Annotated in this window: 51 protein-coding genes and 1 riboswitch (2 of these 52 running past the window's edge); of the genes, 32 read left to right on the top strand and 19 right to left on the bottom strand. The window is 42.9% G+C overall.

Translation table 11 applies throughout. The features are described from left to right. Positions 1–693: the 3' portion of a 4-aminobutyrate--2-oxoglutarate transaminase gene (gene gabT, locus UQW94_RS15910; protein WP_086046703.1), read on the top strand. Its footprint begins 579 nt before the window's first position; 693 of the gene's 1272 nt are visible here — the last part of the coding sequence; its start codon lies off the left edge, out of view; its stop codon occupies positions 691–693. Between the two features lie 519 nt (positions 694–1212). Then, complete coding sequence (locus tag UQW94_RS15905; protein WP_322142388.1) at positions 1213–2535, top strand: EAL domain-containing protein; 1323 nt, start codon at positions 1213–1215, stop codon at positions 2533–2535. 132 nt (positions 2536–2667) lie between these two features. Here the strand turns inward: UQW94_RS15905 and UQW94_RS15900 are convergent, their stop codons facing one another. Next, a complete protein-coding gene (locus tag UQW94_RS15900; RefSeq protein WP_064353868.1) occupies positions 2668–3555 on the bottom strand; it encodes a DMT family transporter in 888 nt (295 codons plus the stop codon). Positions 3556–3665: 110 nt separating this feature from the next. On the opposite strand from UQW94_RS15900, the gene UQW94_RS15895 reads away from it, so the two are divergent. The 4 genes from UQW94_RS15895 to UQW94_RS15880 all read left to right on the top strand — a co-directional run bounded on the left by UQW94_RS15895 (position 3666) and on the right by UQW94_RS15880 (position 5593). Continuing rightward, complete coding sequence (locus tag UQW94_RS15895) at positions 3666–4148, top strand: MarR family winged helix-turn-helix transcriptional regulator (RefSeq protein ID WP_005377802.1); 483 nt, start codon at positions 3666–3668, stop codon at positions 4146–4148. Between the two features lie 23 nt (positions 4149–4171). Then, positions 4172–4525 carry an MmcQ/YjbR family DNA-binding protein gene (locus UQW94_RS15890; RefSeq protein WP_005377801.1) on the top strand — a complete coding sequence of 118 codons (354 nt, stop codon included), beginning with the start codon at positions 4172–4174 and terminating at the stop codon, positions 4523–4525. 119 nt (positions 4526–4644) lie between these two features. Continuing rightward, the gene (locus UQW94_RS15885) at positions 4645–5079 is read left to right on the top strand and encodes a DUF962 domain-containing protein (RefSeq protein WP_005377800.1); all 435 of its coding nucleotides are present in this window, start codon (positions 4645–4647) and stop codon (positions 5077–5079) included. 202 nt (positions 5080–5281) lie between these two features. Next, positions 5282–5593, top strand: coding sequence for a hypothetical protein (locus UQW94_RS15880; protein WP_005377799.1), 312 nt, complete (start codon positions 5282–5284; stop codon positions 5591–5593). Between the two features lie 146 nt (positions 5594–5739). On the opposite strand, the gene UQW94_RS15875 is transcribed toward UQW94_RS15880, so the two are convergent. The 7 genes from UQW94_RS15875 to metA form a co-directional block, all read right to left on the bottom strand. After that, on the bottom strand, positions 5740–6831 hold the full coding sequence (locus UQW94_RS15875) for a hypothetical protein (protein WP_005385733.1): 1092 nt from the start codon (positions 6829–6831) through the stop codon (positions 5740–5742). A 1-nt stretch (position 6832) separates the two neighbouring features. Further along, on the bottom strand, positions 6833–7309 hold the full coding sequence (locus UQW94_RS15870) for a hypothetical protein (protein ID WP_017633987.1): 477 nt from the start codon (positions 7307–7309) through the stop codon (positions 6833–6835). A gap of 9 nt (positions 7310–7318) precedes the next feature. Then, on the bottom strand, positions 7319–10495 hold the full coding sequence (locus tag UQW94_RS15865; protein ID WP_322142387.1) for a response regulator: 3177 nt from the start codon (positions 10493–10495) through the stop codon (positions 7319–7321). Between the two features lie 156 nt (positions 10496–10651). Then, entirely contained in the window at positions 10652–12808 is a 2157-nt protein-coding gene (locus tag UQW94_RS15860; protein ID WP_322142386.1) for an EAL domain-containing protein, read from the bottom strand. Then, entirely contained in the window at positions 12808–13737 is a 930-nt protein-coding gene (locus tag UQW94_RS15855) for a phosphate/phosphite/phosphonate ABC transporter substrate-binding protein (protein WP_322142385.1), read from the bottom strand. The genes UQW94_RS15860 and UQW94_RS15855 overlap by 1 nt, the downstream gene beginning before the upstream one ends. Before the next feature lie 267 nt (positions 13738–14004). Then, positions 14005–14730 carry a type IV pilus biogenesis/stability protein PilW gene (gene pilW / locus UQW94_RS15850; protein ID WP_258495734.1) on the bottom strand — a complete coding sequence of 242 codons (726 nt, stop codon included), beginning with the start codon at positions 14728–14730 and terminating at the stop codon, positions 14005–14007. A 179-nt stretch (positions 14731–14909) separates the two neighbouring features. Continuing rightward, a complete protein-coding gene (gene metA / locus UQW94_RS15845; RefSeq protein ID WP_005377792.1) occupies positions 14910–15851 on the bottom strand; it encodes a homoserine O-acetyltransferase MetA in 942 nt (313 codons plus the stop codon). Between the two features lie 340 nt (positions 15852–16191). On the opposite strand from metA, the gene UQW94_RS15840 reads away from it, so the two are divergent. The 3 genes from UQW94_RS15840 to UQW94_RS15830 all read left to right on the top strand — a co-directional run bounded on the left by UQW94_RS15840 (position 16192) and on the right by UQW94_RS15830 (position 18408). Next, positions 16192–16578, top strand: a complete 387-nt coding sequence (locus UQW94_RS15840; protein ID WP_158159641.1) for a DUF6559 family protein — start codon at positions 16192–16194, stop codon at positions 16576–16578. Between the two features lie 123 nt (positions 16579–16701). Continuing rightward, positions 16702–17037, top strand: a complete 336-nt coding sequence (locus tag UQW94_RS15835) for a DMT family transporter (RefSeq protein WP_069593657.1) — start codon at positions 16702–16704, stop codon at positions 17035–17037. 420 nt (positions 17038–17457) lie between these two features. Then, positions 17458–18408: an LpxL/LpxP family Kdo(2)-lipid IV(A) lauroyl/palmitoleoyl acyltransferase gene (locus UQW94_RS15830; RefSeq protein ID WP_064369089.1), complete on the top strand. Its 951-nt coding sequence runs from the start codon at positions 17458–17460 to the stop codon at positions 18406–18408. Between the two features lie 70 nt (positions 18409–18478). Here the strand turns inward: UQW94_RS15830 and UQW94_RS15825 are convergent, their stop codons facing one another. Next, a complete protein-coding gene (locus UQW94_RS15825; RefSeq protein ID WP_005377788.1) occupies positions 18479–19951 on the bottom strand; it encodes a carboxypeptidase M32 in 1473 nt (490 codons plus the stop codon). Positions 19952–20174: 223 nt separating this feature from the next. Between UQW94_RS15825 and UQW94_RS15820 the strand changes: the two genes are divergently transcribed. After that, complete coding sequence (locus UQW94_RS15820; protein WP_256900556.1) at positions 20175–20810, top strand: LysE family translocator; 636 nt, start codon at positions 20175–20177, stop codon at positions 20808–20810. Then, positions 20810–21376 (top strand): hypothetical protein, encoded by a 567-nt coding sequence (locus UQW94_RS15815; RefSeq protein ID WP_005385713.1) that lies wholly within the window; start codon positions 20810–20812, stop codon positions 21374–21376. Before UQW94_RS15820 ends, UQW94_RS15815 begins: the two co-directional genes overlap by 1 nt. Before the next feature lie 118 nt (positions 21377–21494). Here UQW94_RS15815 and UQW94_RS15810 read toward each other — a convergent pair whose 3' ends face one another. After that, the gene (locus tag UQW94_RS15810; protein ID WP_132936622.1) at positions 21495–22871 is read right to left on the bottom strand and encodes an alanine/glycine:cation symporter family protein; all 1377 of its coding nucleotides are present in this window, start codon (positions 22869–22871) and stop codon (positions 21495–21497) included. Positions 22872–22993: 122 nt separating this feature from the next. Beyond that, positions 22994–23093, bottom strand: a riboswitch (glycine riboswitch). A 527-nt stretch (positions 23094–23620) separates the two neighbouring features. Between UQW94_RS15810 and UQW94_RS15805 the strand changes: the two genes are divergently transcribed. Beyond that, positions 23621–23779 (top strand): hypothetical protein, encoded by a 159-nt coding sequence (locus UQW94_RS15805; RefSeq protein WP_005377784.1) that lies wholly within the window; start codon positions 23621–23623, stop codon positions 23777–23779. Positions 23780–23810: 31 nt separating this feature from the next. Further along, positions 23811–24545 carry a chromosome segregation ATPase gene (locus tag UQW94_RS15800; RefSeq protein ID WP_017820934.1) on the top strand — a complete coding sequence of 245 codons (735 nt, stop codon included), beginning with the start codon at positions 23811–23813 and terminating at the stop codon, positions 24543–24545. 89 nt (positions 24546–24634) lie between these two features. Here the strand turns inward: UQW94_RS15800 and UQW94_RS15795 are convergent, their stop codons facing one another. The 6 genes from UQW94_RS15795 to proV all read right to left on the bottom strand — a co-directional run bounded on the left by UQW94_RS15795 (position 24635) and on the right by proV (position 31051). Further along, positions 24635–25018: a hypothetical protein gene (locus tag UQW94_RS15795; protein WP_005377782.1), complete on the bottom strand. Its 384-nt coding sequence runs from the start codon at positions 25016–25018 to the stop codon at positions 24635–24637. Positions 25019–25117: 99 nt separating this feature from the next. Beyond that, entirely contained in the window at positions 25118–25483 is a 366-nt protein-coding gene (locus UQW94_RS15790) for a VOC family protein (protein WP_064368350.1), read from the bottom strand. A 146-nt stretch (positions 25484–25629) separates the two neighbouring features. Continuing rightward, entirely contained in the window at positions 25630–27579 is a 1950-nt protein-coding gene (locus UQW94_RS15785; protein WP_322142384.1) for an LTA synthase family protein, read from the bottom strand. 194 nt (positions 27580–27773) lie between these two features. After that, complete coding sequence (gene proX / locus UQW94_RS15780) at positions 27774–28781, bottom strand: glycine betaine/L-proline ABC transporter substrate-binding protein ProX (RefSeq protein ID WP_054865582.1); 1008 nt, start codon at positions 28779–28781, stop codon at positions 27774–27776. Further along, positions 28774–29859, bottom strand: a complete 1086-nt coding sequence (gene proW / locus UQW94_RS15775) for a glycine betaine/L-proline ABC transporter permease ProW (RefSeq protein WP_005377778.1) — start codon at positions 29857–29859, stop codon at positions 28774–28776. The genes proX and proW overlap by 8 nt, the downstream gene beginning before the upstream one ends. Positions 29860–29863: 4 nt before the next feature. After that, positions 29864–31051, bottom strand: coding sequence for a glycine betaine/L-proline ABC transporter ATP-binding protein ProV (gene proV / locus UQW94_RS15770; protein WP_005377777.1), 1188 nt, complete (start codon positions 31049–31051; stop codon positions 29864–29866). Positions 31052–31489: 438 nt separating this feature from the next. On the opposite strand from proV, the gene UQW94_RS15765 reads away from it, so the two are divergent. The 7 genes from UQW94_RS15765 (at position 31490) to UQW94_RS15735 (ending at position 40025) form a co-directional block, all read left to right on the top strand. Further along, complete coding sequence (locus tag UQW94_RS15765) at positions 31490–33370, top strand: DUF294 nucleotidyltransferase-like domain-containing protein (RefSeq protein WP_322142383.1); 1881 nt, start codon at positions 31490–31492, stop codon at positions 33368–33370. Continuing rightward, complete coding sequence (locus tag UQW94_RS15760) at positions 33370–34116, top strand: 3'-5' exonuclease (protein WP_196363362.1); 747 nt, start codon at positions 33370–33372, stop codon at positions 34114–34116. Before UQW94_RS15765 ends, UQW94_RS15760 begins: the two co-directional genes overlap by 1 nt. A 192-nt stretch (positions 34117–34308) precedes the next feature. After that, a complete protein-coding gene (locus UQW94_RS15755; protein ID WP_322142382.1) occupies positions 34309–35967 on the top strand; it encodes a BCCT family transporter in 1659 nt (552 codons plus the stop codon). A 315-nt stretch (positions 35968–36282) separates the two neighbouring features. Then, positions 36283–36816 (top strand): diaminobutyrate acetyltransferase, encoded by a 534-nt coding sequence (ectA, locus tag UQW94_RS15750; RefSeq protein WP_005393379.1) that lies wholly within the window; start codon positions 36283–36285, stop codon positions 36814–36816. Positions 36817–36850: 34 nt separating this feature from the next. Beyond that, complete coding sequence (ectB, locus tag UQW94_RS15745; protein WP_017820939.1) at positions 36851–38116, top strand: diaminobutyrate--2-oxoglutarate transaminase; 1266 nt, start codon at positions 36851–36853, stop codon at positions 38114–38116. Positions 38117–38130: 14 nt separating this feature from the next. Then, entirely contained in the window at positions 38131–38517 is a 387-nt protein-coding gene (locus UQW94_RS15740) for an ectoine synthase (protein WP_005377769.1), read from the top strand. A gap of 86 nt (positions 38518–38603) precedes the next feature. Then, a complete protein-coding gene (locus UQW94_RS15735; RefSeq protein WP_005377768.1) occupies positions 38604–40025 on the top strand; it encodes an aspartate kinase in 1422 nt (473 codons plus the stop codon). Between the two features lie 175 nt (positions 40026–40200). On the opposite strand, the gene UQW94_RS15730 is transcribed toward UQW94_RS15735, so the two are convergent. Then, positions 40201–41766 carry an arylsulfatase gene (locus tag UQW94_RS15730; RefSeq protein ID WP_322142381.1) on the bottom strand — a complete coding sequence of 522 codons (1566 nt, stop codon included), beginning with the start codon at positions 41764–41766 and terminating at the stop codon, positions 40201–40203. Positions 41767–42154: 388 nt separating this feature from the next. Between UQW94_RS15730 and UQW94_RS15725 the strand changes: the two genes are divergently transcribed. Beyond that, on the top strand, positions 42155–44485 hold the full coding sequence (locus UQW94_RS15725) for a tetratricopeptide repeat protein (protein WP_322142380.1): 2331 nt from the start codon (positions 42155–42157) through the stop codon (positions 44483–44485). A gap of 46 nt (positions 44486–44531) precedes the next feature. On the opposite strand, the gene UQW94_RS15720 is transcribed toward UQW94_RS15725, so the two are convergent. Further along, positions 44532–45260, bottom strand: a complete 729-nt coding sequence (locus UQW94_RS15720; protein WP_416153105.1) for a formylglycine-generating enzyme family protein — start codon at positions 45258–45260, stop codon at positions 44532–44534. Positions 45261–45498: 238 nt separating this feature from the next. Between UQW94_RS15720 and UQW94_RS15715 the strand changes: the two genes are divergently transcribed. The 7 genes from UQW94_RS15715 to UQW94_RS15685 all read left to right on the top strand — a co-directional run bounded on the left by UQW94_RS15715 (position 45499) and on the right by UQW94_RS15685 (position 53379). After that, positions 45499–46824, top strand: a complete 1326-nt coding sequence (locus UQW94_RS15715) for an anaerobic sulfatase maturase (protein ID WP_322142378.1) — start codon at positions 45499–45501, stop codon at positions 46822–46824. 53 nt (positions 46825–46877) lie between these two features. Beyond that, entirely contained in the window at positions 46878–47975 is a 1098-nt protein-coding gene (locus tag UQW94_RS15710; RefSeq protein ID WP_225472879.1) for a hypothetical protein, read from the top strand. A 162-nt stretch (positions 47976–48137) separates the two neighbouring features. After that, positions 48138–49139 (top strand): HAD family hydrolase, encoded by a 1002-nt coding sequence (locus tag UQW94_RS15705; RefSeq protein ID WP_225472881.1) that lies wholly within the window; start codon positions 48138–48140, stop codon positions 49137–49139. Positions 49140–49323: 184 nt separating this feature from the next. Continuing rightward, entirely contained in the window at positions 49324–50097 is a 774-nt protein-coding gene (locus UQW94_RS15700) for a DeoR/GlpR family DNA-binding transcription regulator (RefSeq protein ID WP_322142377.1), read from the top strand. Positions 50098–50108: 11 nt separating this feature from the next. Beyond that, entirely contained in the window at positions 50109–51149 is a 1041-nt protein-coding gene (locus tag UQW94_RS15695; RefSeq protein ID WP_322142376.1) for an oxidoreductase, read from the top strand. Next, the gene (locus UQW94_RS15690) at positions 51146–51616 is read left to right on the top strand and encodes a heme-degrading domain-containing protein (protein ID WP_149191822.1); all 471 of its coding nucleotides are present in this window, start codon (positions 51146–51148) and stop codon (positions 51614–51616) included. Before UQW94_RS15695 ends, UQW94_RS15690 begins: the two co-directional genes overlap by 4 nt. Before the next feature lie 185 nt (positions 51617–51801). Beyond that, on the top strand, positions 51802–53379 hold the full coding sequence (locus UQW94_RS15685) for a sensor domain-containing diguanylate cyclase (protein ID WP_213877531.1): 1578 nt from the start codon (positions 51802–51804) through the stop codon (positions 53377–53379). A 51-nt stretch (positions 53380–53430) separates the two neighbouring features. Here the strand turns inward: UQW94_RS15685 and UQW94_RS15680 are convergent, their stop codons facing one another. Then, positions 53431–53988 (bottom strand): DUF3750 domain-containing protein, encoded by a 558-nt coding sequence (locus UQW94_RS15680; RefSeq protein ID WP_213893819.1) that lies wholly within the window; start codon positions 53986–53988, stop codon positions 53431–53433. A gap of 479 nt (positions 53989–54467) precedes the next feature. Here UQW94_RS15680 and UQW94_RS15675 point away from each other — a divergent pair, with 479 nt between their 5' ends. The 4 genes from UQW94_RS15675 to UQW94_RS15660 form a co-directional block, all read left to right on the top strand. After that, positions 54468–54830: a hypothetical protein gene (locus UQW94_RS15675; RefSeq protein ID WP_053350584.1), complete on the top strand. Its 363-nt coding sequence runs from the start codon at positions 54468–54470 to the stop codon at positions 54828–54830. A 35-nt stretch (positions 54831–54865) separates the two neighbouring features. Beyond that, entirely contained in the window at positions 54866–55330 is a 465-nt protein-coding gene (locus UQW94_RS15670; RefSeq protein WP_104979128.1) for a GNAT family N-acetyltransferase, read from the top strand. Positions 55331–55578: 248 nt separating this feature from the next. Further along, positions 55579–56997, top strand: coding sequence for an SLC13 family permease (locus tag UQW94_RS15665; RefSeq protein ID WP_017634015.1), 1419 nt, complete (start codon positions 55579–55581; stop codon positions 56995–56997). Positions 56998–57000: 3 nt separating this feature from the next. Further along, positions 57001–57671 carry the 5' portion of an ATP-binding protein gene (locus tag UQW94_RS15660; protein ID WP_005389108.1) on the top strand. It continues 667 nt past the right edge of the window, so 671 of the gene's 1338 nt are visible here — the first part of the coding sequence; its start codon is at positions 57001–57003; the stop codon falls past the right edge of the window.

Genomic DNA, 57671 nt, shown 5'->3' with positions numbered 1-57671 from the left:
ATTGAACCTTCACGCGTTGCGGCGATTATCTTCGAGCCAGTGCAAGGCGAGGGCGGCTTCTACAAAGCACCTGAAGCGTTTGCACAAGGCTTGCGTCAGCTGTGTGATAAGCACGGTATCATGCTGATTGCCGATGAAATCCAAACTGGTTTTGCTCGTACCGGTAAAATGTTTGCCACAGAATACCTAGGCATTGAACCAGACCTAATGACAATGGCGAAAGGCATTGCTGGTGGTTTCCCAATCTCAGCGGTAGTTGGGAAAGCGGATGTGATGGACTCTGCACTGCCTGGTGGTCTAGGTGGTACTTATGCAGGCTCGCCACTCGGTTGTGTTGCTGGTCTTGAAGTGCTGAAAATCATCGAAGAAGAAGATTTGTGTGCTAAAGCGATTGGCATCGGTGAAGTGGTCAATGCACGTATGACCAAACTGCAACAATCTGTGCCTGCTATTGGTGAAATCCGTACTACGGGTGCGATGATGGCGATTGAATTTACTGACCCAGAATCAGGTAAGCCGCTACAAGAGATGACCAAATCGGTGATTTCTAAAGCGCAAGAAAACGGCCTTATCCTGCTTTCTTGTGGAGTAAAAGCGAACGTGATTCGTCTGTTACCTCCACTGACCATCGAATCTGACGTGCTAAATGAAGGCCTAGATAAGTTGGAAAAAGTGATTCTTGAAGTGGCGTAATTCACGCGCTTTTAAATAGCAATAACAAATCAAGGAAGCGGTTGGCATCAATCGTTTCCTTTTTGTTTTTTAGCGTATCTGCTGCCTATCTAAAAAGTATTGCTCAAGATCCAAGTTGTCACTTTTATTACGGATGACTTAACAATTGGGCTCGTTCTTACTTTCCACTTAGTCGCTACTTTGTTCTCCTCGAATGTGGTTTGGTGCTCGCATTCTAAATCCCGACATCTGAAAGCCACTTGAGTCTATAATTTTATTGAGCGTCATTCCTCACTTTTTGGACTATAAAAATGAGATAGTATTCATATCCCACTTAGGTTGCTTGTCAGATTAGCAGGACGAACTTTGATAACAAAGAATACAAGGTATGCCATTTTACTCGGCTTAGCTCCCATCGCCATATTTGTAGTGGCCTTTCATTCGATAACCAACTTTTACGTCAACTCGGTAAAAGCGTCGAAAATAGATGCTTACGTAGAATATTTAAATCAAAGGTCTGCCTATTTGGACAGAGCAATAGTGAAGCAGATTGCTCAGTTAGATTTTACTTGTAGTGATAGTGATGTAAGAACTTTACGCGACCCACGTTTTTATAACCGTTACATTCGTTTTATTGCGATGACCACAGAAGGCGGAAAAACGTGTTCCACGGTTGGTAGTGAAGTGTCTCGCCCATCTAGTAGTGAACGATTTCAGATGGATGAGAACTTTTTCGCATCACTTATTTTGCCGCAGCAGAATGACCAAATAGAGTGGATGGTCATTTATGATAATGAACACGTTGAAGTCTTCTGGGTGCTTGATAACAGTTGGGTTAACGAGGTAATAAAAACGCCTTGCAAAGACTGCCTATTTGTAGAGTTTAAGTATGATGAACCAATATTTGGTGATTTAACGATAAGCCGTGGCAAAGCGAATATTGCAGGAGAAGAAAAAGCACTGTCAAAAGAGTTTTTCTTTTCAGGAGATTCTCAAGCCAACATGCTCATAAAGATATACAGCGGTGAAAAACTTAAACATTATGCTCAGGAAAGAGTACTTTTGTGGGGCGGTCTTGTAAGTGTGCTGGCTGGTCTTGTGACTGCATTTTCATACATATCAGGTAAAAGCTTGAGAAAATCCATTACAGGTCTAATTGAAAATGGGATTAGTAATGCAGAATTTATTCCTTACTACCAGGCGATTGTCGATAGTCGCGATGGTAAGACAGTAGGATATGAAGCTCTGATTCGATGGTCGCGGCGTGATGGAATGGTGCCACCAAATATGTTTATTGGTGCTGCAGAAGAAAGTGGCCTGATTATCCCGATGACCAATCAGCTTATTCGTAAAATCATACAAGACTTAAGTGACTTACCCGAGCATACGTGGGTCAGCATCAATATTGTTTCCTCCCATTTAGAGTCAGGTGTATTAACGAAGTTGCTGTCGGAGTTAAATTGGCCAATCTCTAATAGAATTCATTTTGAATTGACCGAGAGAATACCAGTAAAAGACACTGAGGCCGCGAAAAAAGAGATTTTGTATTTAACGAATAAAGGCTACAAGTTCAAAATTGACGATTTTGGTACCGGATATGGTGGCTTTTCTTATCTACAAGACTTGGGCATCCGATGTCTAAAAGTGGATAAGATGTTCATTGATCCAATAGGATCTGACGACCAAAAATTGAAAGTGCTGGACTCAATTGTGTCTGCAGCGAACAAAGCGGAATGTGAGATGATTGCAGAAGGTGTAGAGAGCCAGGATCAAGTCGAATACCTGGCTCAGCATGCGATTTACCTTATTCAAGGTTATGTTTACGCTAGACCAGAGCCCCTGACTAACCTTGCAAGTGCTTAATAGCCATAACGTCATAACATCCCGCTTTAAAGGTGCCAGTTGCCTAGGTTAGCGCTGATTTCTGCTGGTAGGCTCACACTTGAGGATTCCTAACACTCTCATTACTCCTAGAGTGTTAGGAATTAACGTTACTTAGGAGGAGAGTGCGGCTCTTTTCGTTTTGATTGACGTAATGAGCTGAGGTAGTAATGACATTACGATCATTCCTAGCATTAAGCTGTATTGCAGAGGAGTGAACGTTTCCCCCAATAGCAGTAGGCCCGAAACAATGCCTGCGACTGGGTTTGCAATACCACCAAAGGTAAAATCTACGACCGACATCCGCTGTAATAACCATACATACATGCCATACCCTAATGCGGTGTTCAGAATAATTACCCACAGTAACCCTAGAATATTCGTCATGGATACGTCCTGAACGACCGTAACATATGGCTCTGGATTGTTTATCGCCAGCACACTTGTTGCGATAGACATAATCACGCCACCCAAAATGAGCTGCCATGTTAGCACTGTCCACCAGTGCATTTTTGTACCTAGTGACTTTGTTACGCTACTTCCTATCACGATGCACATAATGGCGGAGATCATCGCAAGTAAGCCCACGGGTTCGAGAGAAATAGAGCTAGGATCAAATAAGAACCAAGCTAAAGCAATCAAAGTTGCGCCGCTTATCGCTTGAATGCCACTAGGCTGACGTTTGTAGACCGCCCAACCAAACAGCATCGCAAAAACGGGGACCGAAACCATACCAACACCAGAGATGGCAGAAGGAAGCGTCAACGCCATGACAAAAATGAGACCAAAGAAGCAAGCGATGTTGATGGTTCCTAAAACAAGCAGCACTTTCCACTCACTTCTTTTTGGAAACGAGGGCTTTATTGCCAGCAACAAAAGACCCGCAGGCAGTGCCCTTAGAGCGCCAAGTAAAACGGGAGGCCAGTCCGGTAGAGTAAACTGAGTAACAGCGTAAGTCGTCCCCCAAAAAAAGGCAGGAATCATCGCAAGTAAAATGTTCATGTTAAATATCTTTATGTAGAGATAATTAAATGTAACGATATCGGCAAGGTGGCTTTTTGTAAAGTATCTTTATGTTAAAATAAAAAATATATGATGTTTGGAGAGAAATAATGGATGCAATTGATAGAGTGGTAGAGCAGTGGGCTAGGGAGAAGCCAGACCTCGACACTGAACCGATGGCAATAATGGGTCGACTAATGCGAATTGCAAAACACATGGAATCTAGGGTCGCCGAGCTACATAAGAAGTACGATCTGAAAATGGGTGAATTTGATGTGTTAGCGACACTGCGTCGAGCTGGTTCACCATATTGTCTTACTCCCTCAGCGTTAATAGAGTCGATGATGCTCACTTCGGGTGCGATGACTAATCGCTTAGATAAACTAGAGAAGAAAGGGTTTATTACCAGAACCCATAGTAAAGAAGACCGACGTAGCGTCACCGTTGAACTAACAGGGCAAGGCTTAACCTTAATTGACAAGCTAATTTTGGAGCATGTAGACGTTCAGCAATCGTTATTGCATGGTTTAGAAGGCAATGAAAAAGAGCAGGTTAACCAGGCGTTAAAATTGCTATTGCCACAATTTGAATGAGAACGCAGAAGGAGGCAGGGGATATGAAAAGCAAAGAACTAGAACAATACTTAAGTACCTTCATGTGTGCAGAAAGCGATTTCCCATTTGGGCCTGAAGCGGTTGTTTACAAAATCAAAGGCAAGATGTTTGCCATCATTGCAGAGAGAAACGGTCGGGAGTATGTCAGCGTAAAAGTAAAACCAGAAGATGGAGAAGTCTTAACGTCGCAGTTTACGGATATTATCCCGGGTTATCACTTAAATAAGCGTCATTGGATAACGGTTTATTTTAACGGTGATGTCGAGGATGGGTTGATTCAAGACTTGTGTGAACGCTCTTATGCTCTTGTCGTTGCCAAGCTGCCGAAAGCACAACGAGCGTTGCTTGGTGAGTAATCGGCAACGCACTGGCCTCTGTTGTTTTGTCGCTCGTTGCTCGTAGCCTTTACGGAAAAATTCGCACCTTTTTCATCCTCGGGCTATATAAGAATAAGAAGGTGGAAAAGGGGAATGATATGCGAGCATTATCTGAATGGCTAAAAGAATACGGGGAGAGTCACCAAAACCCTATCAACCAAAAGATTCACACAATTGCAGTTCCAGGTATTTACCTTTCTGTGGTTGGACTTATTTGGTCGATTCCCCAGATTTCATTATTAGGCTTCGAACTTAATTGGGTTTGGGTAGCGGTGATCCCCACTTGGGTTTTCTATTTTCGTTTGTCTCTGAGCGTATTCATGATGATGATCGGCTACACATTAGCGTGCATTGGCCTTATTTGGTCTCTAGAGGTATTGATGTTGCCCGTTCTGCATATTTCTATGCTCTTGTTTGGCGTATTGTGGATATTGCAATTTATCGGTCACAAGATTGAAGGTAAAAAACCGTCGTTTTTTGAGGATTTACAGTTTCTACTCATCGGCCCGATTTGGGTGTTCAGAAAACACTAGCGATAAGCAAAATCAGACATCATCCGAATTACACAAGACATATAACGTTAAGAGATTTTGTAGCTCTTACTACAGAATACCTCTCCTTCTTATTGCCACGACAAGCATTCACTTTTGATACGCACTATGATTAAAGAGGTGCCAACGCACTTTACGCTATCGAGATACTTAAACTTACGGCAAGTTTACTTTAGGGGGATGAATGTACGACCGACAATATAAATATGCCTATTGGAGAGAAGAGCGTAAAAAAGGCAAATGGCACTATATATTAAAGTCCTTCTTTATGATTTGTTGTGCATTACTGCTTGGTAAAGTCATCGGTTTGTTCATTTTTGGAGAGCTGCATTCTTTAAGCGACATTTGGGAACAACTCCCTGCGGATGTTTTTATTATGATGCTCGTGGGCTTTCCAATTAGTGTCCTTGGTTGGTACCACGAAGAGTCAAAGTTTTTCCGGGCACTGCGACGCAAAGAAAAGCGGTTAAAAGGCAATCAAAACAAACCGAAATAGAGTAACCTTTGTCTCTGTTTGGATTGCCACTTACCTATCTGAACGATTCTATCCCTTCCAGTCGTTTAGCGTTTAGTTACGTGTTGCAAAAAGCCTTCTTAATACAACAGCCCCCAGTGTTGTGGAAATTGGTACTGTAAGAAACATTAAAAAACGAAGTTGAGCATTAGCGTATAAAGGCTCGCACTGTCATCCTTTGGGGCTGATGAAAACGCGCCAGAGCTATTATTGTAGGCGTTGAACCTTTGCCAATCTGCATTCAGGGAAACGTTGTAATCTAGGTCGTATCTCAACCCGAGTAAGAAACTGTCTCCACTTTTTTTATCCCGACTATTAAACTGCTGACCGTAAACAATATAAGGAGTCAGCTTGTTTACATTATAACTTGTTGTCGCGTACCAAGATGAGGAAAGATTGCTGGTCTGTCCTTCTGCCATAATCACAATGTTATCGAGCTCGTATCTTAACCCTAGAGAGAACAGATCGATCGTGTTGTTTTTTTCTGTTTCAACTAGACGGTCAATGATTGTGGTTCCGCCACCGGGAGTGGACTGCTCAATGTTAGAGAGCGCCGTTGTTTGATCATAATCGCCGTGGAGGTAGGAAAAATTCCAACGATAGCTCTCTCCGCTTAGCGTTAAGTTCATCCCTGCAGTATTGTTTGACTCAATTTCCAATTCAGTACGTTCATTGATGGTTACGTCACTATTGTCTTTAAACCCGACAAACGGCATGGCAGTAAGTACGACTTGCTCATTGAGGTCATGAATCCAGCGTGCAGATAGGCCGTTATAAGCCGTGATACCTAGAATGCTGTCATATACCTCATTCGGTGGGCGGGCTTGGGTAAAAGCGTGGCCGACATAGTTGTACTCAGACATCAAAAACAGTGGCAGTCTTAAGCGTCCTCCTCGTATTTCTATGTTTTGATAGGTATAAGCCAAATACGCCCACTCGAGCTGAGGCGAGCTCCAATGGTCTTGCGGGCGCTTTACGACTTGTGCGGATGCCCGAAATGCCTTGTGAAAATAATCGAGCTGCATGCCGAAAGTGGTATCGCAATCGAAACAAGATTCATCGCCAATAAAGCGGTTAACTAGTAACGTAGTTGGGTTATCGGATTTTGCCCACGAAGTAGAGCCAAAACCACTTAAAGAAAGTTGTTCTGTTAGTTCAATCGTGGCTGAGCTCGGAAAGGTCGCGATACTCAGCGATAACATGGTTAAATATTTTTTCATATCAATTCTCCGAGCTAACTACACATAAAACATGAGCATTACTAGGGACGCTCGATGTTGGGGCATAACCAATTCTATTCGGCTTCTCTTGCATCCATGCTATGAGGTCATCAATGCTGGAGCGTGCAATCACTTTTGGCGGTCTAGCTTTACCTGAAAAAGACAAGCTTGCCCAATGCGCGTTCATTTGCGCTAAATTTTTGTTGAGAAGATAACGATAGAACTCAGCTCTTTCTGTTGATGTCGCAGGCCAGTCAGAGAGTTCAATTCGCTGGCCTTGTAAAAGTTGCGTCTTCCCTCTGTACAACTTTCGCGCTTTATTGACAGTGAGCGGAGAGAATTCGTCATTAAATGAGAAAACGGCGTAGCTCTCTGCAGCGAGAGCTTGGCAATTTAATGAAAGAAGGGCAATCAGAATAAACAGATAGCGTTTTATGTAACGCAAAGGAAAAGCAACGCGAGAATGATTTCTACTCATAGAATCCACCTACATTGCTTGTTCAATCTGATACAACAGTTTTTCTTTGCGCACAGGCTTTGGTACGTAGGCATCCATTCCTGAATCAAAGCAGCGCTGAATGTCATCATCTACGACGCTTGCGGTTAATGCGATAATGGGCGTCTTAGCTAATCCTTTACTCGCTTCATAAGCTCTAATTTGCCTAGAAGCTTCGAACCCATCCATTATGGGCATCATGCAATCCATCAAAATAACATCAAACTTTCCATCTTTTTGGAACATTTCGACTGCAATTTGTCCGTTTTCTGCGACTTCGAATTGATAGCCTGCTTTAGATAGCAATAGAGAAGCCACTTTCTGGTTCACTCTATTATCTTCGACAAGCAAGATGCGTTCGGAGCGAATAGGCGTTACCGTTGCTTGTGGTTGCTCAGAACTTGCAGGTAGTTCATGAGTTTTATCGGGGGTGGTGTTCTCTTGGTGTTGTTCAGCAGGCGTCGTGTTGGAAACGCGTAACCCTATTGCCTTATCTAACTTCTCTTTGAGCAACCCTGCTTTAAACGGTTTGGGCACATAGTCATCCATTCCAACGTCAAAGCATTTTTGTATATCGTCATCGACCACACTTGCCGTTAGAGCAATAATCGGAATTCTGAAAGCGCGTTTTTCTTTTGCTTCTATTTGACGAATTATTTGGGTGGCTTCAAATCCATCCATTACGGGCATCATGCAGTCCATTAAAATTAGGCTGTACTGATTCTGTTGAAATTTCTCAACCGCTTCTTGTCCGTTTACTGCGACATCAAAGTCGAAGCCAGCTTTTGTGACGTGTAGCCCCGCGATTTTTTGATTGACCGTATTGTCATCAACGACCAAAATTTTCGGCAGAGATTTAACATGTTGCGCTGAAGTGCTCTCTTGTTGTGCGTGCGAGAAATTTGCCGCACAACTTTCAAGTGCTTTAATTAAGCGCTGCCCTAGTAGTGGCTGAGTGACCAAGGCGCTGATACTGTTTCTAAAGTCGAATTGTGGGCTATGAAGGTGCTTGATGAGGCAGACACGAATGTTTCGTTTACAAAGGCTTTCTATCTCATCGATATGCATCGCCGCTGCATTTGGTGATGCTTCTACATGAATAACGATAACGCGCTCGTTATCAATCCACGTTGGCAACGCACTTAAGGTATCTACTGACTGCGTTATATTGATGTTGAAAAAACTTAACTCGTTACGCAGTTTTTGTTCTAGTTGAGTACTGCTGCATACAATCCATATGTCGTTGTGATTCAGAGCGTGATAAGCGTTAAACTCTTGAGTCACCACAGGAGCAGTTAGTTCAAAGAAGAAGCGACTGCCTTTACCTTTCTCGGATTCAAGTTGAATTTCTCCACCCATTAGCTCAACTAATTGCGTGCTAATGGCAAGCCCAAGTCCAGTTCCCCCAAATTGTCGGGTAGTAGAGTTATCCTCTTGGGCAAATGGAGCAAATATTTTCTTTTGCTGCTGGGCATCAATACCAATCCCAGAATCTTTAACGGAAAACTCGATGACCGCTTCACCATTTTTAATTTCGCGGGTGATGACCGATAGCTCTACACTGCCTTGTTCGGTAAATTTTACCGCGTTAGACATGAAGTTCATGACAACTTGGCGTATACGATGGTCATCCAACATTACGTGGTAAGGCGTGTTACGGCTAATGTTGACTTGCACATCGATGCCTTTTTCCTTTGCTTTCGGTGAAATGATAGAAGCAATGTCATAGATAGACTCTCGAACACAAGTTGAATGTGGGCTAATGAGCAGCATCCCTGATTCAATTTTTGAGAAGTCTAGAACGTCATTAATTAAACTCAAAAGCAGTTGGGAGGAGGTTTCAATCGTGTCGACGTAATCGCGTTGTGTGGCAGTCAGGGAAGTATCGGATAAGACTTCAGAGATACCAATAACGCCATTTAGCGGCGTGCGGATCTCGTGGGACATGTTGGCCAAAAAGCTACTTTTGGCTTTACTCGCCTTAATTGCATCATCTTTTGCTTGTTCTGCATCTTCTTTAGCTTGTGTGAGCTTTAGTCTGGACAACATCCGCTCATCACTAAGCTTTTTTACCTCCCGAGCAAACTTACTCAGCTCGTCTTTACCCTTTATTAGTTGAGCAAGAGGTGAATTTTCAGTGTTACTTTGTTCATTGCTTTCGTTACTGAGAAATTTGAGGACTAGATTCAAGTTTCCAGTAACTTTTCGCACCAATCTTAGCGTTAAACTTACGACCAACAGCGTTAAAAGGCTCATCATTGCGATAAAGGTAAAGCGGTGCTGTGTCGTCGTGTTGATTGTCTTTGATATATCATCACTCAACTGTTGTTCCATTTTGTCGTCAACACTTTGTAATAACGATAAGCGTTTGTTGAGTGCAGATAACCCCGCATCAATCTCATCCGGGGTTAATGATTTGAGTTGAGCTGGTTGCAATAAATAAGCACGAAACTCTTGGCTTTTGATAAAGACTTCACCCGTAAACGTCTCAATGAGCAGATCTACTTGTTGTTGATTGGCATTTAGCGTCACAAAACGCTCTAGAAATAGTTGTTGGTTCTGGATTAAAGATTGGATAGAAGCCTGTGTTGTGAGGTCGTACTCGTTATTTTCCTCTGAAGATCGAATCAAATATTCGCTTAATCTATGCTCTTCAGTGGACCAAAACATCAACCATTCAAGTTGCATCAAAGAAGAAAGGTGAGTGTTTGTTTCATAACTCACATTTCTAAAATAGACTTTGTCTAAGCTCATGAGGATTTCTTTGAACGTATCAGCGCGCCACTCTGCCGCATCTAACTTTTCTTCTTGATTTTGCGAAGAGAGCATCGAGAGGGTTGCTTCCTCAAAGCTTGTCAACTGGTTTAGTATCTCAGCGTTTTCACCGAATACTGGTGCAGCGGTGTCGCGTAACAATTGAGATATCTGCTGAGTTTTTAGTTGCTTATCTATTACATCAGGGTTATTCGGTAGGTGATAAAGCGAAGATACGCGGTCGATGTAGACAGAGAATAACTGTGCTTTTTGTAGTTCCTGAGCCTGGATAGAAAGGCTTTGTACATGTTTACCCGCGAGGACAAGCAACAATAAAATTGGCAGCAAAACCAACCCAAATAGCTTTTGTTTTACCGACAGGTTGTTCCAAGAAAAGATTCCTACCACGCGCATTTCCATATCCAAGAAGTTGATATGAAAAGTGTAGTTTATTTATCTCAGATGTTAGATTTTAAGAGAAAATTCATATTAATGAGGTGGGGGAAGTGTGACCGATATTGCATTACGAGTACTAACGCGCTAAGCGGCAATAGTTAACAAAACGGCGTTCTAAGCAAAGTGATTGACGCTTTGAGCGCCACTCTCTCGTTGGTATTCAAATGCAATCAATTCCTCGGCAGGTACAGGTCTACCTAAGAAAAAACCTTGTACGACGTCACAGTGGAGAGACTCCATTCGTGTGAGTTGAGTTTGAGTTTCTACGCCTTCGGCTACTACTTTCATTCTTAGGTTGTGAGCCATGGATACAATCGCGCGAACTAATGAATCGTCTTGATCGCTTTTTCGGATTTGAGCGATAAATGAACGATCAATCTTGAGACCGTCAAAAGCCATATGTTGTAGGTAGGCAAGGGCTGAATACCCCGTACCAAAGTCATCTAGCCAAACTTCCACTCCGATACTTTGTAGTTTTTTAAGCACATATTGAGCTTTCTCTGTATCATCAATAAAAAGTGACTCTGTCACTTCAACATGAATGGTTTGAGGGGCGACATCATGTCGTCGTAAATACTTAGAAAATAATTGACTTAAATCTTGGCGATAGATTTGTCTTGGGGACAAGTTTAGTGCGATGTGAAAATCAGTATCGAAATGTTCTGCCCACATTGCCCGCTGAGCAACTGCCGTCTCAATGATATGTTCTCCAAGCTCCAATATTAAATCACTTTGTTCTGCGATCGGGATAAACGATTCTGGACTGATATAACCTTTCTCGGGATGATTCCACCTAACCAATGCTTCGACCCCAATTAGGCGATAGGTTTTTAGATCAAATTGTGGTTGATACCACAGCTCGAATTGAGACAAGTCACGTACTGAACGACGCAGTTCTCGTTCTATGTATAAACGTTGTTTAATCGTTTCATCAAACGTGGAATCGTATATCGTCATAATGTCTTTACCGCGTCTTTTGGATTCCTGCGCCGCAAGAGAAGAAAGCTGTAAAAGAGACTCAGCGTTTGAACCAAATTCTGGATACACAGCAACTCCGAGGCTTGCCGTAATTTGAATATCGTTCTCTTCCAAACTAAAGGGAGAGAGTAGTTGGTGATGAATAGCGTGCGCTTTTTCTCTAGCTTCATGATTGTCCGAGCACGGAAAGGCCAGTACAAATTCGTCCGCACCTACTCGACTTACGATGGTAGAAAGGCGGTAAAGCGGCTTAAAATAACTCGGCAAACGGCCTTGAAGCTCTGAGGCAAGATGGCCTAGCAATTTATCCCCAATGTTATGTCCATAGTTATCGTTAATGTGCTTAAAGTCATCCAAGTCAATAAACACAACCGCGAGTGAGGGGGATTTGTGGTCAGTTATTTGCGTTTGAATATCAATGAGTAACTTTTCTCGGTTTGGCAGGGAAGTCAGAATATCGTGGTACGCCATGAACTCAACTCGGCTGGTGTATCGGTTCACTTTGTTTGACATTTTGTTGTACGCCGAAATAAGTTCTCCCACTTCATCTTTGCTTTGTATGTCGGTGACTGGCAGCGCTTGGGTATTTGACTCTGAAAATTGATCTTTTAGTTGCTTGAGTGGCTTAGTTAACGACCGCCCCAAAGCATAAGCGATGATGCTACCGAATAGAACGGATATCCCACTGATCGTTAGCAGCAAGTTAAACATCTTCTGTTTATCGTTTGAGGTAATCGCTTGGACTTGTTCAATGTTCTGTTCTTTCTCTTCCAGTAGATGTATCAAGTTAAGCTCAAGATATACCGCCCCAAGAGTAATATTTGATTGCTGAATCGGCGCTGCGATCTCCAACTGATGCTTGGAAAAGGAAACGAGAGTTCTGGATTCTTCTATTGCTTTCAAAATAAAAGGAGAGCGGTAATGAGGTTGGGCAAACATCCTTAGCTGAGTAGTGCCGTCGTGAAAGATTAGCCCTTCATTGTCAACAACATGTATTTTCGAGACATCTGGCTGGCTCAATGTTGCCTTAATTTGCTCATACGCTTGACTGATATTGTCTGTATAGAGTGGATCAAAAAGCTGTTTTGATAATAGCTCTGCATAAACCAACCCTTTTTGCTTAACGTAAGATTCTGTTTTTTCTTGAGAGTTGTTCGTGATTTGTTGAGTTAAGCTATTTGAATACGCATCGTAACCGTGCATGTATAACGCAAGATTTATCACCACAACAAACAAGACAACGAATATTGTCGAGCAAATATATTTGGTTTCGAGTGAGAGCTTTTGAAACATCAATCCACCTTCGGTAACAAGTGAACTGACTTGCGCACTGTACTTAAGGAGGCTCGCATTTCTGGAGTAAGCGCGCTGAATTTTTTGGTGTTCTGAAACTTTTTAAGTGCGAGAGAGCCTTCGTGAGTTGTATCCATATCAAGCAGTATGGACGTGATTTTACGCTGTTGCTCTAGGCTCATGCTTGGAGAAGCGAGAATCAAATCCCTGGGTATTTCAACAGAACGAGAAAAAATCGCTAGTTTGTCTTTCATGTTCTCTGGCAAATCTTTGGGATTGTTCCAGTTGAAGTTACTGAATGCTCCTGCTGCAACTCTCTGTTTATATACCCATACAGATAGGTTGATTTCATTTGACTGAGCGAGTTGCTCATCAAGGAATAAATAACCAATGCTGTCTTTGGCCGGTTTGTCATCAGGAGAGGGAAGGTATTGCAGTTTTTCTCCGTGGTTCAGCAATGTAATCGCAGGTAGGTAATAGCTGCTGGTAGACGTGCGCTTTTCGAAAACAAGCGTTTTTCCGCGCAGGTCAGAAAGTGACTCAATGCCACTCTCTTTATAAGTAAAGAACACCGTATGATATTTTTGCAGGCCTTTTTTCCATCGTATAGCAAGAACTTGGCTATTAGACTCCTTTTCTAAGGTCATCGCATTAAAGGGGGTCGCCGTTGCAATTTGAACGGTGCCATTTTCAAGCGCAACCGCGAGCTGACGATAATTTTTAAATACCTTTACCGCCCCTTTTGCGTAACCATATTCAGTCATATTTTCAGTTACATACTGAGTAAGGGGCGTCGCTTTTTTGATTTTGCTTTGGGCTTTATTGGACACAATGCCAAATGTGAATGTTTTCTCAATATTTTCTTGTGCACTGACGACAAAAGGTGAACTCAGCAAAGTGAGTAATAACAGAGTGCAGGCAGGTTTCATCCGGCTTCAACTTCCTTCTGGTGCATGTCAGTAATATTTAGTATTTATCAATGTGCCGAAATCAATCTTAAAAACAGTATGATGTACAAATTTCGTTGTGTGCGCACTTATTATAATGTGACTTGGTCACTTATTCCGTTCAAATAGTACCGAATTTGACGTTTATGTACAGGATGAATGTATCACCGTGAGTCTGAATTCACTGGATTCTTGGTCAAGCGCTGTATTGGCTGTGAGCTAATGCGCCTTATGTATCGCTATTTTGTACTAAGAAAATTTTTCCAATTGTTTTTGATACTTTTTCTCGAGAGCTTCATTGCCTGCTGCACGTTCAAGTTGAATCATGAGTTGCAAAGAGGGCTTCTTCACGCCATACATTTGATTGAATCTCATTAATCGAATTCTAGCTTCAGTATAATCACCGCTATCAATTTCTATTTTAGCGAGTTGCAAAATCGATTTTGGTCTATGAGGGTCATGATCGATAGCTCTAGTAAAGTAGTATCTCGCTTTGTCTTTATCTTGTGATTTTAGCGCACAAAAAGCTGCATTCTCATAGCTTGCTGGAATAAGGTAGTAATAAGGCTGCTCAATGGCTCGATTAAACATCTGATCGGCTTTTTCGAAGTCACCTCGCTTGCAAAGAAAAGTACCGTAGTTATTGAGCACATTTCCGTTTTTAGTGTGTTGGCGTAGAGAGCGTTTATACATCTGTTCGGCTTTAATATCTTCACCAACCGTTTCGTAGTAGTGAGCCATAGATAATTGCGCGCGATAGTATTGAGGTGCGTGGTTTAAGGCTTGTTGTAAGTTATCATGCGCGCGAATCATGTTACCGCCGTCTAAATAACCTAAGCCAAGTGCGATACGTGATTCTGCCATTGCCACAGGATCGGCTTTAACGACAGGGCTTCCATCTTCTTTCACCGTCACGCAACTCACGAGTGCAAACTGAGACAATAATATTAGTGCACCGAGCTTTGCTGTTTTCATTCTTTATCCCTACATCCCTGAATCTTTCTGCATGATATGAATTACTTAGCAAAAACCTATTGAGGAAAAAACACTATGCGATCAGGTTTGCAAACTGTTATGAAAAAGCCGCCATATGGCGGCTTGGTTCACATATTACATTTCGGTAATGATGAGTGCTTTGTTTGCTTCTTTTGAAGCTAATCGTCTTTAGTGAAAGCATCTTCACTGAAGTGATCGAGGTCGTACGGTGTTTGCTGATAAACACAGTAGTTCAGCCAGTTTAAAAAGAGGAGGTGTCCATGGCTTCTCCAGCTTGCAATTGGTGGGTTATCTGGGTTGTTGTTTGGGTAATAGTTGACAGGAATAGCGGGCTCCATACCTTCGCTTAAATCTCGGATATATTCATTATGTAAAGTGTGAGAATCATACTCAGGGTGTCCTGTGACAAAGACATTTCGTTTGTCTTTTGTGGTGGCCAAGTACACACCTGCGACATCCGATGTCGCTAAAATGTCTAAGTCAGTATGCTCTTCTAGAAAGTGAGGCGAAAAATCTGCGTAACGCGAGTGAGGAGCCAAAAACGTGTCATCAAATCCGCGTAAGATAGGGTGAAACTGATGATGGATTTGATGATGATACACGCCTGAAAGTTTTTCTTTACGCGTTTTTTTAGGTAGATCGTAGAGTAGCTTTAACCCTGCTTGCGCAGCCCAGCAAACATAAAGAGTGGATGTCACATGATCTTTTGCCCACTCCATGATGGTTTTGAGATGATCCCAATAAATGACATCTTCAAATTGCACCAAACCTAATGGAGCCCCAGTAATGATCATGCCATCGAAGTTTTTATCTCGCACCATTTCAAATTGGCGATAAAACGTGTCTAAATGTTCAGTTGGCGTATTTTTACTCGGGCGGTTATCAATGCGCAGTAATTCGACGTTAACCTGTAGTGGGCTGTTTGAGAGTAGACGCAGAAACTGAGTTTCAGTCTCTATTTTTTTTGGCATCAGATTAAGGATCAGCACTCTTAAAGGACGTATTTCCTGACTCGCTGCACGCGTTTCACTCATCACGAAGATGTTTTCTGTCCTTAATACATCGGTAGCTGGTAATTGATCTGGAATTCTAATTGGCACGACTTTCTCTCCCTAAGTATAGTCAATCTAGACGTCTATACTTCTAAAGCTAACTTAATTAAGTTTAGATGTCGATACGAAATCCGACTTTTCAATCTACTCTTTACATTATGGTAAACCGTACTCGGGGTTGTCACACAATTGTGACTAAAGCAGAGTTTCTGATGAGATAGGTTTGAAACGCAGTGTGTACTATTTGCTGGTAATTATGCGATCACGTTAATATGTGAAGGTGACTTCGTAGTAAGGAAGTCTCAAATTAATGAGCCATACTAAAAACAATCAGCTCACCATTTTGCATTAATGTGCATATTTGGAAACATCGTCAGTGGAGGACATTATGTTCGGTATTTTCAAGAGAAAGACAAAGATTCAGAGCATCGCTCAAGAAGTTCCTTGCGTGCTACTGCATTCGTTTGGTGATAAAGACATTTATACGCCGGAAGAGATTGATCAAGTTCTTCAAAAGCTGGGTTATGATAAGAGCAAGGATGTCAGTCATTATCAGTATGCGTATGGAATGTTTGCCGATGAAGCCTCTTACGAGCTCCTAGAACTAACGGATGAGCTAGGTAATTATGGTCATTTCCAACGTGAAGTAGGTAAGATGCTACTCAATACACCTGAGCCGATTGATATGCATATCTACTTTGAAATTTCTCGTCAGCACCAAAACGTCAGCCTTTTACCTGGTCATCAAAAAGTAAGCGAAAGTGATGGTGTGTAAACATCGTTAGTGGTATTCCATCGTGAGATGAGTTGGGTATAATGCGCGGCCTAATTATCCGGACATGTTGTCGGTTACATTTCTGTTGAGCGTTAATGCCTTATGTTCAAAATGCTTGTCTCTATGCCACCAATGTTGGCGCTGTCGATAGCGATTGTATGTGAAGTGATTGCCACTTCTTATATTCCCAAAACAGAGCAATTTACGAAAGTAATGCCGAGCACAGTCGTTTTGATTGGTTACGGCATCGCTTTCTTCTTGCTTTCCGTCACAGTGCAAACAATGCCTGTTGGGGTTGTTTATGCCATATGGAGTGGTGCTGGGATCGTTTTGGTTGCGACGGTTGGTTACTTTGTTTACGGACAGCGTCTAGACTTACCAGCCCTAGTTGGTATTGGGTTTATCATCGCTGGTGTGTTGATCGTAAATTTATTATCCAAAACAGTAGGGCACGAATAACGCCACTCTACTTGTTAAGTGAATAAGAAGCCGCAGCGAGAAATTGCTGCGGCTTTTTAGTACAAATTCAATCGCTAATGGCGAGTATTGATATGATGTCTTATTGTTGCATTCATCACGGTCGCATTATGTGATTGAAAAACAGGCATTATTTAGCGCATTGAAAATACAAAGTTATGTTTCTTCAAACTTTAGGAAAGGGCAGTAGATAAATCACTCCGATAGATGTTAACGTGGCGACTCATCTTTACTGCTTTTTCATTCCCTACATATTTCTGCAAAGTTCTTATTGTGTAGTGTGTCGAAGAACCATAGAATCCGCGCGCTTTAATTTATGTTATTAGCGTTATCAATGATAAAAGTGCAGTCCATTATCATTGTTTTTATCACTTATAGATGGGCACATCTGACAATACTTACATGAACAAATACAAAAAGCCTGCATTCAAGGCCGAATTTCTTTTGCCTCGTTACTGGGGAACGTTAATTATCATTAGCGTGATGTACTTACTTAGCCTCCTTCCTTTTAAAGTTCAACTAGCTTTGGGACGCAACATTGGTCGTTTAGCTATGCGACTCATGAGAAAACGTCAAGTTACGATCAGACGCAATCTTGAGCTTTGCTTCCCTCATATGGAAGAATGCCAACGCGAAGCAATTCTAAAAGACAACATCGACAATACTGGCATCGCACTTTTTGAGACCGCAATGGCATGGTTTTGGTCAGATAAACGGGTAAACAAACACGTCACGATAAAAGGCATGGAGCATCTAGAGGCTTTAGAGAAGTCAGGCAAAGGTGCATTAATGTTGGCCGTACACTCAATGAATCTAGAGTTAGGTGCTCGAGCTTTTGGCATTAAAAAGTCTGGAACCGGTGTTTATCGCCCAAACAATAATCCGTGCTTTGATTATTTTCAGTATAAGGGACGCTCTCGCTCTAATCGTACACTGATTGATCGTAAAAACGTCAAAGCCATGCTTGAAGCACTTAAAACGGGTGAGCGGGTTTGGTATGCACCGGACCACGATTATGGTAACCGACGCTCGACATTTGCACCGTTATTTGCCGTTAAAAATGCTTGTACTACGACAGGCACAAGTTTGTTGGTTGATTCTACAGATTGCGCCATTGTGCCTTTTACGATGGTAAGAGGAAAAGACGGACACTATACCCTAACCATTAGTGCGCCCGTCGAAGGTTTCCCGAAAGAGGATCATCAACGCGCCGCCGCATTCGTGAATCAAATAGTTGAAACATCAATCATGGCAAGTCCGAGCCAGTATATGTGGCTTCATCGTCGGTTTAAAACTAGACCAGAGGGTGAGGACTGTTTGTACAAGCCTAGGCTCATCCCTAGCTTGGCATAGCACATAGAGAGCCTAAAAAAAGCCCAAGGAACGTACGAACCTTGGGCTTTTACTTTCTATTCTTTTCGCTTTATAAGTAGCGATCTTTTAGGTGAGCTTGAAAGTGTTTAGCATTCAGTGTTTCACCCGTGGCTTGTTTTACCAACTCATCAGTTGTGAATAAGCTACCTTTACTCCAGATGTTTTCTGAGAGCCAATTGAATATCGGAGCTAAGTCGCCAGAACGAATAACCGCATCTACATCGACGGTTTGTTTCATTGCTGCCATAAATTGTGCAGCGTACATCGCACCGAGCGTGTAGGACGGGAAATAGCCAAAACTTCCATCTGTCCAATGGATATCTTGCATACAGCCATTTTTGAAGTTTCCTTCGGTTGATAGCCCCAAGTACGCTTTCATCTTTTCGTTCCAGAGTTCTGGTACATCTGTATGTTTGATGACGCCGTTCATGAGATCTCGCTCAATTTCATATCGAAGAATAACGTGAGCAGGATATGTAAGTTCGTCAGCATCTACGCGAATAAAGCCTTTTTCTACGCGAGTGTAAATTTTGGCTAAATTGTCTTTTTCGAATTCACTACCAGAAAAATGGTTAGAAGCCAGTCGAGCGAGGTGATCGATAAACGCGCTGCTTCGTCCTATTTGCATTTCAAAGAAGAGTGATTGTGATTCATGAATACCCATAGAGCGAGCTTCTCCCGCGGGTGTTCCTGATAAATCTTTTGGTAGCCCTTGCTCGTATCGAGCATGGCCAGTTTCGTGGACAATCCCCATCAATGATTGGACAAACTCGTTTTCATTATAACGTGTCGTAATACGTACATCTGTCGGTACACCGCCACAAAATGGGTGGGTACTCTCATCAAGTCGACCGTGTTCAAAATCGAATTGAAGTAGCTTCATGACTTCCAAACCGAGCGCTTTTTGCTTTTCCGCAGGGTAGTGTGCAGTTGGCAATAAGATGTTGTCTGATTGTTGTTTTTCAAGCGCTTCATCGATCAAAGTAGGAAGCCAGGTTTTCACGTCAGCAAAAAGAATGTCTAACGACGCAGACGTTGTGCCAGGTTCATAAACATCGAGCATGGCATCATAAGGAGTCGTGCCATTTGCTTCGGCTCTAATTTGCGCTTCTTCCTGCGATAGCTTTACTACTTCAGCCCAGTTCTTTTCAAAACCAGCCCAGTCATTTTCTCCACGTTGTGTACGCCATGCATGTTCACATTTGGAGCCAGCAAGAGATTGAGCTTGAACTAATGATTCTGGTAGTAAGTTAGCTTGCTGCCACCCACGCTTCATTTCTCTTAGGATAGATTTTTCTTTTGTAGACAGCGTCTCTTCTTCTGCCTGAGCGAAAAGCTCTCCCAAGTGCGGTTGAGTCATTAAAGAATGGATATGTACATCGAGCTCTGCCGTGGCATTCGATCGTGCTTCAGCGCCACCAGGTGGCATGACCGCTGCTTGATCCCAATCTATGATGGCAGATAGATGCTCAAAATTTGCCACTTTTTTGGAATGTTCAACGAGTTTTGTAAATGCGTTCATGTGACTACTCTTATTCTTTTGTTCTTTCCCTAAACACCCGATAACGGGTCCTTCATATGGTGTTGCACTAAGCAACCTACGTTAATTTACTAATAATTAACAATTAACTCCAACCCATTGTCCATAAACTCACCCAGTTGTATAGCTCTCTTAAAAAAGAAGCTTGCGAATCTTGTGGATTGGCGGTATTGATGAAGGATTGACAATTAATTATCACGATAATATGGATATTTTGAATTTCGAGGCATTTATTATTGCCATTACGATTTTAACGTTAACGCCAGGTTTAGATACTGCACTTGTTATCCGTAACACTAGTCGCTCGGGCCTAAAAGATGGATGTACAACCAGTCTAGGGATTTGCTTTGGCTTATTCGTACATGCTTTTTTTTCTGCGGTTGGTATCTCGGCGATTCTTGCGCAATCAGCAGAGTTGTTCCAAATCGTAAAAATGATTGGCGCAGCTTATCTTATCTGGCTTGGTTTGAGCAGTTTAAAAGTGCTAATGTCGTCGAAAGATGGATTGACCGTGACCGAGCAGATTCACGAAGTGTTTAATGGTAAGCGCTCTTTTAGAGAGGGCTTTCTTTCTAACGTCTTGAACCCGAAAACGGCGGTCTTCTATTTGGCTTTCTTGCCACAGTTTGTGAATCCAGAAGGTTCACCCTTGCTTCAATCAATGATGATGGCATCTGTACACTTTGCTATTGCGATGGTTTGGCAGTGTGGTTTAGCTGGCGCGCTTAACTCGGCTAAAAATCTACTAAAGAATGCAAGCTTTATGAAGTGGATGGAAGGCGCGACGGGCGCAGTATTAGTCGCACTTGGTGTGAAGTTATTAATTGAAAAACCCGTTTAATGCGTAATATTTATCGATTGTTGATACTACTCGCTGTATTTATTGTGGGGATAGGTGCCGCTGTAGCTTGGCATACGTGGCCACAAGTACAGTTTGCGCAACGCGGCATGATCTGGTCTTGGCACTGGGGCTACTTCGAGCCTTTTGCTAATGGAATACAACAAACGCGAACTCAAGACACTAAACAGTTATTGCTCAGGCGTGTGTATTTGCATGACGCTATTGTCGTTTTTGTTTCGACAACTATGGACAATAAATTTGAGGTCGACGTTGTAAAAGAGCAAACCTGTGAACCTAAAACGACGACTTGGGCTTCGGTCTCTGTCAATCATCAACGTGTCAGGCATGTACCTATGGTGTGCGATGCGTTTGGGCAAGGCTACTTTTATCGCTACATCGGGAAACATCTGGAGTCGATTGAGGTTGGTGTCGGCGACTCGTTTGTAACAGAAGCATTTTTAGACTGGCCGCTATCAGAGTTGAAAGCGGATCAATTCAAGCAAAAAAATGCGAAGTTTTTTGAAGAACGTGGAGAAAACGTTGAGCATCAATGGTTGAGAGATTAACCATTTAACCGAAGATAAATAAAGCCCGCTAAATAATAGCGGGCTTTATGTTTTTACCATTTCTAATGTGCTTTGCTCTCTGTGACTGACAGTTTGTGACCGCAAACCTGCCGTTTCACTAAGCTTTCACTGCTTCAACTTCACCTGATTGCGATGTTGAGCTAAAGAACAGTTTGGTTTCTGCCAGTACGACGTGACGCAGTGCGATCAAACCAATCAGGTTAGGAATTGCCATCAGACCGTTTACGATATCAGCCAGTAGCCAAATCATATCGAGGTGAAGGAATGCACCAGATGCCACCAAGCCAACGAAAATCAGTTTGTATGGAAGCACAGCTTTAGTTCCGAACAGGAACACAACGCAACGCTCACCGTAGTAGTTCCAACCAAGAATGGTGGTAAAAGCGAAGAACATCAAACCGATTGAGACGAGCATAGGGCCAAATGTATCTGCATTTAAACCCACCGCAAAAGCATGAGTCGTCATCGCGGCACCTGCTAGGTCACTTTGCCATGCACCGGTCAGGATTAGAGCAAGGCCTGTCATGGTACAAATAATGATGGTATCGAAAAAGGTACCCGTCATTGAAATTAGGCCTTGTTTAACACAAGAGTCTGTCTTCGCTGCTGCTGCTGCCATAGGCGCGCTACCCAAACCTGATTCATTTGAGAACACACCGCGAGCGATACCTGATTGGATTGCCAACATGATGCTTGCACCTAGAAAACCACCAGTCGCTGCTGTTGATGTAAAGGCTGAAACCAGCACTAATTCAACGGCATTGAACAATTGGTCTGCATTCATGATGATCACGCTTAAACACGCCAACACATAAAATACAGCCATGGTAGGAACCACTTTTCCTGCAACCTTAGCAATGGATTTGATGCCACCCAAAGTTACGAAAGCAACCAAAAGAGTTAGTACAAAGGCAGATAGCTCACGGTTAACACCAAGAGATATCTCACTTGCATCCAGAATCGCGTTTACTTGTGGAAACGTACCGATACCAAAACAAGCAACACCCAAAGCAAACACTGCAAACATGATCGCGAGAGCTTTTGAGCCAACACCGTATTGCAAGTAATACATTGGGCCACCAATCATTTGGCCTTTATCATCGACTCTTCGGTACTTAACCGCCAACAAACATTCGGCGTATTTAGTCGCCATTCCGAAAAGGGCAGCGAGCCACATCCAGAATAGAGCGCCTGGTCCACCGAGTTTGATTGCTGTGGCAACACCAACAATGTTACCAGTACCAATTGTTGCTGAGAGCGCAGTACAAAGAGCTGCAAAGCTAGAAACGTCACCTTGAGTATTAGATGACTTATCTTTACTGAATACCATCGCTAGCGCTGTTGGGAGGTGTTTAAACTGGATCAAGCCAAGGCTAAAAGTGAAGTAAACCCCTGTACCTACTAGCAAAATAAGCAGCGGTGGACCCCAGACAAAATTATCGATGGTTTGTAGTAAAGATTGTAGGTTGTTCATGATTTCCCCTTAATAAAACAACTAATAAGGAGAAGAGGGAAAGGACGAGATCAACGATCTCTAAAAGAACTAAGCTATTGGTTGTAGGCGGGAAGGCCAAGCAAAATAGTTAGGTTGTAACTTTCCACTCCTCTGTCCTTTTGCCTGAGAGTTTCACCTTGCGTGAGTGCAAGACTTGCTCCTTCGGCGACCGATTTAACGGTTCTCTCCAGAGGTTCCTCCAACTACAGTCCCCGCTACCTAGGTAGCACCTGAAATAGTTAATTCTTCGGCGAGTTATGCTAATCAAATGTTAAAATTTGATTAATAACCACTCTCCTGCAGTCTTCATCGGAACAATTACTCAATTAAATGAGTAAAGGTTAGTTAATGATGCTGGTCATCATTAACCTGTGAACTCTATCATGTTTTTGGTCCATTTCAACACCCTATGTCAATTTATTTTCAATGAAATAACCTCATCAATTTTCATGAAGGTATGTTTGCCAATCTTTTTGTGCGAGTCACGGCATAAATAAAATTTATTGGGTTAGGGAATGGAACCCAAAAACACTTCAGAACGATAAATGTGTTTCGATTGTTACGACATAAGTTATTCAATTAAGGACACAAAATTGATTAAAATCGGAGCACTTATTTTAAAATCTACGCTAAGTTGACCTTATGGTACGTATAAATGGGTTACAATGAATCTTTGTGAAACAGTCTACGGACCTAGGCAGTTTTTCATGAGTGGACAAGGAGGCGGTATGACCAGATTATTAGCCATTGCGGTGTTGATTGCAGTAGCATTTGTGCTGTTTCGTTATCGAACCAATGAAAAAGTCCAAAAAGCGACCGTTATAACATTAATTGGCGCATTTCTGATTTATACAGCATCAATTATGTTTGCGGAATTGATCCGCTAGCAAAGTAAAAGAGTCCTTGGAGTAGTATACGGTGAGTTCTCAGAACAAAATGGAAGAGCAAGACGACGTAGTTGTCATTGAAGAGCGTGACAAACGTACGCATATCTATATCGCAATCGCTGCGGTGTTAGGCTTGGCATTTGGTGGCCTTGTTGGATCGGTTGTCACTGCGAACAAGTGGGAATCGACTTACCACGTATTAGAAGAAAAGTATCAAGCACTAACGCAAGATAAAACCCAGTTGGCATCTCAAGTAAAAGTGCGTGAAGAGGCGCTTGACCAAGAGATACAAAACCAAGTTAGTGAGTTACTCGCCGCGAAAGATGAAGCTCATCAGAAAGCACTTAAGAAGTTGCAAAAGCAATTGACTGAGGTCGAGAAGGTTAACTTGTCACTAGAGTCTCAATTGAAGCAGCAGGCAGATAAGATCAACACGACGAAGTCAGAAAATGAGAAGTTGAGTCGTCAAGCGGATATGCAAGCGACTATGTTTGAGCGGTCCCGCGAAGTATTCCAGAAAGAGCTAAAAATTTCGCAAGAATTAGAGTCTCTCGAGAAAGAACGGTCGAAATTATTACCTAAGATTGAGAAACTCAAGAAAGAGTGTGACGTATTTTTAGAAGGCAAATCTTGGGACGTGAAGTCGGACGCGTGTGATAAACATGACGAAGCTAATTCACGACTAAGTCAGGTCGATCAAATGATTGAAGTCTATAAAATGGACCTCAAACAAATCAAAGCAATAACGGAAGATATCGGCCTTTAAGTCTTTTGTATCCGATTTTTGAAAAGCAAAAGGAGCTCTTTAAGAGCTCCTTTTTCGTTGTTAGCTATGACTTTAAGGCTGCTCGTATATTAGATTCGTGAGGCGTCATAGCCTGAGGCGAGCAGGAGCTCTCGTTCGTGTTTAATCAGCTGAGCTCGATCTTCAATTAGTTCATTGAGTGCTTGAGATGGCTTACCTGCTAATGCTTTGAACGAAGCAAAAGATTCCGCGGTGTCGATTTTATCAATCATCTGACTGATGACATTACGAGCCTCACACGGGTTACTCGTCGTTGTAAAGTATTCTACTTGTTTTGCTGCCGATTTCATCTCAGTTAATAGCTCAAGCGGGCTACTTTCTTTGGCTACTGCCATGTAGTTATCCAGCACGCGCTTTGCATAAAGCAGTTCTTTGAGGGGGATATCTCTTCCGCTTTCGATTAGGGATTCGCTAAGGATCATACTTGAGCTCATGGGCATTCCTTCTTATTACTACGCCGCTTTTAATGTTTCCTTGAGTCTAATTTATTGAAGTCACATTGGGAATGGGTAAAAAGCATTTTTAACGCATTTTTATTCATTTGTGAAAACACGAATGCGATGCTTATCTGGATCGATAGCCATAAAATTTAACCCATACACTGATGTCGCTGGTGGTTGAACAAACTCAACACCTAGGTCTTTCCAGCGCTTGTAAATGCGCTCTAACGTATGCCTGTTGGGTACTGATAAAGACAGCTCGGTGCCACCACCTCTAATTCCGCTGTAGGGTGAAAGATTATCTCTTTGCTTGAGTGTCAACGTTAAGCCTTCGGTCAGTGGAATAGAGGCGAAGGTTGGAGACAACTGCGTGACTTTGCGTTCGAACAGTTTCGAATAAAAAACTTGGCTTATGTGGATGTCCTCAACGTAGAGAACGAATGAATTGATAGTCAGCATGGTTTGTTCCTTAATCAATGAGAAATAGTAGGGGCAATCTAACGGACAGGAACGACAGGAGTTGTCAGTAGAACATTCTCGAAGGTAAGTGACAGAATAAGAAAAAGGAGCCGTTTAGCTCCTTTTTATCAGCGGAATCATTGGTATTAATGAGTGTATTTGGAAGAATACCAGTTGTTTTGATACGCTTTAGATGCAAATAATGCGTTTGCTTTTGCACGCTCGATAATAGACTCGTCCACCTCTAGCGGCTTCATGGTTTGGTCTTTAAAGTCGTACGTCAGGGTCGATACCTTTTCACCAGGGGAAAGCACAACGAGATTGTCGCGCGTTAAATAACCAAAGTTTTTGTCGTATTGCATCATTGCGCGTTCATCTTCGCGAGCCAGTGGCTTCGTTAAATCACGACCAATCATCGGTGTTTTAGCATCTACCCCAATCAGAGATAACAGTGTAGGCGGCATGTCGATGTTGTTTGCTATGCGGTCATCTTTACGTGGTTGAATGCCTTTACCAAGGATCAATGCTGGAATGTGAAAGTGCTTAACCGGAACAAGGTTAGCGCCAGAAACACGTGCATCATGATCTGCAATTACAATGAAAATGGTATCATCCCAATAAGATGACTTTTTCGCCTTTTCAAAGAAAGTGCCCAAAGCGTAATCGGAATATTTTACGGCGTTGTTACGTGTCATATGTTCTGAATCGTATGGCTCAATTTTGCCTTTCGGATACTCATAAGGGCTATGATTACTTGACGTAAAAACTAAGCTAAAGAAAGGTTTGTCGCTTTTTGAAAGGCGTTCAAACTCTTCGTTTGCTTTGTTATATAGATCTTCATCACTAACACCCCAAGAGCCAACAAAGCTTGGGTTGTTATAATCATCTTCTTCTACTATTTGATCAAAACCGTTACCAAAGAAGAAAGTTTTCATGTTGTCAAAGTTGGCTTCACCGCCGTAAATAAACTGCGTGTTATAGCCTTGAGCTTTCAGTAAGTCCGCGATGGTAAAGAAACCCGTTTGGCTTTTACTCAGCTTCACTACCGCGCGAGACGGAGATGGAGGAAAGCCCGTGGTTACGGCTTCAATTCCACGAACAGAACGAGTACCAGTGGCGTACATTTGTGTGAACTGCCAACCTTCCTTCATGAGTTCATCAAGGTTTGGTGTTAGAGGCAAACCACCCAAAGCACCGACAAATTGGGCGCCTAAGCTTTCTTGTAGCAAAATCACTAAGTTTTTATGTTTACCTTGGTAAGTCGCGGGGTTACTGTTCATGGTTGGGATTAATGAAGGGGTGAAGTCGGACTTTGTTGATGAAGTGCGAACTAATTCCAACATCTTTTGAGTGTCCATTTTTCCGTAGAACTGCTCCGCGCTCTTTTCTGACTTCATGCTATTAACCGCAAACAACAATGAGTAAGATGAGTTCAGTGCTAAGTCGTTAAGCAGTGGATCGTTAGAAAAGGCGACCATAGCAGGATTTAGCGGGCGGTGACCTAAAGATGAGCGAGCACCTGCAACCCCAAAAAGAACAACGAAAAGTGCCAACAGTGGTCGCCATTTCCAGTTGACCTGCTGCGCCTTATCGGTCAGTTTCTTACTCCACTTCCAACCTAAAGTGATGGTTAAAACTGTACCTAACGCACCAATAAACAGTTCTAATTTGTAGCCAGTCCAGAGCATACTCAAGACTTCTTTTGGGTAGATTAAGTATTCCACAAACAGGCGGTTTGGACGTAGGTCGTATTCCTGAATGAATGGCGCTGTTGCTAGCTCCATGTATACAAGCACCCAAAGCCCTAAAACCATCCATATGCGTAATATTCGCTTCCAACACTCTCCCATCTTACCGGTTAATGGCATGAAGGTTGATAACAGTGCTGGAAGAATAAATAACCAGCAAAGCGTTGCAATATCTACGCGCAAACCTTGACCTAGGATGTAAATTAAGTCGTTTAGAGAGTCAATACGGTCAATCTGCCAAAAAGCTAGCAAAACTCTTGAGATAGACAGAAATAGAAGCGAAAACAAAGAAAAGGCAGCAATTGGCTGCAAAGGCCCCCACACAGAGCTCTTTGATAAGTTTTTCATATTTATTCGAATAGTTTAATTGTTATGTTGTGTTGTTTTTAGCAAAGCAAGCGTGAAATAAACGTGAATTATAATGTGGGTTTATGGTCGAGTAGTGTAAGTGTTGGTATGTCTATGTAAGGGGGAGGGGCGTTTGTGTAAAAAAAGAGCCAGTTGATAACACCAACTGGCTCTAGAGATTGATAAAGGCATGATTACATTGCGGCTTTCTTCGCTTCTTCGACCCATGCGTCGAACTTTTTCTGGTTCGCTTTGATCCAGCCATTTACATGAGACTCGATGTCCGCTGAGCTGTTCTTACCTTGGCTCATCATCATATTCTGAGCACTAACATCATTGATATTTAGTTTGATGATTTCAAATAGCTTCGCAGCAGCAGGGTTTTTTTCCGTAAACTCTTTATTGGCAACGATGCGCATAGAGTTCATCTCGAAGCCGTAGTTCTTACCGTTCTCTAGTGTCGTATCAATGTCCTTACGCTCACCAGGAAGTGAAGAGAATGGCACTTCTAACCACACAACATCTTTCCCTGGAACTAAAACGCCACTTACCCAGTACGGTGTCCAAGTGTAGTAAAGAATCGGATCGCCTTTTTTGTAACGTGAGATCGTATCAGCGATAATCGCCGCGTAGTTACCTTGGTTGTGTGTTACTGTGTCACGAAGTTTGAAAGCATCCAACTGATGCTCAACAACCATTTCACAACCCCAACCTGGGTTACAACCAGTTAAGTCCGCTTTGCCATCGCCGTTTGCATCGAATAGCTTCGCCAATTTTGGATCTTTTAACTGACCAATGTTAGTGATGTTATATTTTTCCGCGGTTTTCTTATCGATCAAATAACCTTGCGCAGCACCACTTACGTATTGGCCTTTACGGAAGAACTTATCATCACCGCCAGACATCGTGTACTTATCGGCGTGAAGAGGGAACCAACCAACCGCTAAGAAAGTAGCATCACCTTTAGCAATAGAGGTGTAGCCTACGTTGTAGTCCACTTCTTTGGTCGGTTTAACATCGTAACCAAGCTCTTCAAGTGCGCGGTTTACGATCAACGTTTGAAATGTTTCTTCTGCAACGGTTGATTGAACAGGCTGAACAGTGACACCTTCACCCGGTAGTTCACTTGCCACACCATAAGTTGAAAATGCGATAGTACTTAGAGCTCCAACAGAGAGCGCTTTCTTCCATGAATTATTCATTGATGTTTCTCCTAAGTTTTAGATCGTCTTGGTTCGTCTTTGTTTTCAGTTTTAATAGGTATGAAACAGGACCTGTGTGATACCAGCGAAGTTTAGTGTTGCCCGCATTAACCCCTAACACCTGGGTGATACGGTCTAACAAAATCGCAAGAATAACGATGCCTAAGCCACCAACGGCAGCAAGACCCATATCAAGTCGGCCAATACCACGAAGTACCATTTGGCCTAAGCCGCCAACAGCAATCATTGAAGCAATCACTACCATAGAAAGTGACAGCATTAAGGTTTGGTTTACACCTGCCATGATGGTTGGTAACGCCAACGGTAACTGGATGCGATAAAGCATCTGTTTTTTGTTTGCCCCGAAAGAGTGGCCAGCTTCGATAAGCTCTTCAGGTACTTGCTGAATACCCAAAATAGTCAGGCGCACAACGGGAGGCAGGGCGAAAATGATCGTTACTACTACGCCAGGAACGTTACCAATACCAAACAACATAACAATTGGTACAAGGTAAACGAACGCGGGAGTCGTTTGCATTGCATCTAATATTGGCCTAACAAATTTGGCAGCGGTTTGGCTCCTTGCCAACCATATCCCCATTGGTAGCCCTATAAGCAAACAGAAGAAAACGGCGGTTAACACCAGTGCTAGCGTTGTCATCGCTTGTGACCACGCACCAATTAGGCCAATGAAAACAAGGGATACAAGAGTAGAAAAACCAAGTTTTACATTGGAAAACTGCCACGCTAGCAAAAACAAAATGAGTACCATTATAGGCGCAGGTGTAGACACCAAAGCAGTTTCAAACGACGTTAGAATAAAGTCGATTGGAACTCGTATTGCTTGGAAAACAGGTCGACCATGTTCCACCAGCCAGTTCAAACCGGACTCTACCCAGCTATCGAGGGGTAAAACCGCATCTTGGAATGGGTTCATAATATCGAATGGCGCTTGCTCTACAGTTTCTGAGTTGAGCCAATCATTACTTGGTGCGGCCTCTGTACCTTGCGACCAAGGATCATCTTGCGCAGGAGCAGTATTTGACCAGGGATCATTGTTAGTTTGCTCTGAAGACATCGTGTTAATCCTTATCTAGTGTTTGTAGAAGACGTGATTTAGTCACGACACCAAAGTAAGTTCCTTTCTCATCTACGACAGGCACGGCATAAGGAACACCAGCAACCAGACCCAAAATGTCATTAATTGACTGATCAGGCTGAAGAGTAACTTCATCCGGTAATTGAGCACTGGCTAACGAACGGTTTTCTTTATGAGCCAAACGTAGTGAATCAAGAGATACGATGCCGGAATATCGGCTAGATTTATCGACGACAATGCCGTAATCACGGTCGTGATCCATCAGAATCTGCATCGCAGAGCCTGGACCGTCATTTTCCGATTTCTTAAAAACAGCCGCTGGCTTCTTGCGCGCGATATCTTTTGCTGTCAAGACACTTGCGATGTTTACGCCGCGGAAAAACGCTTCGACATAATCATTTGCTGGACTGTGTAATATTTCATCAGGTGTACCAACCTGAACAACCTCACCGTTTTGCATGATAGCGATACGGTCGCCAATACGCATTGCTTCATCCAAATCATGAGAAATGAAGACAATTGTGCGTTTGTCATCGTTCTGTAGACGAATAAGCTCATCTTGCATCTCAGAACGGATCAATGGGTCTAAAGCGGAAAACGCCTCGTCCATTAATAGGATGTCTGGATCACAAGCTAACGCTCTCGCTAAACCAACGCGCTGTTTCATACCACCGGATAATTCGTCAGGGAAAGATTCTGCATAAGGGTCTAAACCCACTCTTTCTAACGCGGAAAGGGCACTTTTCTGACGCTCATTAACGTCAATGCCGGCAAGTTCTAAACCAAAGGCGGCATTTTCAATCACCGTCATGTGTGGCATGAGTGCGAAACTTTGAAACACCATTGAGATATTGTTACGACGAACTTCTCGAAGTTCATTTTCGGAGATGTGGGCGATATCTCTTCCTTTGAGATAAACACTACCTTTAGTCGGCTCAATGAGCCGGTTAAGAAGTCGAACAAGGGTGGATTTCCCGGAGCCAGAAAGGCCCATGATTACGAAAATTTCCCCTTCATTTATGGTGAGAGATACATCGTTTACGCCGACTGTTAAACCTGTCTGTTCAAAAATACCGTCTTTATCGACGCCTTTGTCGATAAGCGAGAAGGCTCTCTCTGGGTCTTCTCCAAACACTTTATACAGTCCCTTAACTTCCAGTATGGGATCCATGTTATCTGTCCTTTTTCGTGTGTTTATAACTGTTTAACGATTTGTACTCTAATTAATTTTAGTTCAACTTTCAACGAAAGGGGGTTGGTTAACTAGTTCTGCCGTGCATAGAGAATTCGTTGAGCAAGGTATGTTCAATTCTTATTTTTTATATTTAAAACAATTGCTTGAAATGTGTTTTTATCCGCCATAACGTTGTCCTGACGTAGGGTTGAATTTATTTTGAATTTTTTTGTACATTTCAACTCAACTCGCTTGCATAGATATAAGCTGTGATAGCCTAGAACTCTACATATAAAAAGGTTAGAGCTCTAATTTTTGGTTAAGGCTTGGTCCTGTGAAATCGGTTAGGTACTGTTATCCTTAGATTTATTTATTGCTTGATTTCACTCAGAGTGATATTTATCGCTGTAGTTTAGGCAACGTATGGAATAAAAAATGGAAGCCGAACAGTTAGAAGTGCTCAATTTCATTAGCCAGTACCCACCTTTTGATGACCTACCTGAAGAGCAGCTTAGAAAAATTGCTCTCAATGCCGAAGTTGCATACTTTCGGCAAGGAACAAAAATCCTTCACTTCGGAGATACGATCCGCGACTTGTATATGGTGAGAAGTGGGGCGGTAGAGATTTATCGACGTAAAGGTGAACTCTATAACAGGATTGATGCTGGTGGACTGTTTGGTCAGATGGGGTTGTTGATGAACAACCGCGTACGGATGCCAGCCAAAGCGATAGAAGACACTCTAGTTTACTGTATTCCGGAAAACATCTTCAATGAACTTTGTGATGAGTTTGAAAACTTTGCGGACTACATGGAACTGGAAGATAGCGCGCGTTTGCGAAGCGCAATATCTAGCCGCTCCGAAAGCAATGACTTTACCACCGCTAAGGCACGTAAAATCTTAGCAAGAGAGCCAGTAACTCTGGAGGCAACGGCTTCAATTCAGGAAGCTGCGATACTAATGGCAGAGGAAAATGTCACCTCTCTGCTCATTATTCGCCCGACAGAGGAGCTCACAGAAGAAGATGATGAACAGCTGCTTGGAATATTGACTGATCGCGATCTTTGCATTCGCGTACTAGCTCAAGGTATTGATACCAATATTCCAGTGAGTGAGGTCATGAGTTATGACGTGGTTTCATTGGATTATAACGCCTATGTGTTTGAGGCCATGTTAACCATGTTGCGTTACAACGTGCATCATTTACCAATTTTAAAAGATAAAAAGCCGATAGGAATTATTGGCATGACGGACATCGTTCGTTACGAATCTCAGAACAGCCTATTGCTAGTGAGCTCTATTTTTCAGCAAACCAGTGTCGAGGATCTCAAGCAGGTTTCTGAACAAGTAAAAGACTGTTTCGTAAGAATGGTCAATGAAGATGCCAACGCGCACATGATTGGTCGAGCCATGTCGGTTATAGGCAGTAGTTTCAAACAACGCCTCGCTGAATTAGCTGAGCAAGAGTTCGGCCCTGCGCCCATTCCTTATTGTTTAGTCGCAATGGGTTCAATGGCGAGGGATGAGCAGTTAATTGTAACGGATCAAGATAACGCGCTTATTCTCGATAACAGTTATGACGTTGAGATTCACGGAGAGTACTTTGAAAAGTTTGCTAAATTTGTTTGTGATGGTTTAGCGGCATGCGGCTATGCTTATTGTACTGGAGACATTATGGCTACCAACCCAGAATGGCGAAAAACTCGTGCAGAATGGGAAGAATGCTTTGGAAACTGGATAGACAATCCAACCCCTGAGAGATTGTTAAATAGTAATATCTTTTTTGATCTCCTCGGTGTGCATGGGCGAGTGAAATGGGCGGAGCAACTAAGCAGCTTTATTGTGAGACGAGCGAAAAGAAATAACCGCTTTCTTGCTTGTATGGCGTATAACGCAATACGTAGGACGCCTCCACTGGGCTTTTTCAAAGACTTTGTGATGGAGAAAGACGGCCGTCATCGCAACTCGATTAACTTGAAGCGAAGGGGGACGGCTCCGTTGGCCGATTTAATACGGGTGCATTCTCTGGCAATCGGTTCCCGATCGCAAAACTCTTTCGACCGTTTAGATGACATTAATGATGCTGGCATTTTACCGAAAGGTCGAGGTTTGGATTTAAGGGATGCGATGGAGCTAATCTACATGGTTCGAATTCGTCACCAAGCCCTTGATATAGAAAATGGAGAAGAGCCAGACAACAACATTGAGCCGGAGAACATGTCTGAATTTGAACGTCGAAACTTAAAAGCAGCATTTCAAATTCTAAGTAACGCTCAGAACTTCATTAAGTTTCGATACCAGAGAAGTAGCAAATAATGTGGTTCTCAAAAAATGTAGAAAAAGAACAGCCGTTGTTGGATACATCCCAGACGCCAGAGTGGTCAATGTTGTTCAAACAACTCGCTAAAGAAGCGAAAGACGAGAGGCTCAAACGCTATTATTCGACACCGATGGTTAATGGGGAAACACCAATTGAACAAGTGCCATTTGTCTCGGTAGACTTTGAGACAACAGGATTGAACTCGGAAGAGGATGTCATTCTCACGATCGGACTTGTGCCGTTTACTATTGATCGTGTTCAATGTAATGGTTCTGCTCATTGGGTCGTTAACCCAAACAGAGAGTTAAACCACGAGTCTGTCATTATTCACGGTATCACTGACTCTGAGGTTAAAAACGCGCCGCAGCTGTCTCAGATCTTGGGTGAAATATTGGATGCGTTGTCAGGCAAAGTGGTACTTGTTCACTACAAGAACATTGAAAGGCAGTTCTTTAATAACGCCTTGCTAAATAGCATCGGAGAGGGGATACAGTTTCCTGTTGTTGATACGTTAGATATTGAGTATGCGATACAGCGCCGTGAATGCAGAGGTTTTATCAATAAGTTGAAAGGCAAGAAACCCGGTTCTGTACGATTAGGGCACGCTCGTGAAAGATATGGCCTCCCTGCTTATCAACCTCACCATGCCCTGACGGATGCGTTAGCAACTGCGGAGCTGTTTCAAGCACAACTGCAGTATCACTTTAATCGAAACATGCCAATATCTTCGGTTTGGCAATAGGCGTTATTTATGGTGAAAACAATAAAATGCAATGAGAGATAGGGGGCTTTAAGATTATGATGGCGGATTGAGTAACCGCTTATAAGAACAATGTTTTATGAACATGTGCTTGGTAGTGATGAAGACGTTTCATTACTCGAACTCCGACAAAAGTAATTTAAACTTGGTCACGTATTTTTAAGGAGATTATCCGTGAGCACCGATAATAACGGTGGCATTCAACGCCCCGATGGAAAAGTAAACGCAATAGATACTGACTATCAAATTGGTCAGGATAACGTTGCGCTAAAGGTAGGCCCATTTGGCCTTGATATTCACAACCGTGTTTTTGCAATTTCTGGCTTAGCAATCGTCATGTTTGTTGTGATAACACTATTATTCCGAGAACAGGTAGAGCCGTTTTTTGCAGACCTACGAGCGGGTTTGTTGCACAATTTAGACTGGTTTTTTCTCGCTTCAGGTAATATTTTTGTCATTGTCTGTGTCGGATTGATCTTCACACCATTAGGCCGTGTACGAATCGGTGGTACTGAAGCAACACCGGATTACTCCTATGCTGGATGGTTGGCAATGCTATTTGCTGCGGGTATGGGCATTGGTCTCGTATTCTTCGGTGTATCAGAACCGATGTCCCATTTTAGTTCTGCGATTGGTGGCGTGAGCGTTGAGAATGGTGTTCGTACTGACTGGGCACCGCTAGGTGGTGCAGAGGGCGACGCAACTGCAGCTTCGGCCTTAGGGATGGCTGCGACGATTTATCACTGGGCACTTCATCCGTGGTCAATATACGCGCTCTTGGCTCTTGGGCTGGCTATCTTTTCATTTAACAAAGGTTTGCCACTCACCATGCGCTCAATTTTTTACCCTTTGTTTGGTGAGCGTATATGGGGTTGGACTGGTCATATTATCGATATTCTTGCAGTGGTAGCGACGGTTTTTGGTTTAGCAACATCGCTAGGCTACGGTGCATCTCAAGCCGCAACGGGTTTGAACTTCCTGTTTGATGTCCCAATGACCAATACCACGCAGGTTATATTGATTATTGGTATCACTGCGCTCGCTTTAATCTCTGTTGTGGCTGGACTCGATAAGGGCGTGAAAATCTTATCTGAAATCAATATGGGTCTTGCAGCGCTGCTATTGCTATTTGTTATTGTTGTTGGCCCGACGATTGCGATTTTAACTGGTTTCTTCGAGAACATCGTTTCCTATGTGGCTAATATCCCTGCCTTATCTATGCCATTTGGACGAGAGGATGTGAATTACTCTCAAGGCTGGACGGCGTTTTACTGGGCGTGGTGGATTTCTTGGTCACCATTTGTGGGTATGTTCATCGCACGTGTGTCTCGCGGTCGTTCGGTTCGTGAGTTTATTATTTGCGTTATTCTTATCCCATCTTCAGTTTGTGTGTTATGGATGACGGCTTTTGGCGGTAACGCAATTAGCCAATACGTTAATGATGGCTATGAGGCGGTGTTTAACGCAGAACTCCCTTTAAAACTTTTTGCCATGTTAGATGTTATGCCATTGGCTGAGATAACATCTTTTGTCGGCATTATCTTAGTCGTGGTGTTCTTCATTACCTCTTCTGACTCAGGATCACTGGTTATTGATACTATTGCTGCGGGCGGTAAGGTCGATGCACCAACGCCACAACGCGTGTTCTGGTGTACGTTTGAAGGTTTGGTTGCGATTGCATTGATGTTGGGTGGTGGTCTAGCTGCTGCTCAAGCAATGGCGGTGACGACTGGTTTACCATTTACTATTGTTTTGCTTGTTGCAACGGTATCTTTGATAAAAGGTTTGATGGATGAACCTCGTCCAAAGGCGGTTTCTAAGAAATCAAAATAACTAGTATCAGCAGTTAAATTATTGATAAAAGCGGTATGCGAAAGCATGCCGCTTTTTTTTTGGATTTCTATTTTTTTCTGAGAAATGAACAGCATGGAAAATGGTCTTATTCTGGTTGTTTTTTGTACTGCGCATTTAGGTGACTATTTAATAAATTAGACCTCAAACCATTTTAACTTTTGGTTAATAGGTTTATTTTTGTGATGTAAATCACAAAAATGCCGACAAAAAGGCGGATTATTTGATTTTTAGTCGCGAGGGATGCCCATAATAAAAAGGAAATTTAATTAGACCTCAAAGGATATGTATTTTCACATGATCACATCAGCACCTTGGGTCCTTTATCCAGAGATTGGAGAAGACTCAAGTAAAAAATGGATTTTTCGTGAGCCTAAAATCTCTGATGGTGACGACATTTACAGCTTGATTGCAGACTGTCCTCCATTGGACATGAACTCATCTTATTGCAATTTCCTACAGTCTACGCATTTCAGCAAAACCAGTATTTTGGTTGAGCAAAAAGGCGAAATCGCAGGTTTCATTTCCGGTTATCAGAAACCAGACGAGCAAGACGTTTTATTTGTCTGGCAAGTTGCAGTCTCACCTCGCTTTAGAGGTCATGGTTTAGCATTCCGCATGTTGAAAGAACTTCTCACCCGAGAGGAATTAGGCGGTGTTAAATCGGTAGAAACTACCATCACGGAAGATAATAAAGCCTCTTGGGCACTGTTCAAAAAGTTAGATGCGATGAACGGCAATTCTGGCCAAGTAAGCACATTTTTGGATGAAGAAGCCCACTTTAAAGGCAAACACGATACAGAATATTTGTATCGCATTCCTCTCAAATAATCCTCAAACAATAGGAATTAAAAACGGTCTCATCATGGATATTTTCAAAAAGCAGGAATCCAACGTACGCTCATATTCAAACAATTTCCCGGTCGTTTTTCGTAAAGCGAAAGGCTGCTGGCTAGAAACAGAACAAGGTGAACGATACTTAGACTTCCTTGCTGGAGCGGGATCTCTAAATTACGGCCATAACAATCCAGTACTAAAACAAGCGTTGCTTGAGTACATTGAAATGGACGGTATTACTCACGGTTTGGATATGCACTCAGAAGCGAAAGCATCGTTTCTGGAAGCGTTGGATACTTACATCCTTAAACCAAGAAACTTGGATTACAAGGTTCAGTTTACGGGCCCAACAGGCACTAACGCTGTTGAGGCGGCATTGAAGCTGGCTAAAAAAGTAAAAGGCCGCGACAGCGTCGTTGCGTTTACTAACGGTTTCCATGGTTGTACTGCTGGCGCACTGGCTGCAACGGGTAACCAGCATCACAGACAAGGTAACGGTTCTAGTCTAAGTAACGTCACTCGTATTCCATTTGAAGGTTACGCTGGCGTAGATGGTCTCGCGCTGTTCGAAACCATGCTAAATGATAACTCTGCAGGTATGGATAAACCAGCCGCTGTACTTCTTGAAACTGTGCAGGGTGAAGGTGGTTTAAATGCTGCTTCAAACGAGTGGTTACAACGTTTGAGCAAAATCTGTAAAGCCAATGACATTCTTGTGATTGTCGATGACATTCAAGCAGGTTGTGGACGTACAGGTACTTTCTTTAGTTTCGAGCCGTCTGGTATCCAACCGGATATCGTGACGCTATCGAAGTCGATCGGTGGTTACGGTTTGCCGATGGCTGTCGTATTACTTAAGCCTGAGCTTGACCAGTGGAAGCCAGGCGAGCATAACGGTACGTTCCGTGGCAATAATCACGCCTTTATTACTGCTGCAAAAGCACTAGAAATTTACTGGGCAAACGATGATTTTGAAACACACATCAAGCAGTGTTCAGACAAGGTAAGTGCTGTTATTGACCGTTGTGTTCGTCGCTTTCCACAAATGTTTGTGCAGAAAAAAGGCCGCGGCATGATGGTTGGTATTGAATGTATCAATGGTGACATGGCATCTGAAATTGCGAAAAACTGTTTCGAGAATGGAATGGTGATAGAGACAGCGGGTCCAGACGATGAAGTTGTGAAGTTCTTCTGTCCACTAACCATCAGCGAATCAGAGCTAGATCAAGGACTAAGCATCTTTGAAAATGCAGTAGAGACTATCGCTGCGAAACATTTCAAACAAGCATCTTAATAAGGATTTTAATTATGATCGTCAGAACTCTAGATGAATGCCGCAACAGCGAACGACGTGTTGTTTCAGATAACTGGGAAAGTGTCCGCATGTTGTTGAAAGACGACAACATGGGTTTCTCTTTCCACATCACAACGATTTATGAAGATACAGAAACTCATATTCACTATCAAAACCACCTTGAATCGGTGTTTTGTATGAGTGGTGAAGGTGAGATTGAAGTTGTAGGTGGAGAAACGTACCCAATCAAACCAGGTACATTATACATCCTTGATAAACACGATGAGCACTACTTGAGAGCTTATAAGAATAAAGAAATGGTAATGGCGTGTGTGTTTAACCCACCGATTACTGGCGCTGAAGTGCACGATGAAAACGGTGTTTATCCTCTCGTTGACTAAAAGATGATGGTGGGGTGCTTTGCCACCCCACACTTTACTATCTCTTCTTTTTTCTTTTTAAAGTTACCAATCAAAAAAGGCTTATCATGACATTTACCGTAGAAAAAATCGGCGGTACATCAATGACAGCATTTGATGCTGTTCTCGACAATATTATTCTTCGTCCCAAAACACCATACAATCGTATTTTTGTCGTATCTGCATACGGTGGTATGACCGATGCGCTGCTCGAGTGTAAAAAAACCAGTAAACCAGGCGTTTATCAGCTTATCGCGAAACGCGACGACAAATGGGAAGAAGCGTTAGCGTACGTTGAAAGCCGTATGTTGCTGACCAATGAAAATATTTTTGCGGACCCAATGAATCGTATCCGTGCGGATAAGTTCATTCGCTCCCGCATTGCTGAAGCGAAAAACTGTATCGCGAATATTTTAGAAACCTGTCAGTACGGTCAATTTTCGTTGCGCCAGTACTTGCCTCAAATTCGAGAGTTTCTCTCGTCTATCGGTGAGGCACATAGTGCTTACAACACAGCACTAAAACTAAAAAATATGGGTATTAACGCTAAGTTCGTTGACCTGTCTGGTTGGGATAATCAAGCGCCAAGAAGCCTTGATGAGTCGATCAGTGACGCGTTTGCTGATATCGATGTATCAAAAGAACTGCCAATCGTGACAGGTTATGCTTACTGTAAAGAGGGCCTAATGCACACTTATGACCGAGGTTATAGTGAGATGACATTTAGCCGAATTGCAGCAATAACAAAAGCGGATTTAGCAGTAATTCACAAAGAGTACCACTTGAGCTCAGCAGACCCACGCGTTGTTGGCCCTGAAAAAGTATTACCAATTGGTAGTACAAACTATGACGTAGCAGACCAACTTGCTAACCTTGGCATGGAAGCGATTCACCCAAATGCCGCTGCGGGTTTACGTGAAAGTGGTATTGAGCTACAGATTAAAAATACATTCGAACCTGAACACGAAGGTACTTTGATCTCTTCAAGCTACCGCCCAGAAGAAGACAAAGTCGAGATCATCGCAGGTAAAGAGAAAGTATTTGCACTGCATTTGTTTGACCAAGCAATGGTAGGAAAAGCCGATAACGTTAGTTACGAATTGATGGAAATCATCTCCGATGCTCGTGTAAGTTTGGTTGGTAAAGAGATGAACGCTAACTCTATTACTTACTATCTAGGTGGCAGTACTGATAGCTTAAACAAAGTATTGTATAAAGCCGAGAAACGTTATCCGAATGCCTCGATTAAAGGTCGTATGGTCGCGCTTATCTCAGCCATCGGTTCTCAAATTGATACCAACAAGACGTTGGCGAAAGGTGTGCTTGCATTGATGAATAATGGCGTTACGCCAGTTGCACTGCACTCATCATTGAGAAATGTAAATGTTCAATTTGTTGTCGGTGATAAGGAATACCAGCACGCGATTTGCGCATTGCATGATGAGTTTTTCCAAAGTAGCAGTTTAGCTAAATCGGTTAATGTGGCTTAGTTTATCCACGGTTAAAATACAAAGGAGAGCAGGTTAGCTCTCTTTTTTGTTTTTCAGTTTGTACTTTTGCATAGTCTAAACAGACGATTTAAGTAAGTTCCTATGTGGCGATACACATAAGCCAGCAGAATGGTCTGCTGGCTCAATGTTACTGATTAACTAACGTTAACTTAGTTTACTTAAACTTGCTGATTTCTTGTTCAACTTTGTCTAGTTGCTGCAGCTTCTCTTGCATTTTTAGAGAGTCGTAGTTTAGTGAAGCAGGGTTCATCGCTGTGCCACGTTGCATTGGGTATTCTGGAAGTGTTTTAAAGAACTCTCCCACAACGTCTTGTACAGGTACAAATAGCCACATGTTGTCAGCCATCCAACGCAAGTACATTTGTGATTCGCTTGGGCCTTTTTCGAATGGGTCAGCGCGTAGGTGGATGATTTTAGGCCAGCTCGGAGCAAAACGAACTGCGTTACTTAGGTTCCCTTCAAGCGTTGCAAAGTGAAGTTTCCAGTCATTCCAGCGGACAGCGTTTAATTCACCATTAGACGTAAAGTAAAGCAGCGACTCACGAGGGCCTTTTTCTTCCTTACCTTCAAAGTATGGCATGAAGTTGTAACCATCTAAATGCACACGCCATTCTTTGCCATTTGCTTTGTAGCCTTCTGCTAGTTTTTCTTTTACATCAGGTACGCCAGCAGCTGCCAATAATGTAGGCAACCAGTCTTGGTGTGCCATCATTTCATTGATCTTGGTTCCTGGCTTAATGACGCCTGGCCAACGAACCAGTTGAGGAACACGCATACCGCCTTCCCAAGTTGTACCCTTTTCACCATGGAATGGTGTTGCGCCACCATCTGGCCAAGTCATGGTTTCTGCGCCGTTGTCCGTTGAGTAGATAACGATAGTGTTGTCGGCAACACCTAGCTCATCCAGCTTGTCGAGTAAAACACCTACATGATCATCGTGTTCCAGCATACCATCGGCATAAATGCTTACACCTGATTTGCCTTGGTATTTTTCCTGCAAGCGAGTCCAAACGTGCATACGAGTGGCGTTATGCCAAATAAAGAAGGGTTTATCCGCTTTAACTGCTTTTTCCATAAATGCCAAAGAGCTTTCTAGGAACTCTTCATCTGCGTGCTCCATACGTTTTCGTGTCATCGGGCCAGTGTCTTCAATCTTACCGTCGACATAAGACTTAATGACACCACGAGGGCCATAGTTTTTACGAAACTCTGGGTCTTTAGGGTAGTAATAAGTTTCAGGTTCTTCTTCTGCGTTTAGGTGATATAAGTTACCGAAGAATTCGTCAAAGCCGTGTTTTGTCGGTAAGTGCTTATCTTGGTCACCTAAGTGGTTTTTACCAAATTGACCCGTCATGTAACCTTGTTCTTTTAACAGGTCTGCAATGGTTGGCGCCCAATCAGGTATGCCGTGGTCAGAGCCTGGCATACCAATTGTTAACAAACCCGTACGAAATGGCTCTTCACCCGTAATAAAGGCAGCGCGACCAGCAGTACAAGACTGTTGTCCGTAGTGATCTGTGAACAACGCACCTTCATTCGCGATACGGTCGATGTTTGGCGTTTTGTAACTCATCATACCTTGGTTGTATGCGCTGATATTCCAGTAGCCGATATCGTCACCAAAAATTGCCAGAATATTCGGTTTGTCGGCTGCCATAGCAGCACTGGACGCCGCTAACAGTCCTGCGCCTACAGCGATTTTGCTCAATTGATTTGCCATAAAAACTCCAGATTGTTGAGAGTAAAGATAAGCACAAGTGAGCCTTATGCTTAGTTGCTGCATAAGTTAATGATGTATATAGAAAAATCCTCTTATACTCGATATAACCATAAGTTATTGATAGGTAGTAACCATTTGTTAATTAAGAAGAAATAGGGTTGTCCTGTTAGTTTGTAGAGATTCGTAAAGTAGATTTAGATCACTGAAGAGCCTTATTTTTATTGCGTAGTAGAAGAGGGGATGGAAATGAAAAACAATAGGATGCTCGCTTGTTTTACGGTCCTAAAGCAATACTAAAGTCGTTATGTATTGCTTGTAATTATTTGTATAACCAGTGATTTAGTGTCTATATTGATTTAGGTTGTACATTATAAATATAAGGATATCTATGAGTCAGTGGGCAGGCCGGTTTCGCATTTTATTGCTGGTCAACGTTGTTGTCAGTTTTATGGCTTTTTCTCAAGAGTTATTAACAGAGAAACCAAATATTCCTTCAGGCTTAAATCCAGAATATGCTGGCACACAAGCTTGTATAGATTGCCACCAAAACGAGGTAGCGGCCTGGAAAGGGTCACATCATGATATGGCCATGAAGCATGCAAGTACAACCTCTGTACGTGGTGATTTTGATAACCATGTTGTAACGCACAAAGGAATGCCTAATCGTTTTTTTAAAAAAGGCGACGAATTTTGGGTCAATATTCAAGGTGCTGACGGGCAATGGCATGACTATAAGATCAGCTATACATTTGGCTGGGAGCCATTACAGCAGTACATGGTCGAGTTTGAAGATGGCCGCGTGCAGCTTATTCCTTTTGCTTGGGATACAAGAGCTAAAGTTGAAGGGGGACAGCGTTGGTTTCATCTTTATCCAGAAACGACAACAACGGATGAATTCTATTGGACCAATACCGGGCAAAATTGGAACTTCATGTGTGCTGATTGCCATTCAACGAACCTAAAGAAGAATTACGACGCTGACAAAAACACTTACAACAGCTCATGGTCAGAGATTAATGTGGGATGCGAAGCATGCCATGGTCCCGCTAGTCAGCACATAGAACTGGCCAAGAAATACAAAAATGCTGGCACTTCTTTTGAGCATGACAGCCATTATGGCTTTGATCGAAATTTGTCTAAAGCAGTGTCGGATTGGGTGTTTGAGGAAGGCCATAGTACGTTACAGCCGAAATCAATTGAAGCAACCAATCAAGTGCAAACATGCGCTCAATGCCATAGTCGCCGAACCCAGTTAAATGAAACAGGTGATCATGTTAAAGGTTCCTTTTTTGATAAATATCGCTTAAGTCTTATAACACCTGAACTCTACTATCATGATGGACAGATTTACGACGAAGATTATGTTTATAGTTCGTTTCTTCAATCTGAAATGGCGGAGAAGGGGGTCACGTGCACTAATTGTCATGATCCACACACGGCAGAGTTAACGATCCCAGAAGAGGCAGTATGTTCGCAATGCCATATTGCATCGGAATATACACCTGAAAAGCATACCTTTCATAAGGCTGGATCTGAAGCATCGCAATGTACGACTTGTCACATGCCAGAAACGACTTACATGCAAGTCGATCCTCGTAGAGACCACAGTTGGCATATTCCACGACCGGATTTGAGCAAACATATTGGAACGCCCAATGTTTGCATGTCATGCCATGAAGATAAAAGCAATCAATGGGCCGATGAACAGATAGCAGAATGGTACCCGAATTCGAAGTATCGTAATCAGCAACATTTTGCTGTCGCATTTTATGCGGATTCAATTGGTCATCAAGGAGCAGCAAATGCGTTGGCATACTCTGCTCAGGATTCGTCGTTAAAAGACATTATTCGTGCTTCAGCCCTGGAGAGAATGGGGGGCAATACTGACCAAAATACAACAGTATCTTTGGCTAGGGCCGTTAAGAATGAGAATGAAATGGTTCGATTAGGGGCAATTTCAGGCTCGTCTGGTTATGAATTTCATGATCGGTGGCGGATTCTAGAGCCATTGCTTGGTGACCCGGTGCTTTCAGTGAGAGCGGAAGCTGCCTCGGTGCTGGTAGCGAACTACGCACAAATGACCCCTTTACAAAAAGATATCATTAAATCGCCTTTAGAAGAGTACATGGAAATTCAAGGGTTTAATGCCGATCGTGGTTTCGGAAGAACCAATTTGGCGAATGTGTACCGCAGCTTAGGTGAAATCGACAAAGCGGCCGAGCTGTATAAACAAGCGATCAGCATCGAACCCTATTTCGAAAATAGCTACGTTAACCTAGCAGATTTGTATCGTCACCTAGGTAAAGAAGAAGCTGCGCTCACGGTGCTACAACAAGGGATGAAAGCTCAACCTAAATCCAGCACATTACCATACAGCGCAGGTCTTTCTTTGTTACGTCAAGGCAAAGCCGATGATGCGAAAAAGCTACTTAGACGCGCCGCAGAAGTTGGTGAAACTAATGCGCATTATTGGTACGTGTACGGTCTAGCTTTAGAAAAAAGCGATGTTCTAGAAGCCAGTAAAGCGTTGCATACAGCATTTGAAGTCGGTGGCAATCCACAACACTTGTTTGCTCAATGCGAGGTTCTAGCGAGAAATCATAAAAAAGGTGCTGTCGCTTTTGCTTTCGATAGGTGCATACAAGAGCTTAGTCACTATGCACCTAAGCAAGCTATTGATCAGCTTAAAGCCTCTATTGTTGGGGTCAATAGGAGCTAATTACCAAAAGTGGAGCTTTTATCGCTCCACTTTTTTCTTACTTAGTTTAATCAGCGTCTTTCGCTAATCTCAGCCCCATGTCGGACATGATGACTGACTGGCTAGCAAAATCGCGACGATAGTTTTCGGATTCGTCAGCATCATAGGCAAAGCTACCACCTCGTACAGACTTGTGTGCAAGGCTTTCTTTTTCATCTTTTGCGTTTACCGGATTATCACTTGGTGCCGATTTGTAATAGCCTTCATCAAACGCATCAATAACAAACTCACCAACATTACCCGTCATATCGTATAAGCCAAGCTCATTCGGTTTTTTCTGACCTACCTTGTGTGCCTTATTGTTTGAGTTACTGGCATACCAGGCAACGTCGTTAATATCATCAGACCCCGCGTAAGTGAATCCTTGACTTAGATTCCCCCCTTTCGCTGCAAACTCCCATTCTGCTTCGGTGGGTAAACGATAGTGCTCTCCCGTTTTTTCATTCAATTTCTTTATAAAATAATTGGCTTGTTGCCAGCTAATGTTATTCACGGGCGTATTTGGGTTTCTAAAATAACTCAGAGAAGAGCCTGTAACCGATTCGAATAACTCTTGGGTTACCTCAAATTTTGCCAAATAGAAATCTTCCACGCGAACGGTGCGAGCCGGGCGCTCGGATTTATTTGCTGATGGATTATCCGAGCCCATCGTAAATTGTCCACCTTCAATAAGAACCATATCTTGATCGATTTTTTGAGCAAGAAGGCTAGGTTGTGTTGTTGCACATCCAGTCATAATTAGCGAAATCGAAATAGCGGCACCAAGGTAAAGAGTATTACTTTTGGAATGCTTCATAGGGGAGCTCCATCAACATTTATGATCAAAAAATTTTATCAGGCAAGTCTATGAAAAACAGTTATACACACTATAACAAGCGCCACGAATAATTGAACATTATCATCACACTAGGCGATTAACTTAATGATTAGTCTTAACGCCGTTGGGCACAGGCTAGCAACTAAGAAGGTGATGAATGCACATAACTCAAGGTCCGCAGTTCAATGGAAAAGCATCCAAGCGATTACATGTCATGGCGAAACCTATCGGTGCAGTGTGCAATATCGATTGCACCTATTGTTATTACCTAAGCAAACAAGATTTACTTGAGTACAAGCCAGGCTGCTCACCAGTCATGGATGAGGAAACGCTAGAGGCCTATATCCGTCAATATATAGCGGGACAGAATACACCTGAAATCATTTTCTCTTGGCAGGGTGGTGAGCCGACAATGCTAGGTTTGGATTATTTCAAGACAATTGTTGAGCTACAGAATAAATACCGTCCCGATGGCATTACGATCTCCAATGATCTCCAGACTAATGGCACACTGCTTAACGATGAATGGTGTGAGTTTTTAAAGGCGAACAACTTTCTCGTCGGTTTAAGCATTGATGGCCCAGAAATGATGCTCAACGCTTATCGAGCAAACCGAGCTGGTAGAGGCACATTCCGGCAAGTTATGAATGCGGTTGAATTATTACATAAGCACGAAGTAAAGTTTGCTACGCTCACTTGTGTTAACAACTTGACCAGCCGTAACCCACTTGAAGTTTACCGATTCTTGCGAGATGAAGTACGCTCCCCTCAAATGCAGTTTATTCCAATAGTTGAGCAGAAAACATTCAGAACAACCGCCCCTCAAACTTGGGAGCCAAACGAGCAACTAAAGCAAGGAGATAAACGGTTGATCCCAGGTCATAAAGATGCCGTTGTTGAGCCTTTTTGCGTTGCGGATGAAGCATGGGGAAATTTTCTGATCGCGATTTTCAATGAATGGGTTTTACACGATATCGGCAACGTGTTTGTGCAGTACTTTGAAGCCAGTATCGAAACCTGGATGGGCAGAAAAAACCCACTGTGTACGTTAGGTGAAATCTGCGGGAAGGGCTTAGCAATGGAGCCTAATGGTGATGTGTTTGCGTGTGATCATTACGTGTACCCAGAATATAAGGTTGGAAACATTCATCACGAAAAGCTCGATACGCTCGCTTATAGCTCTGAGCAGCAGAAATTTGGGTTTGCTAAAAGTCGTACGCTGCCCCAACAGTGCCTTCAATGTGATTATCAATTTGCATGTTTTGGAGAATGTCCCAAAAACCGTTTTATCCGTACTAGGCAAGGTGAGCCTGGTCTTAATTATCTCTGCGCGGGTTGGAAGAAGTTTTTTACCCATGTTGATCAGTCGATGGCGTACATCTTACGAGCAACAGGTAACCCAGTGGTTCACGGTAAATACAGTGACCAGATTCTACGCCAGCAAGCTACTCAAACACAGACTGTGTTTGAAACGAAGTTTTAAGATAGTCACTACGCCTGCTACAGGCCCGGAAATGAAAGAATATAGGTTATTGAATGCAAAAAATTAAGCTGCTCTCTAAATCATTACTCGTGATCTCGATCGGCATTGCTGCGAGTCAAGCAGCAGTGGCACAAGAAACAACATTGCTAGACCCAGATCAAGTATCGCCGACAACGGTTGTCACTCCACAAGAAGCTCAAATGACACCGGCGCAACGAGTCGAAAAGCTGTCTTATGATTCGCAAAATAAAAAGTTGTCTTCAGAAAAACGTATTGATGCTTTACGTGAGTTAGCCAACTATCCAAGCCAAAATGCATTGGTTGCAGTTGCGCGTGGGTTGCAGGATGAAGATGCAGGTATTCGCGAAGCTGCGATTGTGGGAGCACAGCCATATATGATTGAGCACCGTTGGCGTTTGATTTCACCATTATTGAGTGATGACGCCGCCATGGTGCGAATTACAGCCGCGATTAACCTCGTTCGAGATTACGCCAATTTGAGTTCAGAGCAACAGCAGTCACTTGAAGGGCCTGTTTCAGAGCTGACAGCACACTTGTCCAGTAAGAACGATAATGTTTCCAAGTTATTACTTGCAGACGTTTACCGTTGGCATCGTGATTGGGATAAAGCGGCGCTGATATACCCAGAGTTAACTAAGCTTGAGCCAAACAACCCTCAAGTTTGGTTAAGCTACGCAGACAACTTCCGAGCGCAACAGCTAGACCAGAAAGCTATCAACGTGCTTGACGAGGGTATCAAGCTAAATTCAGAAGATGCCTCGCTGCATTATTCTAAATCTCTCGCTTTGGTTAGATTAGACAAAAAGAAAGAAGCGGCGTTTGAAATAGACAAAGCTGTGACGATGGCAAAGACAAACAGTTACTTTTGGTACTTAAATGGTGTTCTGCAAGAAGAGTTAGACTTGAAGAAGTCTGTCAACGCTTTTGAGCAAGCGTATTTGATATCCGGTGCTCCAGAACAATTGTATGCCGTGTGTGACATCTATGTTAGATACGGCAACCCTAAAACGGATGACTGTTTAACAGAGCTAACGAAGGTCGCTCCCGACTATGTTATTGAAGAGCTCAATCAGAAAAAGGGACGTAAAAGTGCCCCTACATCAGTTGAAGCCAATGAATTTAAACTTTAATCGTTAAATTCCATGTTTCTATTTTAATAAAATAGTGGACTAGATTGGTGACATTGTCACTTTTTGGTGGCCGTTGCATATTTCAGTTCAATATGCGCCTGTTTCAATTGAACTATACTTTTGATTGGATTCGCACCTAGCACCTCAATATAAGGAATTAAGATGGCTATAAAGTTAAAGGCGATTGTCTTAGCAACAGGTTTTGCTCTGTCTAGTTACGCTGTTGCTGCTGATATGCAAGATCCACTTCCGTCATGGAACAACACTGACGCTAAGCAAGCTATTATGGCGTTTGTTACGAAAACAACGACCCAAGGTTCGGATTCCTATGTGCCTGAAAGCCAACGAATCGCGACGTTTGATAATGATGGAACACTTTGGGCAGAAAAGCCTGTTTATCTACAGTTGTTTTTTGCGATCGATAGAGTAAAAGAAATGGCCTCTGAGCATCCTGATTGGAAGACAACCGAACCCTTTGCTTCCGCATTAAAAGGTGACATGGAGGGGATTGGTAAACAAGGACTCGAAGGTGTAATGAAGCTTGTTATGGCAACCCATTCTGGAATGTCTGCTGAACAGTTTCATCAAGAAGTTAAGGAATGGTTGAAAACGGCTGTCCATCCAACAACGGGTAGACCATACACTGAAATGGTCTATCAACCTATGCTCGAACTGCTCGACTATTTAAGAGCTAACGACTATCAGACCTACATCGTTTCTGGAGGCGGAATTGAATTTATGCGCGTTTGGGCGCCGGAAGTATACGGCATTCCAACGCAAAACATCGTGGGAACGACGTTAAAGGCGGAATATCAAAGTGTTGATGGAAAACCTACCATCCAACGTATGCCGGAAATAGACTTTGTCAATGACAAAGCAGTAAAGCCTGTGACGATCCAAAACTTCATTGGCAAACGTCCGGTAATGGCGTTTGGTAATTCTGATGGTGATTTACAGATGTTAGAGTGGACGAAAGCAGGTTCAGGTCCAAGATTTTCTGCGATTATCCATCACACGGATGACAAGCGCGAATGGGCGTATGATAAAGATTCTCATGTTGGTAAGTTAGATAAATCGTTTAAAGTAGGTGAAGAGCAAGGTTGGCTATTTGTCGATATGAAACAAGATTGGAATCAAGTGTTTAAAGAAGCCATGAAACAATAGCTCACTAATCATGATGAACCCTACGTAGAAATTTTTGTGATGGGGGATGATGATCATCAGTACGCTTACCATTTCTCTAACAATTTATGTTCAGTGTCTGTTCCAACCATTTTTGTTGACCTACGTTGGTTATTTGATTGATATGTGGCATCATGACTTGAAACCACTTAAGTGAATTTAAGTTATGACACAAGAAGAAAGACTCGTAGCGCTCAGAGCGAAGCTGGAGCAGCAAAACAAAGTAACGTTGTCTGAAGTTTGTGAGTGCTTTGGTATCTCGCGAGATTCAGCTCGTCGAGACTTAGTTAAGTTGAGTCAGCAACCTGGGTTACAAAGAATACGAGGTGGTGTCATGCTTGCGCCGATCTCTTCCCATACCGAGGCATACGCGAGTCGACCCGTGAGTGACGTTAAACATCGACTAGCTCAAGCTGCCGCAGCGTTGTTGGATGAGCGCGACCATCTTGTTATTGATACCAGCACCATTTTGTCTCTGCTCCCACTCTATGCAGGAAAAGCGCGTTGTGGAGAAAACAAGCTCAACGTCGTTACTAACAGCATTGATGTACTGACCGCTGCTGAAACAAACGACACAATGGACGTTCATTTCTTAGGCGGACACTTTGACCCTTATGCCAGAGCAGTTTTAGGGGCGCAAGCAGAGCAGCAAATGCAGCAGTATCACGTGAACAAAGCGTTCATTGGCGTGTGTGCATTGACATCCCGAGGGCTGACAACAAATAGTTTGTTAGAAGCTACAATGAAACAAACGATGATTGCTCAAGCTCAGCAGGTCATCGTCGTTTGTGAATCCCGAAAAATTGGTAGCGACAATTTCCACCACGTATGTGATTTGTCAAAGATCGACATCATTATTACCGATCATCCCCCTCAATCAGATTTTCAACAACTCCTCGATCACAATGATATTGAATGTATTGTTGTGTCACCGAAATAAGGAATCTTAGAATGGCTTACGATCCCGTAAAAACCGCTGTGATTGGTTACGGATATTCAGCAAAAACGTTTCATTTACCCTTCATTAAAGCGCTACCAAATTTAACGCTGAGCGCGATAAGCTCTCGTCAACAGGAGGCGGTTCAAAATGATTGGCCAGATGCCAAGTGGTTTTCTGATGCGAATACTTTACTCGATGATAGTGATGCAGAACTCGTAATCATTACTGCGCCAAATGACGTACATTACGAACTTGCAAAGCGTGCGTTGAACAATGGGAAACACGTCATCGTCGAGAAACCGTTTGTTACTCGTATAGAAGACGGTAATGAACTTATCGCCTTGGCGGAAGAGAAAGGTCTAGTGCTGAGCGTTTTTCACAATAGACGTTGGGATGGAGACTTTCTCACGGTTAAATCTCTTATCGAACAAGGTAAGTTAGGTGATATAAAGCTGTTCGAGTCACACTTTGACCGTTACCGCCCTGAAGTTCGTCAACGCTGGCGAGAGCTAGCTCAAGATGGTGGTGGTATTCTATTCGACCTTGCTCCTCATCTTCTCGATCAAGCATTGGTGTTGTTTGGCTTGCCAGATGCGATAGACGCACAATGTCGAATGATGCGCCCTGGTGCGACGACGATTGATTATTACAACTTGATACTTCATTACCCTGAGCGTATTGTGCACTTGCATTCAAACTTGTATAGCCCAGAGCCGAACCTCCGATACAAAGTATTGGGTACGGAAGCTAAATATGAAAAGTTCGGATTAGATCCTCAAGAGGGCTACTTAAAAGAAGGCCGTTTGCCGGAAAACGATGCTTGGTCGGAAGAAGATGAGGCGTTATACGGCGTCCGTTACGACGAAGATGGTGCGCAAACTATTAAAACGGAGAGAGGCGCGTACCAAGCTTACTTTGTTGGTGTGGCAGATGCCATTCGTTTGGGCACTGATAACCCGGTCCCTGCCGCTCAAGCAGTACAGAATATCGCTCTGATTGAGATGGCATTGGAAAGCAGTAAAACGGGTAAAACGATTCAGGTGAAACCATGAGTTTGACGCTTGAACTCGTGGCCCTGCAAGAGCATGAACTTCAGTTGGCGGAATTTAATCACCATATTGCGTGGTCTATCGGCCTCGCTCTAAAAGAAGAGGCTGAAGCTCGCGGCGTGGCTGTTGCTATTGAGGTTTACGGCTTTGGACAAACGCTATTTCAATACGCGATGGCAGGAACCTGCGCTGATCATGTAGATTGGGTCCGTAGGAAGCGAAACTCAGTATTAAGGTATGGCCACAGCTCTTACTATCTTTCTCTGTACAACAAGCAAAAGCAACGTGATTTCGAAAATCAGCCTCATCTCGATGCTCGTGAGTACTGCGCTCATGGTGGCGCGTTCCCAATTCGGCTTTCTGGGTCTGGTTTGGTTGGGGTTGTGACGGTATCGGGTTTACCGCAGTTAGATGATCATCAGCTAGTTGTGGATATATTAAAAACGATGACAGAGACAAAACCCTCTTAAACGCCAAATATGAAAGTAGCACGGTTTCTTTATCGTGCTACTGAATTCTCTTTTTAGCTCATAAAGTGTTCTTTAATGTGAGCAAATATTAACATTGATCCCAACTTACTACCTGAAAATCAAATCAATTTCATATAACCTATACGCTCATTCATATAGAAAGCCTTCAAAGTTGGCCATTGGCAATGTCTTTTAGAAGAAAAGAAAAACTCAATCTTAGAAATCTTATTGTCACCCTATGTGTGTTCAGTGTGCTTGTCACTTTGATCAACGCATTCTACTCGATTTATCGTGTTCAAAGGGATCTCATCATCAATAACACGTTAGAATCAAACCGTGTTTACGCCCAAAAAATGTCTGAAATGACAGACTCTTTCATAGAAAGCTCAATGTCGCAGCTAAAATACAGTGCGAACGTGCTAAAAGACAAGATGCATGACGCTCAGCTTCTCGATAAAGAGGCTGAGAGATTAAGAACGCAAACCAAATCATTTAACTCTGTGGTTGTCGTTAATGCAAAAGGGGTTATTATTTCCGTATCACCTGAAACACTTCAGGTGAAAGGTGTAAGGTTAGTGGGTGAAAGAAAACGCCAATCTTTAAACGCTCAAGCACCAGTTGTTACTGAACCATTTATATCGCCCGCTGGAAATTACTTGTTAACCATCTCATACCCTATATTTTCTCAATCTAATGAATATTTAGGTTATATCGGCGGCACTATTTATCTAGAAAAAGAAAATATTCTCGCAGAGTTACTCAGCCAGCACGCATACAAAGATGGTTCTTTCCTTTACGTTGTCGATGAGAGTAACACTCTGATTTATCACCCAGATCAATCGAGGGTTGGTGAAGTAATCGACGATAATGAAGCAATCAAAGCGGTGACGATGGGGCAGAGCGGCAACAAAGAAATTGTTAACTCTCGCGGCGTCGAAATGCTTGCTGGTTATGCGCCAGTAAAGTCATCAGGATGGGGAATTGTTGCTCAGCGCCCGAAATCGATGACGTTATCTGTGCTAGATGAACAGATGTGGAATGTTTTCCTTAAGTCGATTCCAATTGGTTTATTAACTTTGTTGCTAATTTGGTTCTTGTCCCTTCTTATTTCTAGACCACTTTGGCAGTTAGCGGGTGCTGTGCGAGGTGTCGAAGAACATTCATCATCTATCGATGATCTCAAACTGGTTAAGTCTTGGTATTTTGAGGTCTCACATTTGAAGCTTAGTTTTCTTAAAGCATTTGGTATCGTGTCAAAAACCATTGATAAGCTGCAACTGGATACATTAACAGATTCGATGACTGGATTATTGAATCGACGTGGATTAGATAAAGTTCTTGGTTTGTTTAAGCAGGAAAATACCGCGTTCTCTGTTTTGGCGCTAGATATTGACCACTTTAAGAGCGTAAACGATAATTATGGCCATGACGTGGGTGACAATTTACTTAGAGAGTTTGCGCAGTTAATGAAAGACCAAGCTCGCTCTAATGATCACCTGTGTCGTTCTGGCGGTGAAGAGTTTATGATGTTTTTGGAAAAAACAGACGTAAACCACGCTATGGATGTTGCAGAGCGTATTAGACACAACGTGGAAAAACATGACTTCCAAGTCGTTGGTAAGGTCACGGTTTCGTTGGGCGTTTCTCACTGGAAAGGCAATGACACACCAATTGAAGCGGTAATGAAAGACGCCGATAATGCACTGTATAAAGCGAAACATAATGGAAGAAATAGAACGGAGTTGGGTGACGACGCACAATAGATATTGCGCTTTATGCTGAACATAAAACGAGCCAGTGACTAATCTTTGCTGTTAATCGCTGGCGTAACCGCTACCAATTGCGCGAAACGGCAAGTTCAGCTCTAATTCTGGAATTTGTTTACCCACCCAAGCCGGGAATGTATTGCTATTTGGCCCTGGAAACAGCGTATATTCTTCAGCCCAAGGGTATTGGCTAATAACACTTTGTATTTTAGGGATAAGCTGGCGGGCCTTTTCACCTTGTATGGAGAGGATCTTTTCTGGTTTTGCACCATACCAATATCGATCTGGCGTCCCAGTTTGGTACTGATATAGAGCGGGTTGTCCGCGATTCACTCTCCAGCCGACTACTTCATACACTGTATATTCGTTCGCATTTTCAGGCTTTATTGCAAACCATGTATGAACGGCAAACCAGCCTCGCCAGCCAAACGCGTCTGCGGCGTAAAACTCAATCACAGCATGCTTGACATTGGAAGGATCGGGTGCGATACCCGCAGGTTCTCTGCTTGCGGTACGCCAATCTCCTTGAGTGCATCCACCCAGCATAACCGCGATTGACATGAGCCAAATTTTTACAAGGTGAGTAAAGTTGAGAGGGTCTTTCATTTATTGCTCCTAGACCAACCGATGCTGGTAACGCTCTATTGATTTTAGCTATAAAAACGTGGCAAGTCTGATAGTCGAAATCCTCTCCTTATTAAAAGAGAGAGGGAAGTTAGTGCCATAATTCCAGTTCATACGTAATAATAAGGTAAGCCGATTTGTAACATGTGGCATAGACGATGCCGTATTTCTCGAACGATTCGTCTAGTTGCGTATGAAAAAGTAAGAGGTTGTATGTATTCCTTACACGGCCACATGAATTAAAAACATTAAAAAACAGAGATTTACAGTGGGTTTTGACTGATTGAGTGAGTTTGGGACCCTCACATTGTCTCACATTTGCTTGTTTTGGGCGGAATTTTCATCGCTCATCTTTTTGCGCGTTTAGAGTCAGCGTTCAGCTATGGCACAATAGGCGCTCACAGAACAAGTGCTGTTTGGTCATGCAAATAGCAGAAAAATAACTAGAAATAGAATAATTAATGTTTAAATCAAAAAGTATACTCGCATTAAGCGTGTTCGCATTTGGCTGTTTTGCCAATCAAGATAGCGAACCAACGTCCGTTGTGCTGAACTATGGTGACTCCTCCATCAGTACTGATATTCAAGCCAATCGAAAATTTCATGTTGTCCGAGACAATGAAAGTGAGCACGTAGAATTTTCCGGCGGAATCACAAAGGAGTATTCCGATTATATTGTGAATATTCATATCATAAGAAAAAGCAATATACGCAGATCAAGCCGAGAGCTGAATACAACCGTATTGATGAACAGTGATCAGATTGGGAAGCCTTTAGTGATTGGCATTGAAAATGATGAGTTCACTAGTATCACTTTGCGTTAATGCTTAGTATTTATTGAATAGGAATGAGGAAATTGATGCTCTCAATACGCTGCTATCGCACAGAGGATGCCCCAACACTGTGGGCACTCTTTTACCATACTGTGCGAATCATTAATCGTCGCGATTACACGGAATCACAAGTTTCCGCTTGGGCACCATCAGATTTTGACCTCGATGTGTGGCAACACAAAATGGACGATATTCAACCCTACGTCGCGGAGATAGAAGGGCAGGTCGTTGGCTATTGTGATTTGCAAGGTGACGGCTTGATTGATCATTTCTTTTGCCATCATGAATACCAAGGACAAGGTGTTGGTCGTGATTTGATGTCTTTTCTTTGTTCACAGGCGAAAGTACAGGGGATAAAACGACTGTATTCTGAAGTGAGTATTACCGCCCGACCTTTTTACGAGAAAATGGGTTTCACAGTTAAGTCTCGACAACGTGTTGAGGTTAGGGGAGAAACCTTAACTAACTTTATGATGGAAAAGTATATTTAACTTAAATCGTGAGCATTTAGTGAGCTTGAACACAGATATAAAATGTTTTCCAATGTGAAAACGAGTTCATTGATCTCGCACCAACGTTTTGTTTGAAAACAGTGTACATAATCTTCTCTGGAACGCCATTACCGCATTTCGTCTCTGAAGGCTTAAAAACAGCCTGAAAGTTTTGGTTTTGCGGCGGGTAATAGCGTTCCAAACGCCAAATGTGTCTGGCTAACCATCTCAGGAAGAGAAGTAGTACTATGCGTCCTTATCTCAAATACGTTGTTCCAACATTGATACCATTGCTTGTTTGGTTAATGCCTCTCTCTGCGTTCCCATTTGATGGCATTACTATCGTCCAGCAAAGAGTGATTGCAATCTTCTTGCTTGCCGCACTTTGCTGGGTATTCGAGCCAATTCCAATCTACGCCACTTCGGTTGTGATCATTGTCCTAGAGCTATTGCTTGTATCAAATAAAGGTATTGTGCTCTTTCGTTTGCAAGAAGGGCAGCCACATTTTGGTGAGCTATTACAATACAACGAGATAATGGCGACCTTCGCTAGTCCGATTATCATGCTCTTCCTCGGCGGTTTCTTTTTGGCTATGGCGGCGACAAAGTACAGGTTAGATGTCAACTTAGCCCGAGTGTTACTCAAACCATTTGGACAAAAACCAAAGTTCGTTATGCTGGGGTTGATGCTGATCACCGCTGTTTTTTCCATGTTTATGTCAAACACCGCAACAACAGCGATGATGTTGTCCATTTTAACCCCTGTGATAGCGGTTTTCGGGCCTAAAGACCCAGGTCGAATTGCATTCGCTTTGTGTATTCCTGTTGCGGCCAACATTGGTGGCATTGGTACTCCAATCGGCACGCCACCGAATGCCATCGCCCTAAAATATTTGGTTGGTGACAACTTAATTACGTTTGGTGAATGGATGGTATTTGGTGTGCCATTCGTTATTGTGATGATGGCGTTAGCCTGGTTTCTGATTGGCTTTTTGTATAAAGCCGAACAAACCACCATCGATCTGAACATTAAAAGCAAGTTTTTGAAAACACCCAAAGCAATAATGGTTTACGTCACCTTTGCCGGCACGATTATTCTTTGGTTGATGGGTTCTGCACATGGAATGAATTCTTACACAGTAGCATTAATTCCGGTCGCAGTGTTCTCACTGACGGGCATCATCAACAAAGAAGACTTGAAGAAAATCTCTTGGGATGTGCTTTGGTTGGTGTCAGGCGGTATTGCTCTGGGCCTTGCTCTAGATAAAACCGGGCTTGCGAAGCTGGTGGTACACAGCATTCCGTTTGATCAGTTCTCGCCATATGTTGTCTTGTTTGGTGCGGCTTTCTTGTGCTTGTTAATGGCAAACTTTATGTCGCATACAGCCACAGCAAACTTGCTGATGCCGATTATGGCTGCGCTGGGTACTTCTATGGCTTCGCTAACGCCTCTCGGCGGTGAAGTTACTCTGATCTTGGTCGTGACATTTGCCGCTTCACTCGGTATGTCGTTACCAATTAGTACGCCACCAAACGCGTTAGCTCATGCAACAGGGCATGTCGAGAGCGGCCAAATGGCTCGTATCGGTGCCGTGCTAGGCGTGATTGGCGTATTACTCAGCTTTGTGATGGTGTGGATTTTACATACTGTTGGGCATATTGGATAACCCATGTACGAAACGAAGTTAGACGCGTTAGTACAACGCTACTTTAATCACCTTGAACGCCGATTAACGGTTTTATCCGGGTCGGTGCTTATTGAGCAAGCTGGCTACAATGATCGCTTGTACTATGTGCTGTCGGGAGAACTGGCGGGCTATTACGCGGAAGATGACAAGAAACCGATTCAGGTATTTTCTGCGTCTCAAGGTGCGTTTATTGGCGTACATAGTTTCTTTTCTGGTACGTGGACTGCCTCTTCGACAGTGATTGCTCAAACCGATGTTGAATTGGCTTGGATACAGCGCGATACGCCCGCCGTGGAAGAGGCGACATACGGACCATTGACGACACAATTTATGCCTGTGATGGTTAACGAATTATCTCGTCGTCAACGGCGCGCAATGCAAGAGGCATTGGCTAAAGAAAAAGCACTACAAAAGCTTCATACCGCAGAGCAAATGACAACGTTGGGGCAGCTTGCAGCGGGTATTGCTCATGAGTTGAACAATGCGATAGGCGTTGTAAGCAGTAAATCAGAACGGCTAGAGACAGTTATCATGGAACTGCTTGAAGAAGTTCATCCGGAAGCGAGTCAATTTTTTGATTTTGGTTTAATGCAAGGGCAGAAAGTCTCTTCTAGCGAAGCGAGAAAGCGAGGGCGCCACTTCGAAAAATACTA

The organism is Vibrio sp. PBL-C16, assembly GCF_034321865.1.
Classification (GTDB): Bacteria; Pseudomonadota; Gammaproteobacteria; order Enterobacterales; family Vibrionaceae; genus Vibrio; species Vibrio alginolyticus.
This window is presented reverse-complemented; position numbering and strand designations above follow the sequence as displayed.

Bases quoted from the DNA above. Each gene is read 5' to 3' on its own strand.
- UQW94_RS15705 (WP_225472881.1), top strand. From the start codon at position 48,138: ATGGCTATAAAGTTAAAGGCGATTGTCTTAGCAACAGGTTTTGCTCTG.
- UQW94_RS15890 (WP_005377801.1), top strand. From the start codon at position 4,172: ATGAAAAGCAAAGAACTAGAACAATACTTAAGTACCTTCATGTGTGCA.
- UQW94_RS15765 (WP_322142383.1), top strand. From the start codon at position 31,490: ATGGAAGCCGAACAGTTAGAAGTGCTCAATTTCATTAGCCAGTACCCA.
- UQW94_RS15740 (WP_005377769.1), top strand. From the start codon at position 38,131: ATGATCGTCAGAACTCTAGATGAATGCCGCAACAGCGAACGACGTGTT.
- ectA (WP_005393379.1), top strand. From the start codon at position 36,283: ATGATCACATCAGCACCTTGGGTCCTTTATCCAGAGATTGGAGAAGAC.
- UQW94_RS15675 (WP_053350584.1), top strand. From the start codon at position 54,468: ATGTTTAAATCAAAAAGTATACTCGCATTAAGCGTGTTCGCATTTGGC.
- UQW94_RS15835 (WP_069593657.1), top strand. From the start codon at position 16,702: ATGCCACCAATGTTGGCGCTGTCGATAGCGATTGTATGTGAAGTGATT.
- UQW94_RS15795 (WP_005377782.1), bottom strand. From the start codon at position 25,018: ATGAGCTCAAGTATGATCCTTAGCGAATCCCTAATCGAAAGCGGAAGA.
- UQW94_RS15725 (WP_322142380.1), top strand. From the start codon at position 42,155: ATGAGTCAGTGGGCAGGCCGGTTTCGCATTTTATTGCTGGTCAACGTT.
- proW (WP_005377778.1), bottom strand. From the start codon at position 29,859: ATGTCTTCAGAGCAAACTAACAATGATCCCTGGTCAAATACTGCTCCT.
- UQW94_RS15815 (WP_005385713.1), top strand. From the start codon at position 20,810: ATGCGTAATATTTATCGATTGTTGATACTACTCGCTGTATTTATTGTG.
- ectB (WP_017820939.1), top strand. From the start codon at position 36,851: ATGGATATTTTCAAAAAGCAGGAATCCAACGTACGCTCATATTCAAAC.
- UQW94_RS15670 (WP_104979128.1), top strand. From the start codon at position 54,866: ATGCTCTCAATACGCTGCTATCGCACAGAGGATGCCCCAACACTGTGG.
- proX (WP_054865582.1), bottom strand. From the start codon at position 28,781: ATGAATAATTCATGGAAGAAAGCGCTCTCTGTTGGAGCTCTAAGTACT.
- UQW94_RS15820 (WP_256900556.1), top strand. From the start codon at position 20,175: ATGGATATTTTGAATTTCGAGGCATTTATTATTGCCATTACGATTTTA.
- UQW94_RS15810 (WP_132936622.1), bottom strand. From the start codon at position 22,871: ATGAACAACCTACAATCTTTACTACAAACCATCGATAATTTTGTCTGG.
- UQW94_RS15720 (WP_416153105.1), bottom strand. From the start codon at position 45,260: ATGACTGGATGTGCAACAACACAACCTAGCCTTCTTGCTCAAAAAATC.
- UQW94_RS15760 (WP_196363362.1), top strand. From the start codon at position 33,370: ATGTGGTTCTCAAAAAATGTAGAAAAAGAACAGCCGTTGTTGGATACA.
- UQW94_RS15805 (WP_005377784.1), top strand. From the start codon at position 23,621: ATGACCAGATTATTAGCCATTGCGGTGTTGATTGCAGTAGCATTTGTG.
- UQW94_RS15710 (WP_225472879.1), top strand. From the start codon at position 46,878: ATGCAAAAAATTAAGCTGCTCTCTAAATCATTACTCGTGATCTCGATC.
- UQW94_RS15900 (WP_064353868.1), bottom strand. From the start codon at position 3,555: ATGAACATTTTACTTGCGATGATTCCTGCCTTTTTTTGGGGGACGACT.
- UQW94_RS15865 (WP_322142387.1), bottom strand. From the start codon at position 10,495: ATGCGCGTGGTAGGAATCTTTTCTTGGAACAACCTGTCGGTAAAACAA.
- UQW94_RS15885 (WP_005377800.1), top strand. From the start codon at position 4,645: ATGCGAGCATTATCTGAATGGCTAAAAGAATACGGGGAGAGTCACCAA.
- UQW94_RS15665 (WP_017634015.1), top strand. From the start codon at position 55,579: ATGCGTCCTTATCTCAAATACGTTGTTCCAACATTGATACCATTGCTT.
- UQW94_RS15680 (WP_213893819.1), bottom strand. From the start codon at position 53,988: ATGAAAGACCCTCTCAACTTTACTCACCTTGTAAAAATTTGGCTCATG.
- UQW94_RS15880 (WP_005377799.1), top strand. From the start codon at position 5,282: ATGTACGACCGACAATATAAATATGCCTATTGGAGAGAAGAGCGTAAA.
- UQW94_RS15830 (WP_064369089.1), top strand. From the start codon at position 17,458: ATGAACAAATACAAAAAGCCTGCATTCAAGGCCGAATTTCTTTTGCCT.
- UQW94_RS15875 (WP_005385733.1), bottom strand. From the start codon at position 6,831: ATGAAAAAATATTTAACCATGTTATCGCTGAGTATCGCGACCTTTCCG.
- UQW94_RS15840 (WP_158159641.1), top strand. From the start codon at position 16,192: ATGTTCGGTATTTTCAAGAGAAAGACAAAGATTCAGAGCATCGCTCAA.
- proV (WP_005377777.1), bottom strand. From the start codon at position 31,051: ATGGATCCCATACTGGAAGTTAAGGGACTGTATAAAGTGTTTGGAGAA.
- UQW94_RS15790 (WP_064368350.1), bottom strand. From the start codon at position 25,483: ATGCTGACTATCAATTCATTCGTTCTCTACGTTGAGGACATCCACATA.
- UQW94_RS15785 (WP_322142384.1), bottom strand. From the start codon at position 27,579: ATGAAAAACTTATCAAAGAGCTCTGTGTGGGGGCCTTTGCAGCCAATT.
- UQW94_RS15685 (WP_213877531.1), top strand. From the start codon at position 51,802: ATGTCTTTTAGAAGAAAAGAAAAACTCAATCTTAGAAATCTTATTGTC.
- UQW94_RS15895 (WP_005377802.1), top strand. From the start codon at position 3,666: ATGGATGCAATTGATAGAGTGGTAGAGCAGTGGGCTAGGGAGAAGCCA.
- UQW94_RS15715 (WP_322142378.1), top strand. From the start codon at position 45,499: ATGCACATAACTCAAGGTCCGCAGTTCAATGGAAAAGCATCCAAGCGA.
- UQW94_RS15690 (WP_149191822.1), top strand. From the start codon at position 51,146: ATGAGTTTGACGCTTGAACTCGTGGCCCTGCAAGAGCATGAACTTCAG.
- UQW94_RS15825 (WP_005377788.1), bottom strand. From the start codon at position 19,951: ATGAACGCATTTACAAAACTCGTTGAACATTCCAAAAAAGTGGCAAAT.
- UQW94_RS15870 (WP_017633987.1), bottom strand. From the start codon at position 7,309: ATGAGTAGAAATCATTCTCGCGTTGCTTTTCCTTTGCGTTACATAAAA.
- UQW94_RS15695 (WP_322142376.1), top strand. From the start codon at position 50,109: ATGGCTTACGATCCCGTAAAAACCGCTGTGATTGGTTACGGATATTCA.
- UQW94_RS15735 (WP_005377768.1), top strand. From the start codon at position 38,604: ATGACATTTACCGTAGAAAAAATCGGCGGTACATCAATGACAGCATTT.
- UQW94_RS15700 (WP_322142377.1), top strand. From the start codon at position 49,324: ATGACACAAGAAGAAAGACTCGTAGCGCTCAGAGCGAAGCTGGAGCAG.
- UQW94_RS15860 (WP_322142386.1), bottom strand. From the start codon at position 12,808: ATGTTTCAAAAGCTCTCACTCGAAACCAAATATATTTGCTCGACAATA.
- UQW94_RS15855 (WP_322142385.1), bottom strand. From the start codon at position 13,737: ATGAAACCTGCCTGCACTCTGTTATTACTCACTTTGCTGAGTTCACCT.
- UQW94_RS15730 (WP_322142381.1), bottom strand. From the start codon at position 41,766: ATGGCAAATCAATTGAGCAAAATCGCTGTAGGCGCAGGACTGTTAGCG.
- pilW (WP_258495734.1), bottom strand. From the start codon at position 14,730: ATGAAAACAGCAAAGCTCGGTGCACTAATATTATTGTCTCAGTTTGCA.